Source organism: Aeromicrobium sp. S22 (assembly GCF_009661045.1).
Lineage (GTDB): Bacteria > Actinomycetota > Actinomycetes > Propionibacteriales > Nocardioidaceae > Aeromicrobium > Aeromicrobium yanjiei.
Genome location: NZ_WJWV01000001.1, coordinates 56,106 through 111,295, shown reverse-complemented (window position 1 = coordinate 111,295; position 55,190 = coordinate 56,106). Strand labels below are relative to the sequence as shown.

Below are 55,190 nucleotides of genomic sequence, written 5' to 3'. Positions count from 1 at the left end.
TCGCCGACCGCGACTCCGCCGGCGAGCCCGCGACGGACGTCGCCATGGCCCAGTGGGCCGACTGACCCCTCCTACCACCCGCTGAACTCCACCACAGACCTGAAGGAGCAACACATGGCTGAATCCACCCTTGCCGCCGTCACCGACGCGGACTTCGCAGACCGCGTCCTCAACGCCGAGGGCCCCGTCCTCGTCGACTTCTGGGCCAGCTGGTGCGCACCGTGCCGCCAGCTCGCCCCGATCCTCGAGGAGATCGCCGCCGAGAAGGGCGACAAGCTCACGATTGTGAAGATGGACGCCGACGCCAACCCGGTCACCCCCGCGCAGTTCCGGGTCACCGGTCTGCCGACCATGAACCTGTACTACAAGGGCGAGGTCGTCCGCTCGATCGTGGGCGTCCGCCCCAAGAGCGCGATCCTCAAGGAGCTCGAGGAGCACACCGCGTAGCTCGCAACCCCACCGAAGAAGCCCGGCCCACCGCAAGGTGGGCCGGGCTTCTTCATATCACCATGTCCCCAAAGCACTTTGTCGACTTGTCGGCCCCCGCCCGCCGCCCCCGTCCGCCTGATTCCCAGGAGAACCTGGGAATCTGCCACCTCTACCAGGGCGCAACAGAGGAGACGTGACGGATTCCTGTCAGATGCGCTGCGACCAGCCGGCTGACGTCATTTGTCGGCCGCGCCCCGAGCTGCTGGATTCCCAGGAGAACCTGGGAATCTGTCACCCCTACCAGGGCGCAACAGAGGAGGGGTGACGGATTCCTGTCAGATGCGCTGCGACCCGCGCGGGCGTCGCTCTATCGATTTGTCGACTTGTCGCCTCGTCGATTTAGGACTTCGCGGGATCCATCATCGACACGATGCGCTCCAGGTCCTCCAGGGTCGCGAACTCGACAGTGATCTTGCCCTTGGAGCGGCCGAGATCGACCTTCACCCGGGTGTCGTAGCGCTCGGACAGGCGGCTCGCCAGGTCTGCCAGACGGGGGGCGGACACCTTGGGCGACTGCCGGGACGCAGGACGCTTCGGATCGTCCGGACCCACCGTGACGATCTCCTCCAGGGCACGGACCGAGAGGCCCTCCGCCACCACCCGGGTGGCCAGACGGTCCTGGATCTCCGGATTCGCGACGCTCACCAGAGCACGTGCGTGGCCCGCGGACAGCACGCCGGCTGCCACGCGACGCTGGACGGTGGGGGTGAGCTTCAGCAGGCGGAGCGTGTTGCTGATCTGCGGCCGGGAGCGACCGATCCGGTCGGCCAGCTCCTCGTGGGTGCACCCGAAGTCCTCCAGGAGCTGCTGGTAGGCCGACGCCTCCTCGAGGGGGTTCAGCTGGGAGCGGTGCAGGTTCTCCAGCAGGGCGTCGCGCAGGAGGTCCTCGTCGGAGGTGTCCCTGACAATCGCACCGATGGTCTCCAGGCCGGCCTTGCCGGTCGCCCGCCACCGCCGCTCGCCCATGATGAGCTCATAGCGGTCCTTGGCGACCTCGCGCACGACGACCGGCTGGAGCAGCCCGACCTCCTTGATCGAGTGCACCAGCTCGGACATGTGGTCCTCGTCGAACACCTGGCGCGGCTGGCGCGGGTTCGGGACGATCTGGTCCAGCGGGATCTCGGCGAACCGAGCACCCTCGATCTCCTGCAGCCCCGCGGCCTTGGCCTCGGCGGAGCTGGACGGGATGAGGGACTCGAGGCCTCGGCCCAGTCCACGGCGTGTGCTCATCGTGCCTTCGTTCCGGCCACCGCGATCTCGCGCGCGGCCTCGAGATAGGACAGCGCGCCCGAGGACGTGCTGTCGTACGTGATGACGGACTGCTGATAGCTCGGCGCCTCCGAGATGCGGACCGAGCGGGGGATCGGGGTGCTGATCACGATGTCACCGAAGTGGGAGCGGACCTCCTGCGCCACGCCGGCGGAGAGCCGGGTCCGTCCGTCGAACATCGTCAGCAGGATCGTGGTGATCTCGAGCTTGGGGTTCAGGTGGGATCGGATGAGGTCGATGTTGCGCACCAGCTGGCCCAGGCCCTCCAGCGCGTAGTACTCGCACTGGATCGGGATCAGCACCTCCCGGCCCGCCACCATCGCATTGACCGTCAGCAGTCCGAGCGAGGGAGGGCAGTCGATCAGGACGTAGTCGATGCGGTCCCCCGCCTGCTCCCGCGCACGCAGGTACGACTGCAGGGCGCGGTCGAGCCGCGACTCCCGGGCCACGAGCGACACAAGCTCGATCTCGGCACCCGCGAGGTCGATCGAGGCCGGCAGGACCGTGAGGCCCTCGATGTCAGGGCACGGCTGCACGAGCTCATGGAGGTCGGTGCCTTCGACGATCGCCTCGTAGACGCCCGGGGTGCCCTCGCTGTGCGGGATGTTCAGGGCCGTCGAGGCATTGCCCTGGGGGTCCAGGTCGACCACGAGGACCCGCAGCCCCTTCTGGGCCAGCGCGGCGGCCACGTTCACGGTCGTCGTCGTCTTGCCGACGCCGCCCTTCTGGTTCGCCACGACGAACACGCGCGTGTTGACAGGTCGGTCGAAGGTCGAGACCGCAGTCGCCCTGCGCAGCAGCGACACGTGCTCCTGCGCAGCAGCGGCCAGCGGAGTCGACTCGTCGTTGGACGGGACCGGGACGCTGTAGGACGAGGCCGCGGTCGGTGCACCCGAGCGGCGGTCCGCCTGGCGGGGCTGATCGCTCATGCTGTCCCCCTTGCTCGTTTCACGTGAAACATTGCTCACTTGGTGATCTCGACGACGGTCGTCGGCACGTCGCCATTCTCGTACGTCGTGACCACGATAGACGTCGCGCCGAGCCGGTGGAGAGTCGCCGTCGCGGTGGAGACCTCCTCTGCAGCCGAACGTCCCTTCATCGCCAGAAGGACGCCACCGGGTCGCACCAGCGGCATGCACCACCGGCCCAGCTTGTCGAGTCCGGCGACCGCACGAGCCGTCACCACGTCGTACGTCGCGTGGACCTCCTCCGCACGGGACCGCAGCACCTCGACGTTGTCGAGCCCCAGATCGGCGACGACCTCCTCCAAGAAGCTGGTGCGGCGCAATAGCGGCTCGATCAGCGTCATCTGGATGTCCGGGCGGGCGATGGCCCACACGAGCCCGGGCAGACCGGCCCCGGTGCCGACGTCGGCGACGGTAGCGCCCTGCGGCAGCCGGGGCGCCACGACGGCTGAGTTCATGATGTGGCGGTCCCAGATGCGGGGGACCTCCCGCGGACCGATCAGGCCCCGGACCACACCGTCGGTCGCCAGCGTGTGGGCATAGCGCTCCGCCAGGTCGAGTCGGGAAGCAAACACCCCCGCCGCGTGCGGCGGGGGTGTTTCACGTGAAACATCGGGAGTCTCCGACATCGGTGCTGCTACTCCCCACCCTCGTCGGCCACGGCCGCCGCCTCGGCCGCTGCGCCGTGCACCACGACATACCGGTGCGGCTCGACGCCGTCGGACGAGCTCGCGAGCCCAGCAGCAGCAACGGCGTCGTGGACGACCTTGCGCTCGAACGGGTTCATCGGGTCCAGGGAGACCGAGGCCTCGCCGGCGTTGACCTTGTCGATCGCCTCACCGGCGATGGCCGCCAGCTCGGCCTTGCGAGCCGCACGGTAGCCGGCCACGTCGAGCATGAGGCGGCTGCGCTCGCCGGTCTCGCGGTACACCGCCAGGCGGGTCAGCTCCTGCAGGGCGTCCAGCACCTCACCGTCCCGGCCCACCAGGTGGTCGAGGTTGCCCCCGACCACGGCGACCGCGGCACGGTCGCCGTCGACGTCCATGTCGATGTCACCGTCGAGGTCGGCGATGTCCAGCAGCCCCTCGAGGAAGTCGGCGGCGATGTCGCCCTCGTTCTCGAGCTTCGACGCGTCACTCATGAGTGGCCGCCTTTCTTCGGGTTCTTGTTCTTGGTGGACGGTGGGTTCGCGGTGATGTCCGGCTTCTTCTTCGGCTGCTTGGCCGGAGCCTTCTGTCCCGCAGGCTTCTTGGTGGGGGACTTGGGCTGCTGCGCGGGTTTCTTGCGCTGGCTGCGCGGCTGGTTCTTCGGCTGGGCACGGGGGGCCGGCTTGGGCGCCTCGACGGGCTCGATCTTCATCGGGTCATCGGCGACGGTCTTGCCGCGCTTCCTGTCGCGCTCCTGCTTGGCCTTGAACGCCGGGGTGCCGGGCGCGGGGTTGTTGCGGATCACGTAGAACTGCTGGCCCATGGTCCAGAAGTTCGAGGTCGTCCAGTAGAAGAGGACACCGAGCGGGAAGGCCACGCCACCGACCGCGAAGACCACGGGGAGGATGTACAGCAGCATCTTCTGCTGCTGGGCGTACTGGCCCGTCATCGCGTCCGCGGGCATGTTCTTGCTCATGAGCTGTCGCTGCGTCGTGAACTGGGTCGCGCACATGATGAGCACCAGCGACATCGTGAGGATCTTCGTCTCGATCGCATCGCTCTTCAAGAAGGTGTCGGCAATCTGCGCCCCTAGCAGCTTTGCACCCTGCAACTGCTCGGCGTTCTCCGCCGTCATGAAGCCGCGGGCGCCCTCGGCACCGTTACGAGCGGCCTGGTCGATGACCCGGAACAACGCGAAGAAGATCGGCATCTGCAGTATCAGCGGCAAGCACGAGGCGAACGGGTTGGTGCCCGTCTCCTTCCAGAGCTTCATCTGCTCCTGGGTGAGGCGCTCCCGGTCATGCTTGTATTTTTGCTGCAATGCCTTGATCTGCGGCTGCAACAGCTGCATGTTGCGGCTGGACTTGATCTGCTTGACGAACAGCGGGATCAGCAGAGTACGGATCGTGATCGTCAGACCGATGATCGACAACACCCAGGTCCACCCGGAGTCACCAGACATCCCGAGGGTCTCGAAGATCTTGTGCCAGACCAGCAGGATCCCGGACACCGCGTAGTACAGCGGCGTCATGATCGCGCCACCGATGTCGCCTAGGAAGCCGAACATTCTTCTCCTCTGTGTGACTGCGGAACCGGGTCGTAACCGCCCGAGCTCCACGGATGGCATCGCAGGACGCGACGAACGGCGAGCCAGGTGCCGCGGAGGGCACCATGAGTCTCCACGGCCTGCAAAGCGTAGGCCGAACAGGTCGGATGGTACTTGCAGACCTGCCCGTACAGGGGACTGATCGCGAAGCGATACCCCTTCAGGAGCCAGATCAGCAGGGTCTTCATGGGCGCACGGACCTCATCGGGCACCCGCTCGCGCGAGTGCCGCGTCGAGGTGCTGGGCCAGGGTCGCCGAGCTGGAGCCGTTGGACGCGGGCAGTGCACGTACGACAACGCGCGAGCCGGGGGGCACGATGCCCACCCGCTCGCGCATGAGGTGCCGCAGCTGCCGCTTGACGCGGTTGCGGTCCACCGCCGAACCCACTGCCTTGCTCACGACGAAACCGACGGACGTGGGTCCGTCGGTCTCTGCAACGCTGGATCTGGGCAGGACATGGGTGACCAGGGTCGGCTGCACACCCTTGGCGCCACGACGGATCGTGCGCCGGAAGTCCTCCCCGCTGCGCATGCGTTGACTGCGCGCGAGCAACGGCTCAGGCAGACAGCTTGGCGCGACCCTTGCGGCGACGGTCACCGAGGATCGCGCGGCCGGCGCGGGTGCGCATGCGGAGACGGAAGCCGTGCTTCTTGGCGCGGCGACGGTTGTTCGGCTGGAAGGTGCGCTTGCTCACGATGCTGTCCTTAGTGACGTAAGAATCATGGTTCTCGGATGGGCCGGTCGACGGCCACCGCTCGCCCACGACCAGGGGTGTCATGGGCACGCGGCGGGAGTCGTTCTGGGACGACCACACAACGGTACGGGGGCACCAGACGCGGGTCAAACTGACTCCCTACGCCCCATTGTCCTCCCGGTCCAGACGACACGCCGAGAGCGGGGTGCGTGGCTGGGGAATTTCGCTTGTACGGCCATGGCACCGGCTGCTAGCGTCACGGCGGTATCGAGTTTTCCACAGATGCAGCCGATATCCTCGGCTCCGCATTCACACATTGTGGAAAAGCATGTGGACGTGTCGGGAGGCATTGGATGAACGACGGCCTGGGAGCCAGCGCAGAGCAACATCTCGCGGAGATCTGGCAGCGGGCGGTCGACACCCTCTCCCCGGGGGCGAAGGTCTGGGTCTACTCGGCCAAGCCGCTCACGCTGCACAACAACATCCTCATCGTCGCGGTGCAGGACGACCTGACCCGGGCACAGCTCGAGTCGCGCGTGCGCCCCGCACTCGAGCACGCGATCAGCATGGCGCTGCAACAGGAGACCCGCCTCGTCGTCACGATCGAGCCCGGACTGTCCGAGTCGCTTCATCAACAAGACGACATGTCGACAAAGGGACCGGTGACGTACGCGACCGACCCGTACCGCCGGGAAGCCTCCTACGGTCAGGAGGCGGAGCCCGACGACGACGAGGACGACGACAGCGACGAGTTCGTCCCGAGCTGGGCCGAGCGCAAGACGAGCCCGCCCCGGATCGGCACCGTCGCCGAGGCACGGCTCAACCCCCGCTACCTGTTCGAGAACTTCGTGATCGGATCGTCCAACCGGTTCGCCCACGCTGCGGCCGTCGCGGTCGCCGAGGCCCCAGGCAAGGCGTACAACCCGCTCGTCATCCACGGCGAGTCCGGACTGGGCAAGACCCACCTGCTCCACGCGATCGGTCACTACGTCCTCAATCTCTATCCCTCCTCGCGTGTGCGCTACGTCAACAGCGAGGAGTTCACCAACGACGTCATCAACGCGATCCGCGAGAACCGCACCGCGGCGCTCAAGCGCAAATATCGCGAGATCGACGTCCTGCTGGTCGACGACATCCAGTTCCTGGAGGGCAAGGAGTCGACGCAGACCGAGTTCTTCCACACGTTCAACGCCCTGCACAACGAGAACAAGCAGATCGTCATGACGTCGGACCGCCCGCCCAAGAACCTGACGACCCTCGAGGACCGCCTCCGCAACCGCTTCGAGTGGGGCCTGACGACCGACGTGCAGCCCCCCGACCTGGAGACCCGTATCGCGATCCTTCGCAAGAAGGCCGCGAACGAGAAGCTCACGGCGCCGGCGGACGTGCTCGAGTTCATCGCCAGCAAGGTGCAGACCAACATCCGTGAGCTCGAGGGCGCACTGATCCGCGCCACGGCGTTCGCCAACCTCAACGGCACCACCGTCGACCTGCAGCTCGCGCAGATCGTGCTGAAGGACCTCATCGCCGAGGGTGAGGAGCCCGACATCACCGCGGGCATGATCATGGCGCAGACCGCGGCCTACTCCGAGTTCTCGATCGACGACCTGTGCAGCACCAACCGCAGCCGCAACCTCGTCCTCGCCCGCCAGATCGCGATGTACCTGTGCCGTGAGCTCACCGACATGTCGCTGCCCAAGATCGGTCAGGAGTTCGGCAACCGCGATCACACCACCGTGATGCACGCGGATCGCAAGATCCGCAAGCTCATGGCGGAGAAGCACGCGGTCTACAACCAGGTCACCGAGCTCACCGCCCGCATCAAGCAGCAGGCACGCCAGTCATGATCATTCACACCTGGGGATGGGCCTGTGGGAAACCCCACGAGTCACGTGGACATCACACGTCTCGGTGTGAACACGTTGTGAATGCCCGGCCGACATCCACAGGTTCTTGTAGTTTCACCGTCGCCAGCCGCACATGTTGTCCACCGGCCGTCGTCCCGCCGTCGCAGCGCGGATCAGCGTTGTCCACCGAGTCCACAGACGCTACTACGACTACTACTCTTCTATACTTCGACAACTCCAGCGGAAGTCACGTCGAGCCCTGTGTGTGGACGACCGATCCGGCTCTTCCCCTGAATGTCTCATCGCCCTCGTGCCGTGGCAGGATGCAACACGACGGCTCCCGTCCCCGGAAAGGCACCAACACGTGAAGTTCCGCATCGAGCGCGACACCCTCGCCGACGCTGTCGCCTGGACAGCGCGCAGCCTGCCCAACCGGCCGAGCGTCCCGGTCCTCGCCGGCCTCCTGGTCGAGACGGCTGCGGACGGATTGACCCTCTCCGGATTCGACTACGAGACGTCCACGCGCGCGACGCTCCCGGCCGAGGTCAGTGCTGACGGCCGCGCCCTGGTGTCGGGCCGACTCCTCGCGGAGATCGTGAAGTCGCTGCCGGCCAAGCCGGTCGACATCTCGCTCGAGGGCACCAAGGTTCAGGTGGTGTGCGGCAGTGCCCGTTTCAGCCTGCAGACCATGCCGGTCGAGGAGTATCCCCAGCTCCCCGAGATGCCCACCGCCACCGGCACGGTCAAGTCCGAGGACTTCTCCACAGCCGTCGCCCAGGCGAGCGCAGCAGCCGGACGCGACGAGATGCTCCCGCTGCTGACCGGCGTACGCCTCGAGCTCGAGGGCTCGACGATCTCGCTCATGGCGACCGACCGCTTCCGCGCGAGCCTGCGCGATCTGCAGTGGTACCCCGAGGCCAGCGACCTGTCGGCCAACGCCCTCGTCCCCGCCCGGGTGCTCAACGAGACCGCCCGGTCGCTCACCGGCGGCGGCGACGTGACGATCGCGGTGTCCTCGGGCGAGTCCGGTGACGGCCTCATCGGCTTCGAGGGAGTCGTCGGCAACGGCACGCGCCGCACCACGACGCGCCTGCTCGAGGGCGACTTCCCCCGCGTCCGCCAGCTGTTCCAGGCAGCTGCCGAGACGGTCGCGTACGTCCAGACCCAGGCCTTCGTCGACTCGGTCAAGCGCGTGGCGCTCGTCGCCGAGCGCAACACCCCCGTCCGGCTGACCTTCTCGGACGGACAGCTGCTGCTCGAGGCGGGCAGCGGCGACGAGGCGCAGGCCTCGGAGTCGATCGAGGCCACGATCAACGGAGCCGACATCTCGATCGGCTTCAACCCCACCTACCTGCTCGAGGGACTGGCGGTCATGTCCGATCCGGTCGTGCACCTGTCCTTCACGCAGCACACCAAGCCTGCAGCGATCTCGGGAGTCCAGGAGATCGGGGCCGACCCCGACGTCGCGTTCCGCTACCTGATCATGCCCGTCCGGCTGCAGAGCTGACGCGACCGCATCACCGGCAGAGGGAGCACGCCATGGACATCGGACTCGTGGGACTGGGCAAGATGGGCGGCAACATGCGTACGCGCATGCGCAACGGCGGCATCACAGTCGTCGGCTACGACCGCAACCCGGACATCAGCGACGTGGGCTCGCTGTCCGAGCTCGTGGAGCAGCTTCCGTCCCCCAAGGTCGTGTGGGTCATGGTGCCCGCAGGCGACATCACCCGTTCGACCGTCGAGGAGCTCATCGAGCTGCTCGGCGAGGGCGACGTCATCGTCGACGGCGGCAACTCCCGTTGGACCGATGATGAGAAGCACGCTGCGCTCGCGGCCGAGAAGGGCATCGGCTACGTCGACTGCGGCGTGAGCGGTGGCGTCTGGGGACTCGACAACGGCTACGCGTTGATGGCCGGCGGTACCGCCGACGACATCGCCAAGGTGCAGCCCGCGTTCGACGCGCTCAAGCCCGAGGGCGAGTCCGGCTTCGTCCACGCGGGACGTGTCGGCGCAGGTCACTTCTCCAAGATGGTCCACAACGGCATCGAGTACGCCATGATGCAGGCGTACGCCGAGGGCTATGAGCTGCTCGAGAAGGTCGACATGGTCGACAACGTCACCGCGGTCTTCGACTCGTGGCGCGAGGGCACGGTCGTCCGTTCGTGGCTGCTCGACCTGCTCGTCATCGCGCTCGAGGACGATCCGGGACTGTCCAAGGTGCGTGGCTACGCCGAGGACTCCGGCGAGGGCCGCTGGACCGTCGAGGCGGCGATCGACAACGCCGTCCCGATGCACACGATCGCCGCGTCGCTGTTCGCCCGCTTCACCTCGCGCCAGGACGAGTCGCCCGCGATGCAGGCGGTCGCGGCGATGCGCCAGCAGTTCGGCGGCCACGCCGTGCGTGCTGCCGAGGAGAAGGGGATCGACGCGGCTGCGGCCGATCCCTCGGACCCCGTCTAGGCGTGCACGTCACCCGTCTGGCCCTCCACGACTTCCGGTCGTACGCCGAGATCGAGATCGTGATGGAGCCCGGGGCGACGGCGTTCATCGGCTCCAACGGCCAGGGCAAGACCAATCTGGTCGAGGCGATCGACTACCTCTCGCGGCTGGACTCGCACCGGGTGTCCGGCGACGGTCCGCTCGTCCGCGCGGGCGCCGAGCAGGCGATCGTCCGTGCCGACGTCGTCAAGGGTGATCGGACCGCGCTGCTCGAGCTCGAGATCACGCCCGGTCGAGCCAACCGGGCCCGCATCAACCGCGGAGCGTTGCCGCGCACGCGGGATCTGGTCGGCGTGCTCCGCACGGTGATCTTCTCGCCCGAGGACCTCGCGCTGGTCAAGGGCGATCCTTCCGACCGCCGCCGGTTCCTGGACTCTCTCCTGGTGCTGCGGACCCCGAGGCTCGCGGGGGTCAAGGCCGACTACGAGCGGGTGCTCAAGCAGCGCAACACGTTGCTGAAGTCGGCCCGTGGCCGGCGCAACGTCGAGATCGCAACCCTCGACATCTGGGACGAGAACCTCGCGCGCACGGGCGCCGAGCTCGTGGCGTCCCGGCTGCTGCTCCTCGATGCCCTCGCACCGCACCTCAGCGACGCGTACCGGCGGGTCGCCGCTGAGTCGGCCGCGGACCGGCGCGACGTCACGGCGATCTACCGGCCGTCGGTCGATCTCGACCCGGACCTGCGTGATCAGCAGGCCATCGAGCAGCGCCTGCTCGAGGAGATCGCCAGGCGGCGAGGCGACGAGCTCGACCGCGGGATCAGCCTGGTCGGACCGCACCGGGACGAGGTCGTCCTGACGATCGGGGAGCTGCCCGCGAAGGGCTATGCGAGCCACGGCGAGTCGTGGTCGTACGCCCTGGCACTCAAGCTGGCGTCGTTCGAGCTGCTGAGGGACGATGATGACGATCCCGTGCTGATCCTCGATGACGTCTTCGCCGAGCTCGACCAGGGACGCCGGCAGCAGCTGGCCGAGCTGGTGGGCGACGCGGAGCAGGTGCTGGTCACCGCCGCCGTCGCGGACGACGTGCCCGAGGCGCTGCGGGGCCATCGGTTCCGTGTGGCAGGAGGTGAGGTCGTCCGTGAGTGAGAACGACGATGCACTCGACCTCGCGCGCCAGATCGCCCGGTCGTACCAGGGCAAGGGCGTCCCGGGTGCTTCCGGTCCGCGCCGCCGCTCCCGGCCGGTCAAGCCGTCCCGCGGCAAGAACGAGGATCCGTCGACCATCGCGGACCTGATGGGTCAGGTCGTGCAGAACCAGGGCTGGACCGACAAGCTCGAGGACCAGCGCATCTTCACCGACTGGGCGCGCATCGTGGGACCCGAGGTGGCGCAGCACGCCCAGATCGAGGGCTATGACGATGCGATCGTGCACGTGCGGGCCAGCTCGACCGCGTGGGCGACCCAGCTGAAGCTGCTCGCCCCGCGCATCGTGGCCAAGCTCAACGAGGATCTCGGCGACGGGACGGTGCTGCGCATCGAGGTCCGCGGTCCGCAGGCCCCGTCGTGGAAGAAGGGGCCGCGCTCGATCCGGGGTGCGCGCGGGCCCCGCGACACCTACGGCTGAGGACGACTCACTCGGCCGGGGAGACCGCGGACGCCGCCAGGACGAACACCACTGTCGCGGCGGTGACCGCGCCGAGCACCAGGCTGGCCTGGATGAAGCCGTCCCAGCCCATGACCGGGCGCACACCCACCGCGACGAGGAACGCCAACGCTCCTGCGCACCCGATGACCGCGCCGATGAACGTCCCGGCGACCGAGCGGGCGGGGCCGTGGACGAAGAAGGCAACCGTGGCGGTCCAGGTCAGGCTCACCGCGAGGGCCGCGAGGACGTCGGCCGGCCGGTGCCAGCCCGCAACGACGGTCGAGGCGCCGGTCAGCGTGGTGGCGAAGCCGCCCGCCGCGGCGAGGAACGGACGGGTCAGGCGCGGCGCGACCAGCAGCGCGGCCCCGACCGAGCTCGCGACGACGGTGGTGTGCCCGCTCGGCAGGCTGTTGAGCGTGCCGAGGCCGAGATCGGGGCGGTCGAGGATCGTGTGCTTGAGGACCTGGGTCGTGACGTTCGAGCCGGCGATCACGACGACTGCGGCCAGGGCGAGGGTCGCCCTGCCGCGCAGCAGCGCGACCAGTGCGCAGCCCACGACCACGATCACGATCGCGCCGATCGACACGTAGCCCAGCACGCTCAGCACCGTGAGCTGTGCGTCCCGGCCGCCGACCACCGTGTCCATCGCGGAGTCGTCCCACCCCTGTCCCCGCGCGGAGTGCAGGGCCACGACCACCAGCGCGACGAGCGATGCCGCGCCGGCGAGTGCTGTGACGGCTGCTGTGCGCGCGGTGTCGCGGCCCGTCGACAAGGTGGTCATCCCCCTACGATGCACGATGGAATGAAAAGGTTGGTCACGGCGGCTTCCGTGAACGGGCACAGAACCGTTTCGGGGACCTGATGCCCTACAGGATCTTGGAGCCGCCCCTGACGTTTCGTCAAAGCCGCCGTTCTGTGCCTCTCAGGGGCACCGCAGCAGCGCGACTCGCCGTCCCAGAACTGTGGGCAAGCCGTGAGACGCACGACATGCCCCGTATACTGGTGCAGTGAGCCAAACTCCAGATCCTGCAGCCTCGTACGACGCCAGCAACATCCAGGTCCTCGAAGGTCTGGACGCGGTACGCAAGCGGCCGGGCATGTACATCGGGTCCACCGGGGAGCGCGGACTCCACCACCTGGTCTACGAGGTCGTGGACAACTCGGTGGACGAGGCACTCGCCGGGTACGCGACCCACATCCGGGTCGTGATGCAGGCCGACGGTGGCATCCGGGTCGAGGACGACGGCCGCGGCATCCCGGTCGACGAGCACCCCACCGAGAAGATCCCGGCCGTGACGCTGGTCCTCACCTCGCTGCACGCAGGCGGCAAGTTCGGCGGCGGCGGATACAAGGTCTCCGGCGGACTCCACGGCGTCGGTGTGTCCGTGGTCAACGCTTTGTCGACAAAGCTATATGTCGAGGTGAAGCGCGACGGCTACCGCTGGACGCAGTCCTTCACGTACGGCGCGCCCGACGGGCCGCTGGAGCGGCACGAGGCGACCGACGAGACCGGCACCACCACGACGTTCTATGCCAGCGCCGACATCTTCGAGACCGTCGACTACAGCTATGCGACGCTGGAGAAGCGCTTCCGCGAGATGGCGTTCCTCAACAAGGGGCTCGAGCTCGTCCTTCGTGACGACCGTCCCGACACCGACGAGGCCGAGGGGCCCAAGGGCGAGGACCGTCCCCGCGACGCGCGCTTCCGCTTCGACAAGGGCCTGGTCGACTACGTCGACCACATCAACGTCGGCAGCAAGGCGCCGATCCACAAGGACGTCATCTCGATCGAGTCCGAGGACGAGTCCAAGGGACTCTCGCTCGAGATCGCGATGCAGTGGAACGACAGCTTCGTGGAGTCCGTGCACTCGTTCGCCAACACGATCAACACGCACGAGGGCGGCACCCACGAGGAGGGCTTCCGTTCGGCGCTGACCGCGACGGTCAACAAGTTCGCGACGGCGCAGGGCCTGATCAAGAAGGCCAGCGACAACCTCTCGGGCGAGGACATCCGCGAAGGGCTCACGGCGATCATCTCGATCAAGCTCGAGGAGCCGCAGTTCGAGGGTCAGACCAAGACCAAGCTCGGCAACAGCGAGGCCAAGTCGTTCGTGCAGTCGGTCCTCAACGAGGAGCTCGGCGCGTGGTTCGAGCAGAACCCTGCGGAGGGCAAGACGATCGTCCGCAAGTCGATCGACGCCGCGACCGCCCGGATGGCGGCCCGCAAGGCACGCGACCTCGCCCGCAACCGCAAGGGCCTCATGGGCGGCGGTGGCCTCCCGGGCAAGCTGGCCGACTGCCAGTCGCGCAATCCCGAGGAGTGCGAGATCTTCATCGTGGAGGGCAACTCGGCCGGCGGCTCGGCCAAGGGTGGCCGCGATCCGTACGCGCAGGCGATCCTGCCGCTGCGAGGCAAGATCCTCAACGTCGAGAAGGCGCGCATCGACAAGATCCTGCAGAACGCCGAGGTCCAGGCGATCATCTCGGCGCTCGGCACGGGCGTCCACGAGGACTTCGACATCGCCAAGCTGCGCTATCACAAGATCGTGCTGATGGCCGATGCCGACGTCGACGGCCAGCACATCTCGACGCTGCTGCTGACGCTGCTGTTCCGCTTCATGAAGCCGCTGATCGACGCCGGCCACGTGTACCTCGCGATGCCGCCGCTGTACAAGATCAAGTGGACCAACGCTCCGCACGAGCTGGCCTACTCCGACGCCGAGCGCGACGGCCTGCTGGCGGCGGGCAAGGAGGCCGGCCACCGGCTCCCCAAGGAGGCACCGGTCCAGCGCTACAAGGGCCTCGGCGAGATGAACGACTCCGAGCTCTGGGACACCACGATGGACCCGGCCCAGCGCGTGCTGCGCCAGGTGACCCTCGGAGACGGTGCGGTCGCGGACGAGATGTTCACGATCCTCATGGGCGAGGACGTCGAGCAGCGGCGCACGTTCATCCAGCAGAACGCCAAAGACGTCCGCTTCCTCGACATCTGACCTGACAGGACACACAGATGACTGACACCACCCCGCCCGAGCACGACCGGATCGAGCGCGTCGAGCTGCAGGTCGAGATGCAGCGCTCCTATATCGACTACGCCATGAGCGTGATCGTGTCGCGAGCCCTGCCCGACGTGCGCGACGGCCTCAAGCCGGTGCACCGTCGCGTGCTCTACGCGATGTACGACGGCGGCTACCGCCCTGATCGCGGCTTCTCCAAGTGCAGCCGCATCGTCGGTGACGTGATGGGTCAGTACCACCCGCACGGCGACACCGCGATCTACGACACCCTCGTCCGCCTGGCCCAGCCGTGGGTCATGCGCGCGCCGATGATCGCGGGCCAGGGCAACTTCGGCTCGCCGGGCAACGACGGTGCGGCCGCGATGCGCTACACCGAGTGCAAGCTGGCTCCCATCGCGATGGAGATGGTGCGCGACATCGACAAGAACACCGTCGACTTCCGCCCCAACTACGACGGCCGCTCGCAGGAGCCCACCGTCCTGCCGGCGCGCTTCCCCAACCTGCTGGTCAACGGATCGGCCGGCATCGCGGTCGGCATGGCGACCAACATCCCGCCGCACAACCTCCGCGAGGTCGCCGAGGGCGCGCAGTGGGCGCTGGCCAACCCCGATGCGTCCCAGGAGGAGCTCCTCGAGGCGCTCATGGAGCGCATCAAGGGCCCCGACTTCCCGACCAACGGGCTCATCGTCGGCACGCAGGGCATCGACAACATGTACCGCACGGGTCGCGGCTCGATCCAGATGCGCGGCATCGTCGACATCGAGGAGGATCCCAAGGGCGGCCTGAGCCTCGTCATCAAGGAGCTGCCCTACCAGGTCAACCCCGACAACCTCGCCGAGAAGATCGCCGACCTGGCCATCAGCGGACGCGTCCAGGGCATCGCCGACGTGAACGACGAGTCGTCCTCACGGGTCGGCCGCCGTCTGGTCGTCAAGCTCCGTCGTGACGCGGTCGCGCGGGTCGTGCTCAACAACCTCTACAAGCACACCGAGCTGCAGTCCAACTTCAGCGCCAACATGCTCGCGATCGTCGACGACGTGCCGCGCACGCTGACGCTCGACGGATTCATCAGCAACTGGATCACCCACCAGATCGAGGTCATCCAGCGGCGGACCCAGTACCTCCTGGACGAGGCAGAGGCCAAGGCGCACATCTACCGCGGCCTGGCCAAGGCACTCGACGCGCTCGACGACGTGATCGCGTTGATCCGCCGCAGCCCCACGGTCGCCGAGGCCCGCACCGGGCTGATCGAGCTGCTGGACATCGACGAGCTGCAGGCCGACGCGATCCTGGAGATGCAGCTGCGCCGCCTCGCGGCCCTCGAGCGGCAGAAGATCATGGACGAGCTCGCCAAGCTCGAGCTCGAGATCGCCGACTACCAGGACATCCTGGCCAGGCCCGAGCGCCAGCGCCAGATCGTGTCCGACGAGCTCGCGGAGATCGCAGAGAAGTACGGCGACGACCGGCGCTCCCCGATCGTCCCGGCCGACGGCGACCTGTCGATGGAGGACCTGATCCCCGACGAGGAGGTCGTGGTCACGATCACCCGGGGCGGGTACGCCAAGCGCACCAAGACCGAGCTCTACCGCGTCCAGAACCGCGGTGGCAAGGGAGTGCGCGGCGCAGCGCTGCGCGGCGACGACATGGTCGACCACATGTTCGCGACGACCAGCCACCACTGGATCTTGTTCTTCACGACGGCCGGGCGCGTCTACCGGGCCAAGGCCTACCAGCTGCCCGAGGCCGGGCGAGATGCGAAGGGCGGCCACGTCGCCGGGCTCCTGTCGTTCCAGCCGGACGAGCAGATCGCCCAGGTGCTGGCGATCCGCGACTACGAGCAGGCGCCCTACCTGGTCCTGGCGACCAAGAAGGGCCTGGTCAAGAAGACCCGCCTCGAGGACTACAACAGCCCGCGTCAGTCCGGCGTCATCGCGATCAACTTCCGCGACGACGACGACGAGCTGATCGGTGCCGAGCTGGTCACCCCCGACGACGACCTCCTGCTCATCTCGCGCAAGGCCCAGGCCATCCGCTTCCGGGCGGACGACGAGCAGCTGCGACCCATGGGCAGGGCGACGTCCGGCGTCACGGGCATGAAGTTCCGTGGCGACGACTCGCTGCTGTCGCTGTCGGTGATCCGCCGCTCCGCCGACGCGCTGGAGCAGGTCGAGGTGCCCGAGGCGGAGGACCTCTACGTGTTCACCGTGACCGACGGCGGATATGCCAAGAAGACGCCGATCGACCAGTACCGTTTGCAGGGACGTGGTGGACTGGGCATCAAGGCCATGCAGATCACCGAGAACCGCGGCGAGCTGGTCGGAGGCCTGGTGCTGGTCGACACGGACGATGTGATCTCCGTGACAGCCAGTGGTCAGGTGACGCGGAGCCTCGTATCCGGCGTCAATCCGACTGGCCGTGGCACGATGGGTGTGAGCTTCGTGAAGTTCAAGGGGGATGATCGTGTCGTGACCATTGCGCGCAACCACGAGGTGCTCCAGGACGAGGCCGTGACCGAGGTGACGTCGACCGACGAGGATCAGGACCAGTGACGGACGAATCAAAAGGCACCAGCCCCGCATCGGGCTCCGCCGTGCCCGGCTCCGCCGCCGGTGACGCTGCCCCCACCCAGGCGATCCCGCGGATCGCGAAACCTGCGGCCGGCAAGACCCCGGCAGCGCAGGGTTCCAAGCCTGCTGCCAAGAAGGCTCCCGCCAAGAACAAGGTGACCCCGCCCCCCGGCGGACAGACCGACAAGGGCCGTCCCCGCGACGTCGTCTCGCCGGCGACGTCCGCCAAGGACGATTCCGTGACGGGCAAGGTCGCCGACGCGCCGCCGCCCGGAGGACCCCAGGGTCGTACGTTGACGGCAGCCGACTACGCCCGGACCACCAAGCCGTCGCCGGCCACGACCGCGGTGATCCCCGCGGTCAAGGACGCACCCGGTGGCGGCTCCGCTGCGGCCCCGGCCAAGGACAAGAAGTCCCGTGCGCCCCAGATCAAGGCGTCGCCCGCACCTGCGGGCGGCACGGGCCGCCGCGCCAGCCTCCGGCTGACCCACGTCGAGCCGTGGTCGGTGACGCGTCTCGCGTTCGCGATCTCGGTCGCGCTGATGATCGTGGCCGTCGTGGCCTCGATGATCTTCTGGGTCGTCCTGAACTTCGTCGGCGTCTGGGACCAGATCAACGACTCGTTGACGACGGTGCTGAGCGACGACAGCTCGAGCTTCGACGTCAAGGACTACTTCGGCTTCGGTCGTTTCGTCGGCCTCACCCTGGTGCTGTCGGCGCTCAACGTCGTGCTCATGACGATCCTGGCCACCATCGGAGCGCATTTGTACAACCTCGCAGCGCAGCTCATGGGCGGCGTCGAGGTGACGTTCTCCGAGGAGAAGTAGGAACTGCCGACCCCGTGTGGGCCGGTGCGAAGCGGTGGGGTAGAGTTCATCGCTGTTGCGGGCGTATAGCTCAGCTTGGTTAGAGCGCTTCCCTGATAAGGAAGAGGTCCCAGGTTCAAGTCCTGGTACGCCCACTCAACGAGGAGGAATGCATGAAGAGGATCGTGGCCCTCGGGCTCGCGGTTGCTGGAGTCTTCTGGGCCCTCGGCAAGACGAAGAAGCAGGCCCCGGCCGACACATGGTCGGCGGGGACCGACAAGGTCTGACCCCGCAAGGGGCCGTGGCGCAATTGGTAGCGCACCTGCTTTGCAAGCAGGGGGTTAGGGGTTCGAGTCCCCTCGGCTCCACCCTCGAAACACCTCTGGCCCCGGCCAACCCATTCTTGGGTTGCCCGGGGCCTTTGTCGTTGTTCGGGCGTCCCGAGCCCCACGGTGGTCCTGCCACCGAAAGACCGCAAGATCGGCCCGATTCGGTGGAGAATCCACCGCCCCACCGAGGCGACGTCGGTTGTCCACAGCGTCCTCCGCGACCCCGCGGTTACGCACATGTGTGTACACACCTGTGGATAATTACATCGATGTGTTTCCGCAGGTCAGACGACAAAAACTGTCTCCACACGGCGTCCTGACGACACCTCCTCGTCCGCGTGCCGACCACCCGTGCGGGGCAGGTCGCCAGGGATCGCTCCTGAGCCCCTGATCGCTCGCGGGGAGCCGTCCGTACGTCCGGAGGCTCCGAACGCCCACAGGCGCCGCGTGGAGCGCGCTGGGGGGTGAGCCTGCGGTGGTGGCGCAACCGCCGGGCAGATAGCGTGGGCTGACCGCCGCAACGCACGAGGAGCACCGCATGCCCCAGACCGTCCGAGGAGTCGTCGCCCGCAGCAAGGGCGCACCCGTCACCGTCGAGAACATCGTCATCCCCGATCCAGGGCCCGGCGAGGCGGTCGTGGACATCTCCGCGTGCGGCGTCTGCCACACCGATCTGCACTACCGCGAGGGCGGCATCAACGACGAGTTCCCGTTCCTGCTCGGCCACGAGGCCGCCGGTGTCGTCGAGTCGGTCGGCGAGGGCGTCACGGACGTCGCACCGGGCGACTTCGTGGTGCTCAACTGGCGGGCCGTGTGTGGCAGCTGCCGGGCGTGCCTGCGCGGTCGGCCCTGGTACTGCTTCGACACCCACAACGCCAAGCAGAAGATGACCCTCGAGGACGGCACGGAGCTGTCGCCGGCCCTCGGCATCGGCGCGTTCGCGGACAAGACGCTCGTCGCGGCAGGCCAGTGCACCAAGGTGGACCCGAGCGCGTCACCCGCGGCCGTGGGCCTCCTGGGCTGCGGCGTCATGGCGGGTCTCGGCGCGGCGATCAACACCGGCAACGTGCAGCGCGGCGACTCCGTCGCGGTCATCGGCTGTGGAGGGGTCGGCAGCGCAGCCGTCGCCGGCGCCCGTCTGGCGAACGCGGCCAAGATCATCGCGATCGACCTCGACGACCGCAAGCTGGAGTGGGCCAAGGGCCTGGGCGCGACGCACACGATCAACGCCGGTGCGGGCGACGTCGTCGAGGCCATCCAGGCGCTGACCGACGGCCACGGCGCCGACGTCGTGATCGATGCGGTCGGTCGCCCCGAGACCTGGAAGCAGGCCTTCTACGGACGCGACCTGGCCGGCACCGTGGTGCTCGTCGGCGTGCCGACCCCCGAGATGCAGCTCGAGCTCCCGCTGCTCGACGTGTTCGGTCGCGGCGGATCGCTGAAGTCGAGCTGGTACGGCGACTGCCTGCCCTCGCGCGACTTCCCGATGCTGGTCGACCTGTACCAGCAGGGACGACTCGACCTCGACGCGTTCGTCACCGAGACGATCGGCATCGACGACGTCGAGGCCGCGTTCGCCAAGATGCACGAGGGCACCGTCCTGCGATCGGTGGTGCAGCTGTGAGCGCACGGATCCAGAAGGTCGTCACCTCGGGCCAGTTCTGCCTCGACGGCGGGAGCTGGGACGTCGACAACAACGTGTGGCTGGTCGGCGACGACGCCGAGGTGCTGGTCATCGACGCCCCGCACGACGCCGCAGCGATCCTCGACGCGATCGACGGCCGTACGGTCGTGGCGATCGTCCTGACCCACGGCCACAACGACCACATCAACGCCGCGGTCGAGCTGGGCCGGGCGACCGGGGCCCAGGTCTGGTTCCCCCCGGCCGACCGGATCCTGTGGGACGCCGAGCACGACTCGCCCCCGGACCAGGAGCTCCACAGTGGCGCGACCTTCGAGGTTGCGGGGACGACGCTTCGCGCGATCCCTACCCCTGGCCACTCGCCCGGCAGCACGTGCCTCTACGCGCCCGAACTCGGCGCGGTCTTCACCGGCGACACGCTGTTCAAGGGCGGTCCCGGTGCGACCGGTCGTTCCTACTCGGACTTCCCGACGATCATCGAGTCCATCCGCGATCGCCTCCTGCCGCTGCCCGACGAGACCGTCGTGCACACCGGGCACGGTGACGACACCACGATCGGCGACGAGGCACCTCACCTGCAGGAGTGGATCACCCGCGGTTCCTGACAGGTCAGGCCTTGCGGGGCCAGATGAGGTAGGCCAGGACGGCTCCGCCCACCGCCACGGCAGCGGCCACGAGCGGGGTCTTGTCCGCCTCCTTGGCGCGTGACTTGACGTCGAGCTTCGCGGCCAGCGCGTCGACGGTCTCGCCGAGGTGCTCGCGCGTCTCCGCGATCTCGGTCTCGAGCTCTGAGGTCATGATGTGCTCCCGTCCGTGCCGTGGGTTGCCGTGGCGATGTCCGCCTTGACGCTCTCGACGCGGGCCTGCGGTGCGTCGCCGACCTTGCTCACGCGTGCCTTGCCGATGAGCCCGGCGACAGCAGCAGCGACGAAGAGCACGACGGTCACGATGGCCGCCGCGATCCAGGGCTCGAGGCCCTCCGAGATCGCGAGGATGATCGTGGCGAGGAGGGTGCCGACGCCGTACAGGGCCAGCGTCCCCGCGACGCCGAACAGGCCTGCGCCGACTCCGAGGCGCTTGCCGCTCTCGGCAAGGTCCTGCTTCGCGAGCTGCATCTCGTCGCGGATCAGCTGCGAGATGTCCTCGGTCGCCTGCACGAGCAGCTGCCCGGTCGAGGCCTCGCCGGTCGGCGTGCGCTCCTCACTCACGAGGGGTTGCCGCCAAGGGGTGCCGTCGAGGTGTCGTCGACGGGAGGCTGGCCGTTCGAGCCGGAGGTCTTGTCCGCGACCTTGTCGGTGACCTTGGAGGCCACGTCGCTCGCGGTCGAGGCGACCTTGCTGCCGGCTTCGGATCCGGCGTGCTTGGCCTGGGTCTGGACGTCGTCCATCACGTCCTGGACCTTGGGGTTGTTCCACACGTTGGTGGCCTGGGTCTTGATCTGCTCGTAACGCTCACGTCCGGCGCGGGTGCCGAGGACGTAGCCGGCCGCGGCGGCGGCGATCAGGGTCAGCTTCTTCACCGTGGATCACTCCTGGTCTCTCAAGGGGTCTGGGACCTCGTCGTACCCCGATCGCCACCGCTGACACAGCAGTCGTGCGGGTGAGGCCGCCGATCGGAGCTTCAGGGTGACCGAACGACCGCTCGTGCGGGCCGTCTCGTGCGACTCCTCGAGCTGCTCACGGGCGAGCTCGCGCAGCTCGGCCATCTGGGGGGTCACCTCGGCGAGCGTCAGCTCGGTCTCGATGACATCGAGGTCCAGACCCCATACGTCCTCGAGGACCTGCCCGGCGGTCCGCGCGGGCTCCAGGTGATGGCGGTCTCCGCCGAGGGAGCGGATGTCAACCAGGCGACGATCGCCCAGCGGCTGGGCATCGACCGCACCGTGATGACCTGTCTCGTGGACGACCTGGAGAAGGCCGGCATGGTCGAGCGCCGGCCGGACCCCGCGGATCGCCGGGCCCGCCAGGTGGTCGTGACGGCGACGGGCCGGCGCGTGCTCACCGATGCGTCGAGCAGGATGGTGCAGATCGAGCGCACGGTGCTCGGCGCGTTGCCGGATGCGGACATCGAGACGTTCCGCCTCCTGCTGACCGTCAGTCGCCAGCAGGCGGTGCGCCGGCGCCCATTGCCCAGCGGATGCCCGTCGTGATGGCGATGCCGCTGGTCCGCACCGCGGTCGCCTCGACGATCGGCAGATAGGGCAGCCGCAGCGGGAGACGCGTCCACACCGGCATCATCGCGACGGCGGCGGCGGACAGCATCCCGTACGGTGCGCGGAGCGCGAGCGGCACAGGTGGGTGCACCAAGATGAACCGGGCGGCCCGGCGGGCCGCGGGCGTGCCCTTGAGCTCGGGCCGGTACGCGCGCATGAGCTCGTCGAGCTCGGCGACGGTCTCGGGCACGTCCACGGCACCCAGCGCCCGCGCGACGTGCGCGGTCTCGGCGACGTACGCATCGCGGCCGGCCGCGTCGAGGGGCCGCGCGCCGTACCGGTCGTGGGCGCGCAGGAAGCTGTCGACCTCGGCGATGTGCACCCACCGGATCAGGTGGGGGTCCGAGGCGGCGTACGGGCGGCCGTCGGGTGCGGTGCCGGTGATCCGGTCGTGGACCGACCGGACGATCGCGACGGCCCGATCGGCGTCCTCGATCGTGCCGAACGTCGTCTCGGCCAGGAACGTGCTGGTGCGCTGCAGCCGCCCCCACGGGTCGCCGCGATAGCCCGAGTGCTGGTCCACCGCAGCCATCGCGAGCGGGTGCAGCGACTGCAGCAGCAGGGCCCTCATGCCGCCGGTGAACATGGATGCGTCGCTGTGGACCCGCTGGATCGCGGAGTCGGAGGCGAATCGCCGCGGGCCCTGCGAGAAGTGGATGCGATCGCGTCGCGCGGGACCCTCGTCCCCCGCGATGCGGGCGAAGATCGTGTCGCCGACGCGGAGTCGGACCGAGTTGAACAGGTTCACCCTCCCCAGTGTGCACGCGTCCCGAAACCACACCAGCCCACATCTGCGGGCTTCTGCACCGTTTTCGGGCAGAAGAACGTGCAGAGGTCCGCAGATCTGGGTGGGGTGGGGACGGGGTCAGCTGATGTCGGTCAGCAGCCGGCCGCGCTCGGCCCGGCGTCGGGCCTGCTCGTCAGGATCGGGGACGGGCACGGCCGCGATCAGGCGGCGGGTGTACTCCTCCTGCGGACGACCCAGCACCTCCTCGCGCGGGCCCATCTCGACGAGGCGCCCGTGCTGCATCACCGCGACCCGGTTGGCGAGCGTGTCGACGACCGCCAGGTCATGGCTGATGAACAGGCACGCGAACTGCAGACGGTGCTGCAGCTCGGTGAACAGCTCGAGCACCCGGGCCTGCACCGACACGTCCAGCGCCGAGGTCGGCTCGTCCGCGATGAGCAGGTCAGGATCGAGCGCGAGGGCCCGCGCGAGGCTGACGCGCTGGCGCTGGCCGCCGGACAGCTCGTGCGGGAAGCGTTCGGCGTACGAGCCGCCGAGCTCGACGCTGTCGAGCAACGAGCGAACCTTCGCGTCGATCTCGGCCTGGCTCATCTCGGTCTGGACGTGCAGCGGCTCCGCGATGCACTGACCGATCGACATCCGCGGGTTCAGCGAGGCGGCCGGGTCCTGGAAGACGAACCCGAAGCGCGACCTCAGCGGACGCAGCGCGCGGTCGCTGCGTCCAGAGACCTGGTTGCCCGACACATGGATCGTGCCGCTGGTCGGCTGCTGCAGGCCCACGGTCGTACGCCCGACCGTCGACTTGCCCGAGCCGGACTCGCCCACCAGGCCCAGCACCTCACCCTTGCGGACCTCGAGCGACACGTGGTCGACCGCGCGGAACGCGGGCCGGCCGAAGCTGCCCGGGAACTCCACGACGAGGTCGTCGATCCTGAGCACCACCTCGTTGTCGTCGACCAGGCCGGGGCCGTCCTCGCGCCCCAGGTGCGGCACCGCGTCGAGCAACGCTCGCGTGTAGGGGTGCCGGGGAGAGGCGAACAGCTGGCGGGACGGCGCCTGCTCGACGATGTTGCCGCGATACATCACCACGACGCGGTCGGCCATGTCGGCGACGACTCCCATGTTGTGGGTGATGAGGACGATTGCGGTGCCTAGACGGTCACGCAGCGAGAGCAGCAGCTCGAGGATCGCGGCCTGCACGGTCACGTCGAGCGCGGTCGTCGGCTCGTCGGCGATGATCACGTCGGGATCGCACGCGATCGCCATCGCGATGACCACGCGCTGCTTCTGTCCGCCCGAGAGCTGGTGGGGGTAGTAGTCGACCCGCTCCTGCGGATCGGGCATCCCGACCAGCTCGAGCAGCTCGATCGCGCGGGCCCGGGCGGCCTTCTTGGAGATCTTCTGGTGGGCCTGCAGGCCCTCGATGATCTGCCAGCCGACCGAGTACACCGGGTTGAGCGCGGTCGACGGCTCCTGGAACACCATCGAGACCTGGTCGCCCCGGATGGGCCGCAGGTCGCCCGCACGCATCCCCAGCAGCTCACGGCTGCCGAGTCGCGCCGAGCCGGACACCTCGGCGGTGGACGGCAGCAGGCCGAGCACCGCGCGCGAGCTGACCGACTTGCCGGAGCCCGACTCGCCCACGACCGCCACGACCTCGCCGGGGGCGACGTCGAAGCTGATGCCGTTCACGGCCTTGACCTGGCCGGCGTCGGTGCGGAACGTGACTGCGAGATCGGTCAGCGACAGCGCCGCGACCTTCTTCTCCCCGTTGAGCGCCTCCCCGTTCAGTGCCGTGCCGTTCAGTGCCGACCCGTTGAGCGCGGTCCCGGTCGTGTCGTCCGATCCGCTGGTGATCTCCTCGTACTCGTGCGCGAGCTCGGCCTCGTCGGCCTCGGTCGTGTCGCCGCTGCGGGTGCGCAGCAGCGGGTTGAGGATGTCGTTGAGGCTCTCACCGACGAGCGTCGCGCCGAGCACGATCAGCACGATCGCGACACCCGGGAACACACCGGTCCACCAGATGCCCGACGAGGCGTCCGGCAGGGCCTTGTTGAGGTCATAGCCCCACTCGGCCGCGGCGGACGGCTCGATGCCGAAGCCGAGGAAGCCGAGACCCGCGAGCGTGAGGATCGCCTCGGACGCGTTGAGGGTGCCGATGACCGGCAGCGACGACGAGACGTTGGAGAAGATGTGCTTGCGCAGGATGCGCGGCGTGCGGACGCCCACGACCTTGGCCGCGTCGACGTACGGCTCGGCCTTCACCGACAGGGTCGCGTTGCGGATCACCCGGTAGTACTGGGGGACGAACACCACCGTGATCGACAGCGCCGCGGCAAGGATGCCGCCGAGCGCTCCGCTGCTGCCGCCCGACACGACGATCGACACGACGATCGCGAGCAGCAGCGAGGGGAATGCGTACAGCGCGTCCATGACCAGGACCAGCGCGCGGTCGAGCCAGCCGCCGAGATAGCCCGAGACGAGACCGAGCGGGACGCCGATCAGTCCGGACAGGATGACGGCCAGGAGGATGACCTCGACGGCGGTGCGGGCACCGTAGATCACCCGCGACAGCACGTCCGTGCCGCCGACGGTCGTGCCGAACCAGTGGTCGGCGGACGGCGGCTGCTGGGTGCCGAAGACGACGCCACCGGACCGGTCGGCGTTGAAGTCGTACGGAGCGAGCCACGGGGCGAAGATCGCCACGAAGATGAACAGGCCCACGAGGCCGAATCCCAGCAGGAGCATGAATCGCTGCAGCCCGTGGGACTGGCGGACGACGGCGGGCACGAACCGGCTCGGGCTCACAGAACGGCTCGACATCAGAACCTCACCCTCGGGTCGACGAACGCCACGATGACGTCGATGAAGAAGCTCACGGCGCCCACGATCAGCGCGATGAGCGTGACGATGCCCTGCACCGCGAGGAAGTCGCGCTTGATGAGGTACTCCGACAGCTGATAACCCAGACCCTTCCACTCGAACGTGGTCTCGGTCAGGATCGCGCCGCCCAGCAGCAGGGCGATCTGCAGCCCCATGACGGTCACGACCGGCACCAGGGCGTTGCGGAAGGCGTGCTTGTTCATCACGCGACGCTCCGAGATGCCGCGGGCGCGCGCGGCAGTGACGTAGTCCATCCGCAGCGTCTGCAGCAGGTTGACCCGCACGAGGCGCAGGAACACGCCGCCGGTCAGCAGGCCGAGGGCGAGCGCCGGCAGCAGGGCGTGCTGCAGGACGTCGCCGATGATCGCGGGATCGCCCCACAAGATGGCGTCGACGATCATGATGTTGGTCTGGGGGTGGACGTCCTGCAGGATCAGCTCGTTCGAGATGCTCGCGCGTCCCGAGGACGGCCAGCCGAACGGCGAAAAGGCCAGCTTGAGCAGCAGGCCCACGAAGAAGACCGGCGCGGCGTACACGAGGATCGAGAACAGTCGCAGCAGCACGTCCGGGACGCGGTCGCGGTAGCGCGCTGCCAGCCGGCCCAGCGGGATCCCGATCGCGAAGGCGACCAGGAGTGACCAGAACGCGAGCTCGAGGGTCGCGGCGCCGTTCTGGACCAGGATGTCCGAGACCTTGCGGTTGTCGGTCAGGGTCGTGCCGAAGTCACCGCGGAACAGCCCCGTGAGGTACTCCCAGTACTGGGTGAGGATGGGCCGGTCGAGGCCGGCCTCGGCCTTGCGCTCGGCGATCTGCTCGGCGGTGAGCCGGCCCCCGAGGGCGGCCTGGATCGGGTCGCCGATGACCCGCATGAGCAGGAAGACCATCGTGACGAGGACCCACACCATCGGCAGCAGGAGCGCGAGGCGGACGAGCAGGTAGCGGGCAAGTGGGCTGAGCATGCCGCGGCGCGGACCCGGTGGCTCGGTGCCGGCCGGGTCGAGCGGGGCGAGGACTTCGGCGGTGGCCATGTCTTCCTCTTCTGGTGGGACGTTTCGGGACTACGCGCGAAGGGGCGGACCCGGGTCGGGTCCGCCCCTCCTCACGGGATCACTTCGACAGCGAGGTGAACCGGAACTTGAAGGACGCGTCCAGCGTGTCCTCGAGTCCCTTCACGCCGTTGACGCCGACCGCGACCTGCGAGCCGGTCAGCAGCGGCAGATAGGGCACCTCGGTCGCGAGGCGGTCCTGGATCTGCTTGAGCGTGGCCTCGCGGGAGGCCTTGTCACCGTCGGTGCGCTCATCGTCGAGGAGCTTGGTCATCGTGGGGTCTGCGAACTCCGTCGCCTCGTCGTTGTAGTGCGAGTTGGTGAAGTTGCCGTTCTTCTTCTTCTCGGTGTCGTACGGCGCGAGGAACGGCGACAGGTAGTTGTCGGCGTCCGGGAAGTCCGGGAACCAGCCGAGCTGGAACACCGGGTACGCGTCGGCGTTGTACTCCTCGGAGTACGTGACCCACTCGGTCGACTGCAGGTCGACCTTGAACAGGCCCGAGGCCTCGAGCTGACGCTTGACCGCGTTGTACTCCTGGTCCGAGCTGGAGCCGTAGTGGTCCGGGTTGTACTGCAGCTTGATCGTCACCGGGGTCTTGACGCCCGCATCCTCGAGGATCTTCGTGGCGGCGGCCTTGTCGGGCGCATCGCCGTACGCGTCCTTGAACGCCTCGGTCGCTCCGGCCTGTCCCTCGGGCACCATCGAGTACGCCGGGGTGAAGGTGTCCTTGTAGACCTGCGACGCGAGCTCGGCGCGGTCGATCGAGGAGGCCATCGCCTGGCGGATCGCCTGCTTCTGCTCCTTGGTGTCGCCGGGCATCGTCTTGAGGTTGAACGTGATGTAGCGCAGCTCGCCGCCGGCGCCGGTGACCACGTTGAGGCCGTCGGCCTTCTCCAGGTCCGCGATGTCGGTCGGCGTCAGCGAGCGGAACGCGACGTCGATGTCCTTGTTCTTGATGTCGAGCTTGAGGTTCTCGGGCTTGGCGTAGTACTTCATCGTGACCGTCTCGGTCTTCGGCTTGCCGTAGGTGCCCGTGTAGTCGGGGTTGACCTTGAACTCGGCCAGCTGGTTCTTGCTGTACTTGGAGATCGTGTACGGACCGGAGAAGCCGTTGGCCTTGACCGCGGCGTCGTCGTCGAGGACCTTGTCGGCGGGGTAGGTGTCCTCGTCGACGATCGGTCCGGCCGACGTCACGAGGATCTGCGGGAACGTCTGGTCGTTCGGTGCGTTCAGCGTGAACGTCACGGTCTTGTCGTCCGTGGCCTCGACGCTCTTCATCGCGCCGAGCAGGGAGGAGGGGCCGCTCGGGTCGGCGATGTCGACGACGCGCTTGAACGAGAAGGCGACGTCGGAGGCGGTGAGGTCGTTGCCGTTGGCGAACTTCAGGCCGGGCTTGATCGTGCAGACGTACGTCGTGGGGGTGTCGAAGTCACAGCTCTCCGCGGCGTCGGGCGTGAGCTCGGTGCTGCCGGCGGGGAAGTTGAGCAGGTACTGGTAGACCTGCGTCTGGACGGTCATCGACCCGTTGTCGTACGAGCCGGCCGGGTCGATCGAGACGACCTTGTCGGTCGTGCCGACGAGCACACCGCTGCCGGAGCTGGAGTCATCGCTGCTCTTGCCGGAGCCACACGCGGCCAGGGCGACCCCGGCCATGGCGGTCACCGCGACGATCGCGGTACCTCGACGGAAATTCTTCATTGCTCTCCTCTGGGTCGAAGCGGTCGCCGACGGGGCGACAGCGGGAGTCCACATCATGGGACGGAGCCTTTTCGGCACGCTACACGCGGCGAAACAGGCTGTGGCGATCACGAACGTTGCAGTTTGATGACGGAGACAACCAATTCCACAGCCGCTGCCGGGGACGTCCCGAGCGGGACGAGAAGGTGTCCAAAGCCAAGACCTGACGATCAAACCTCCGTAATCTGAGTCGCCAGAGGAGTGACATGGCCGGGAGTGCACATGTGGCGGCGGAGCGTCTGAGAGGCGTTCTGGACGCCGTGGCGACCATGTCGTCCGATCTATCGTTGGAGGGTTTGCTGGAGCGGATCCTGCGACAGGCCGGTGACCTGGTCGATGCCGAGAGCGGCTTCCTGGACGTCCTCGATCGCCGCATCGGCACCTTCGCGGCGTACGGCATCGACGGCGTTGTCGACAACCAGCACCCGGGGCGGCTGCTGCTCGTGGACCTGCTGGAGCACCCGGACCGCCGCGTCGTGCGGGGAGCCGCGGGCGGGACGGACCCGACCGCGTTCATCGGCGTCCCGATCCGCATCCAGGACTATCTGTTCGGCAACCTCTACCTGATCGGCAAGCGGTCCGGTCCGGGCTTCACGCAGGAGGACGAGGAGATCGTCCTCGCCCTGGCCTCGGCCGCGGGGGTCGTGATCGAGAACGCCCGCCTGTACGAGGAGGGGCGGCGTCAGCGGATGTGGCTCGAGGCCGCCGCCGAGATCACGACGGCCCTGCTGTCGCCGATCTCGAGACCGTCGGCCCTGCTGCTGGTCGCGGACCGGGCCCGGGACGTCGCGGCGGCCGACTTCGTCGCGCTGCTCATGCCGCGCGACGCGGACACGTTCGTGGTCGAGGCCGTCTCGGGCGCCCCCGACGAGGGCATCCTCGGTGAGCCTGTGGACGCCCGGCACAGCGTCGCCGGCGAGGCGGCGCGGTCGCGCGAGACGGTCGTGGTGCCCGACACCGCGCTCGAGCCGCGGTACGAGACCCACAAGACGCCCGGCTGGCCGCACCTCGGCTCCCTGATGGTGCTGCCCCTGCGCAGCGGCGACGACACCGGCGCCCTGGTCGTCGGGTGGAGCAACTGCACCGACAACCAGCGGCGCGAGCTGGACCCCGTGGTGCCCCAGCGCTTCGCCGACCAGGCCGCGCTGGTGCTGCAGGTCGCCCGGGCCCAGGAGGACCAGGCCCGCCTGGCGGTCTTCGAGGATCGCGACCGCATCGGGCGCGATCTGCACGACCTGGTGATCCAGCGCATGTTCGGCATCGGGCTGCTGCTCGACAACACCGCCAAGCTGGTCACGTCCCAGGTCGCGATCGACCGGCTCTCCTCGGCGATCGACGACATCGACGAGACGATCAAGGACATCCGCCGCACGATCTTCGCGCTGAGCCCCGGGACGGGGACGAGCGACCTGCGCGCCGAGATCGACCACACGCTCCGGCACGCGTCCAAGCTGTTGGGCTTCACGCCCGACCTGCGCCTGACGGGACCGGTCGACAGCGTCGTGACCGACGAGGTCCGTGAGCACCTGATGGCGGTGCTCGGCGAGGCGATCTCCAACATCGTGCGTCATGCCGACGCCGGCACGGTGCAGGTCACCCTCGTCGTGGGGCGCGACATCGAGCTCACCGTCAGCGACGACGGGGTCGGCTTCAGTGACGGTCAGGCCGGCGACGGCCTCCGCAACATCCGGGTGCGCGCAGCTCTGCTGCGAGGCCGGTGCGAGGTCGCCGGCGCACCGGGCAAGGGCACGACGATCACCTGGACCGTACCGAGGAGCGCATCATGACCAAGGCACCCATCCGGCTGTTCCTCCTCGACGACCACGAGGTCGTACGGCGTGGGTTGCGTGACCTGTTCGAGCAGGAGGACGACATCGAGGTGGTCGGCGAGTCGGGACTGGCCGTGGACGCCGCGGACCGGATCCCGGCGATCAAGCCCGACGTCGCGGTGCTCGACGCGCGGCTGCCCGACGGCTCGGGGATCGACGTGTGCCGCGACGTCCGATCGGCCGATCCCGAGATCGCGGTCATCATCTTGACCTCGTACGACGACGACGACGCGCTGTTCGCCGCGATCATGGCCGGTGCCGCGGGATATGTCCTCAAGCAGGTGCGGGGCACCGACCTCGTCGACGCGGTGCGACGGGTCGCGTCGGGGCAGTCGCTGCTCGACCCGGCGGTGACGCAGCGGGTCCTGACGCGCATCCGCGAGGGCCGTCCGGCCGAGGACCCGCTGGCCACGCTGACCAGGCAGGAGCGCCGGATCCTCACCCTGATCGGTGAGGGCCTGACCAACCGGCAGATCGCCGCGGAGATGTTCCTGGCCGAGAAGACGGTCAAGAACTACGTGACCCAGCTGCTGTCCAAGCTGGGGCTCGAACGCCGCACCCAGGCTGCGGTGCTGGTGACACGTCAGCGCACCGAGGGCCGCCGCGACCACTAGGCCTCTCGGTGCTGGTGGCCGACCGTTACGCTGGGGGTATGAGCCACAACGATCACCTCGCCGACTTCGACCCCGACATCGCAGCACTTCTCGATGCCGAGCTGAACCGTCAGCAGTCGACGCTCGAGATGATCGCCTCGGAGAACTTCGCGCCCGTCGCGGCCCTGGAGGCGCAGGGCAGCGTGCTGACCAACAAGTACGCCGAGGGCTACCCCGGCAAGCGCTACTACGGCGGCTGCGAGTTCGTCGACCAGGTCGAGACGATCGCGATCGATCGCCTCAAGCAGCTGTTCGACGCCGACTACGCCAACGTCCAGCCGCACTCGGGTGCCACGGCCAACGCGGCCGCGCTGCACGCGATCGCCACCAAGGGCGACACGATCCTCGGTCTCGACCTCGCCAACGGTGGGCACCTGACCCACGGCATGAAGCTCAACTTCTCCGGCAAGCTCTACAACCCCGTCGCGTACCACGTCGTGCCGGAGACCGGCCTCGTCGACATGGACGAGGTGCGCTCGCTCGCGCACGAGCACCGGCCCACCGTGATCATCGCCGGCTGGTCGGCGTATCCCCGCCAGCTCGACTTCGCGCTGTTCCGCGAGATCGCCGACGAGGTCGGTGCCCGCCTCTGGGTCGACATGGCCCACTTCGCCGGTCTCGTCGCCGCCGGTCTGCACCCCAGCCCGCTGCCGCACGCGCACATCGTCACGACCACGACCCACAAGACGCTCGGCGGCCCCCGCGGCGGCGCGATCCTCACCAACGACCCCGAGATCGCCAAGAAGATGCGGTCGGCGGTCTTCCCGGGCCAGCAGGGCGGCCCCCTCGAGCACGTGATCGCGGCCAAGGCCGTCGCGTTCAAGATGGCCCTCGAGCCGGAGTTCAAGGAGCGCCAGCAGCGCACGATCGAGGGTGCGCAGATCCTCGCCGAGCGTCTGCTCGCCGACGACATGACCTCGGCGGGCGTCAAGGTCCTGAGCGGCGGCACCGACGTCCACCTCGTGCTGGTCGACCTGCGTGACTCCGCACTCGACGGCCAGCAGGCCGAGGACCGGCTCCACGAGGCCGGCATCACGGTCAACCGCAACGCGGTCCCCAACGATCCGCGCCCGCCGATGGTGACGTCGGGCCTGCGCATCGGCACGCCCGCGCTCGCGACCCGTGGCTTCGGCGCCGAGGAGTTCACCGAGGTCGCCGACATCATCGCCGAGGCGCTGCAGCCGGGTGAGGTCGACCTGGAGTCCCTTCGCAAGCGGGTGACCGTGCTGGCCGAGCGGTTCCCGCTCTACGCGGACCTCAGGCCGTTCACGGCGTGAAACGCGACTCCCGCGTCGGTTCCTGGTTCACCCCGGGCCTCATCGGGCTCCATGCGTTCGCGATCGTCGCGATCGTCTTCTGCGTCGTCATGGGCCTGTGGCAGGCCGGCGTCTACGACGACCGCCAGGCGCACGAGCAGGCCGACAAGCGTGCGGTCCCGCAGGTCGCTCTCACCGACCTGTGGGAGCCCGACGGACCGTTCCTGAAGACGTACAACCACCGGCCGGTGACGTTCGAGGGCGAGTTCGAGCCCGCGGACCAGCAGATCTGGGTCACCGACAAGGAGCAGGACGGCCGCACCGGCGCCTGGCTCCTGGCACCGGTGCAGGTCGAGGGCGGCGACACGATGCTCGTGCTGCGCGGCTGGGCCCCCGAGCCCGGCCCCTTCCCGAGCGTCCCGAGCGGCACCGTCACGCTGGACGCGGTGCTGGAGCCGGGCGAGAAGAACGCCGGCGCATTCGACGCGACGTCGCGGACCATCGGGTCCGTCCGGATCCCGACGCTGATCAACGAGATGCCCTACGACCTGTACTCCGGCTACGCGATCAACACCGATCCGGCGCTCAGCGGCGGCCTCGACCTCGTCCCGCCCCCGTTGCCCGAGGACGTCTCGTGGACGGTCGGGCTCAAGAACCTGGCCTACGCGCTGCAGTGGTGGGTCTTCGGCCTGTTCGCGGCGTTCATGTGGTGGCGGATGTCGAGCGAGACACGGGCGGCTTCACGGGCGAAGGTATCCTCGACGTCGTGAGTGGACTGGCTAAGACGTACCGTGTCATCGCCTACGTGGTGGGCATCAACCTGATCTTCGTCATCGGGGCCTGGATCGGACAGCTGACGACAGACGACACGTCGTGGTTCAACCGCAACTCCGACATGATCGGGGTGATCGACATGATCCACGGCTATCTCTTCATGGCGTTGCTGGTGCTGATCGCCGTGCTCTCGCGCCGTCACCGGTGGACCCCGGCCTTCACGATCACGACGATGCTGTTCGCCACGATCCCGCTCGTGAGCTTCTGGGCAGAGCACCGGGCCACGCAGGCCATCCGCGCGGATCGGGCCGAGAGCACTCTCTGACCCCTGCGGTCAGCGGCCCGTGAACGTGGCCTTGCCCGGACCGTCGCGCAGGAACGACTCCATGCCGCCCTGCAGGTCGTCGGTCGCGAACAGACCGGCCGCGATGCGCGTGGTGTGCGCGTTCGCCTCTGGCACGCCGCCGGCCTCGAAGTGCCGCAGGATCTGCTTGGCCGCGCCGAACGCCCGGGTGGGCCCGACCGCGACCTGACGCACGATCTCGAGCACCGCGTCGTCGAAGCCGTCGACCGCGAGCACGCGGTTGACGACGTTCCAGCGCTCGAGGGTCGCCGCGTCGTACAGCTCGCCGGTGAAGACGAGCTCCTTGGCGCGGCCCACCCCCGCGCGCCCCGCGAGCCGCTGGGTGCCGCCCATCGTCGGGGTGAGCCCGATGACGCGCTCGACCAGGCCGAACTTCGCCTTCTCCGAGGCCAGGACGATGTCGCACGCGAGGGCCACCTCGAACGCCCAGGTGAGCGTCAGGGCGTGGGCGGCGAAGAAGGTCGGGACGTCGAGTGCCTCGATGCGGTTGGGCAGCTCGACCATCCGGTCGTAGAGCGCCTGGGTGTCGGCCTGCGTCTTGCGGGCGTGGAACTGGGCGACGTCGACGCCGCCGGAGACGACCCGGCCCTCGGCCCGGACCAGCAGGGCGCGGGGCGGATCGGCCTCGACCTCGTCCAGGGCACGGTCCAGCTCCTCGTGCAGCTCGAGGGAGTACAGGTTGACCGGCGGGGCGCTGAACGTCAGGACTGCGATGCCGTCGGACGTCCGCTCGATCGTGACGCTCATCGGCCGGCCGCGGGATCGTACGAGCCGCCCTTGTCGGCGACCGCGTTGCGGTAGGCCAGGACGGCGGCGAGGACCGCCGTCAGGAGCAGGATGCGGCGGAAGGGGTGGTGTCCCGGGCTCTTCGACATGGCGCCCACCATAGCCAGCAGATCGGTCACCGCCGCTCCCGCCAGCCGCGGGGCCGGAGTTGTCCGTTCGTGGGATGATGACGACAGCACATCGAAAGGAATATCCCTGTGGCCTCGCAGCTCATCGCGACCTTCACGACCAACCACGGCAACATCGTCGTGGAGCTCTTCCCCGACCACGCCCCCGAGACGGTGGACAACTTCGTCGGCCTCGCCGAGGGCACGAAGGAGTTCCTCGACCCCGAGACCCGCAAGCCCACCACGAAGCCGTTCTACGACGGCCTGGTGTTCCACCGCATCATCAAGGACTTCATGCTGCAGGGCGGCGACCCGCTCGGCACCGGGACGGGTGGCCCCGGCTACACGTTCAAGGACGAGTTCCACCCCGACCTGAAGTTCGACCGCCCCTACCTGCTCGCGATGGCCAACGCCGGACCGGGCACCAACGGCTCGCAGTTCTTCATCACGCTGGTCCCCACCACGTGGCTGAACCGCAAGCACACGATCTTCGGCGAGGTGGCCGACGACGTGAGCCGCGAGGTGGTCGACAAGATCGGACAGGTCAAGACCGACCGGTTCGACAAGCCGGCTGAGCCGGTCGTCATCGAGAAGGTGACGATCTCCCGCAAAGACGCCTAGCTCGTGAACCTCCCTGCGGAGGACTATCGCTGCTACCGGCACCCCGACCGCGAGGCGTACATCTCCTGCCAGCGCTGCGGGCGGCTGATCTGCCCGGAGTGCATGCGGGAGGCCTCGGTCGGCTTCCAGTGCCCCTCGTGCATCGCGGAGGGCGCGAAGACCGTACGACAGCCCAAGAACCTCGCCGGAGGTGCCGTCACTGGCACCTCCGGCGCGGTCTCGCTGGCCCTGATCGTCATCAACGTGCTCGCGTACGTCGTGACGGCGGCGACCGGTGGGCAGTCCGGCTCGTTCTTCCGCGACGGAGCCCTCGTGGGCTACTTCGTCGCGGACGGCGAGACCTGGCGGCTGGTCACGTCGGCGTTCCTCCACGCGGGGCTGCTGCACCTGCTGTTCAACATGTACGCCTTGTACCTCTTCGGGCCGTTCGTCGAGCGAGCGCTCGGGACGATCCGGTTCATCGTGGCCTACGCGACCGTCGCGATCGCCGGCTCGGTGTTCGTCTATCTGCTGGCACCGCCCGGAGTCGCCACGATCGGCGCGTCAGGTGCGGTGTTCGGCCTCTTCGGCATGGCGATGATGTTGCTGCTGAAGGCCAAGCAGGACATCACGACACTGCTGGTGCTGCTCGCGATCAACGCATTCATCAGCGTGGCCGGCAGCAACATCAGCTGGCAGGGACACCTCGGCGGCTTCGTGGCCGGGGTCGTCCTCGGTGCCGTGATCGCCTACGCACCGCGCGAGCGCCGGCAGCTGTTCCAGGCGGGCGTCATCGTGGTGGTGTGGATCGCGATGATCGCCGCGGTCGTGCTGCGCACCGCGTCGCTGACCGGTTGAATCACACCGGTGTGAGTATCAACAACTGTGCACACCGGTGTGGATAACTACATGGGTGTGATTCACTCCCACTTCATCGCGAAGCCGAAGGCCGCGACGATGAAGCCCATGCCGATCACCAGGTTCCAGTTGCCGAGATCCTGGTACCACTGCAGGAATGACGGGTAGTTGACGTCCTGGCCGTTGAGCACGTAGTAGATCACGATCCAGATCAGACCGATGATCGCGGAGGTCACCATCGCGGGACCGGCCCAGCGGTTGCCGATCCTCTGGGGCTGCGGGCCCTTGGAAGTCTTGTCTCTCGCCACGTCGTGCTCCGAAGGTTGCTGCGGCCGGGCCGCATCGTAGGTGGTCTCGGCTAGCCTAGTCGGCGTCGGACCAGGGAGGAATTGCGGCATGGCCAAGCGCGGCACGCACGCACGCCAGCAGGCGTCCTTCGTCGTGCTCCTGATCTTCGTGCTCACCGGGTTCCTGTTCGTGGCCGCCTCGGTCAGCGCCGACGGCACCGACCTGCGTCCCACCGGCGGGGACGTCGGATCCCTCCTGCGCGAGCGGTCCGAGCGCATCGACGCGCGCCGCGCGGAGGCCAACACGCTGCGCTCGGAGATCGACCGGCTCTCGTCCAGCGTGTCGGGCCGGAGCCTGGACAAGCTGCGCAAGCGCGTCGACGCCCTCGAGCCGGCCACCGGGCTGACCCCGGTGCGTGGCCCGGGCGTCCGGGTCACCCTGACCGATGCGCCCGACGCCGGCGACCTGTCCGGGGTCGACCCCAACTGGCAGGTCGTGCACCAGCAGGACATCCAGGCGTACGTCAACGCGCTGTGGGCAGGAGGGGCCGAGGCGATCTCGCTGCAGGGTCAGCGGCTCATCGCGACGACCGGCATCCGGTGCGTCGGCAACGTCGTGATCCTCGACGGCGTCCCGTACTCACCGCCGTACGTCATCGAGGCGGTCGGCGACCAGACTGGCATGAGCAGCTCGATGATCACCTCGCCCGACACCGCGAGCTATGCGGACTACGCGCGGCGCTACAACCTCGGTCTCGAGATCGAGCAGCTCGACGCCGTGACGATCAAGGCCTACACCAACCCGATCTCGCTGACGTACGCGAAGGCCCCGGCGCCCTAGGGGCGCCGGGGGGCCTCACTGACCGTCGGGCAGCGCGCCGCCGTCGGAGTCCGCGCCGTCCGTCGGCCCACCGTCGGTCGCGCCTCCGTCGGTGTCGCCACCGTCCTCGCCGGTGTCGCCCGGGTTGGTCGACACCGTCAGACGGACCGTCGACCCCGGCGAGACCCGCGTGCCGGGAGCCACCGACTGGGCGGTCACCTGGTTCTCCGGTGACGTCGAGTTCGGGTCCTCGGTGATGTCGGCCTTGAGCCCGATGTCCTCCAGGGCGCTCCTGGCGTCCTCGACGTCCTGCCCGACGACGTTGGGCACCTCGACCTGGCCCTTGGACACGATGAGCGTGACCGTGGAGCCGACCTCGACGGAGGTGTTGGCCGGGGGGTTGGTGTTGAGGACCGTGTCCTTGGACTCGGTGCTGTCCTGGGTGTCCTTCTTGACCGACAGGCCCATGTCCTCGAGCAGCTTCTTGGCGTCGGAGTAGGAGTACCTCACGAGGTTCGGGACCACGACCTGGTCGGGACCCGAGCTGACGATGAGGTCGACCGTCGAGCCCTCGTCGACCTTGGTGCCCACGGGCGGATCGGTGTCGATGACGTCGCCCTCGTCGACGTCCGAGCTGGCCCGCTCGGAGGTCCCGCCGACCACGAAGCCGGCGTTCTCCAGCCTCGTCGTGGCGTCGGGGACGCTCTCGCCACGGACGTCGGTGACCGCCTTCTGGGCCACGGGCTTCTCGTCGCTGTCGAACGCCCCGGTCATCCACAGGACGCCCAGGATCGCTGCGGCCACCACGGCGAGGATGGCCGCGACGGCCCACCACGTGCCCTTGCGGTCCTCGTCCTCGTCCTCGTCCGGGTCGGCGCCGCCGTTGCCGGTCGGCGGCGGCAGGACCGGCGCGGCGGGAGCCACGGCGGTCGCGCCGGGCACGACGGCGGTGGCCGCGGTGGGTGCGTCGACGGGCAGGCCCGCCAGGACGCGCTCGATGTCCTTGCGCATGTCGGCGGCGCTCTGATAGCGGTCCTCGACGCGCTTGGCGAGCGCCTTGGCGACGATGCGGTCGATGTCGGGGCTCACGTCGGGGTTGAGCTGCGACGGCGGCCGGGCCTCCTCGCGGACGTGCTGATAGGCCACCGACACCGGGCTGTCGCCCACGAACGGCGGACGTCCGGTCAGCAGCTCGTACAGCAGGCAGCCCGTCGAGTAGATGTCGCTGCGGGCGTCGACGGTCTCGCCGCGCGCCTGCTCGGGGGAGAGATACTGCGCTGTGCCGATGACGGCGGCCGTCTGCGTCATGGCCGAGGAGGTGTCGGCGATCGCGCGAGCGATGCCGAAGTCCATGACCTTGACCTGCCCGGACGGCGTCAGCATGACGTTGGCGGGCTTGATGTCGCGGTGGATGATGCCGGAGCGGTGGCTGTAGTCCAGCGCGCTCAGGACGTCGGCGGTGATGGACAGCGCACGCTCGGGCAGGATCTTGCGACCGTTCTCGGCGCCGCGCAGGATGTCGCGCAGCGTCTGGCCCTCGACGTACTCCATGACGATGTAGGGCACGTGGCTGCCGTGCTTGTCGATCGACTCGCCCGTGTCGTAGACCGCGACGATCGAGGGGTGGTTGAGCGCGGCGGAGGACTGGGCCTCGCGGCGGAAGCGGGCCTGGAACGTGTCGTCGGCCGACAGGTCGCTACGCAGCTGCTTGACCGCGACGGTGCGCCCGAGGCGCAGATCGCGCCCCACCCGCACGTCGGCCATGCCGCCGCGACCGAGCAGTCCGCCCAGCTCGTAGCGGCCGCCGAGGCGTATCGGCTCGTCGGTGGCGCCAGTGTCGCCGGATTCGGTCATGGTTCTCAGTCTCCCAGAGTGTGTGTCACGGAGGATGTCGGTGCAGTCAGGCGTGTCATTTGCCGAGCACTGCCTCCATCACGGACTTGGCGATCGGGCCGGCGAGGCGCCCACCGGCGATCTCGTTGCGCGCAGTGTTGCTGGACTCGACGAGCACGGCCACCGCCACCGAGTCGTCGCCGTCCTTGGCGTACGACACGAACCAGGCGTAGGGCGGGCGGTCCGCGGTGGACTGCGCCGTGCCGGTCTTGGCACCCACGTCGATGCCGGGGATCTGCGCGGAGGTGGCGGTGCCCACCTGGACGGTGCTCACCATCATCTCCTGCAGCTTGCGGGCGGTGCTGGCGCTGACCGCCTCGCTGAGGGTCTTGGGCTGGGTCTTGTCCAGGACGCGCAGGTTGGGGGCGCGGACGGTGTCCACGACGTACGGCTTCATGACCTTGCCGTCATTGGCGATGCCGCCGGCGACCATGGCCATCTGCAGGGGCGTCGCCGCGACCTCGAACTGGCCGATGCCGGACTGGGCGAGCTGCGGCTGCTCGAGCGGGGTGTCGCCGGAGGTGAAGCGGCTGGGGTTCATGGGCAGGTCCGCGAGCGGGTCGGTGCCGAAGCCGAACTTGCCGGCCTGCTCGGCGAGGTCCGTCTGGCCGACCTTGAGGGCGAGGGCGCCGAAGGCCACGTTGCACGAGACGTTCATGGCCTGCTCCAACGTGATGCGGTCGCCGCCGCAGTTGCCGCCGTTCTCGTTGGGGAGCGTGTACGTGATGCCGCCACCGAACGAGAGCCGGGCGCCGGCCTTGATCTTGTCGTCGACGTCGTCGACGACGCCCTTCTCGAGCGCCGCTGCGGCAGTGACGAGCTTGAACGTCGACCCGGGCGGGAGCGTCTGCTGGGTCGTGCGGTTGAGCATGGGCTGGTTCTTGTCGGTGGTGAGCTCCTCCCACGACTTCTGGACCTTGGCGAAGTCGTGGCTCGCGAGGCGGTTGGGGTTGTACGACGGTTGGGTCACCATCGCCAGCACCGCGCCGGTCTTGGGGTTGATCGCCGCCACCGCGCCCTTGGTGCCCTTGCCGAGCGCCTCGAGGCCCTCGGCGGCCGTCTTCTGCGCGAGCGGGTCGATCGTGACCTCGACGCTGCCGCCCTTGGGCTGCTTGTTGGACAGCAGGTCGATGACCCGGTTGACGAAGAGTCGGTCGTCGCTGCCCGAGAGGACCCGGTTCTCGGAGTTCTCGAGCGCGCTGCGGCCGAAGATGTACGAGAAGTAGCCGGTCAGCGGAGCGTACAGCCCGCCCTCGGGGTACTTGCGCTGGAACTTGTACTCGTCCTTGGACTTCACGCTCTCGGCGATCGGCTTGCCGTCGACGAGGATCGAGCCGCGGTCGCGGGAGAACTCCTCGTTGATGACCCGCTTGTTGCCGTTCTTGGCGTTGAGGCTGTCCGCCTCGACGAACTGGACGTAGTTGATGTTGACCAGCAGGGCCATGAACATGACGAGGCATGCGATGGCCAGGTTGCGGATGGGCTTGTTCACGACAGCTTCACCACCTGGGTCGCCTCGTCACTCTCGAACGTGGAGATCTCGGGGGCCGGGCGCCTCGTCTGGTCGCTGATCCGCAGCAGCAGGCCGATGATCGCCCAGTTCATCACGATGGACGATCCGCCCTGCGCGAGGAACGGGGTGGTCAGACCGGTGAGCGGGATCAACCGGGTGACGCCACCGACGACCACGAAGACCTGGATCGCGATCGACAGCGCCAGGCCTGCGGCGAGCAGCTTGCCGAACGCGTCGCGGCAGGTCAGCGCGATGCGCAGTCCGCGCTCGACGATCAGGCCGTAGATCATGAGCACGGCCATGAGGCCGGTGAGGCCGAGCTCCTCGCCCAGTGAGGCGGCGATGAAGTCGGAGAAGCCGAACGGGGTGAGGTTGGGACTGCCCTGGCCGAGCCCTTGTCCGAGCAGACCCCCGTGCGCGAGCCCGAACAGGCCGTTGATGACCTGGTAGTTCTTGTCCGGATCGGAGAACGGGTCGAGCCAGGCGTTGACCCGCACCTGCACGTGTCCGAAGGCGAGATAACCCATGTAGGCGCCCGCCGCGAACAGCAGCGCCCCCACGACCAGCCAGCCGGGGCGTTCGGTCGCGATGTAGAGCAGCACCACGAACAGGCCGAAGAACAGCAGCGACGAGCCGAGGTCGCGCTGGAAGATGAGGATGCCCATGCTGAGCAGCCAGCCGGCCAGGATCGGCCCGAGGTCGCGGCCGCGGGGAAGGTCGATGCCCGCGAAGCGGCGCCCGGCCAGTGCGAGGGCGTCGCGCTTGACCACGAGATAGCCGGCGAAGAAGATCGCGAGGCAGATCTTGGCCGCCTCTCCGGGCTGGAAGCTGAACGGACCGATCCCGATCCAGATCCGCGCGCCGCGGATGTTGCGCCCGATGCCGGGCAGCAGCGGCAGGATCAGCAGGACGATCGCGGCAAAGCCGAACGTGTAGGTCAGCGCCTGCAGCCGGCGGTGGTCGCGGACCACGATCAGCACGAGGGCAAAGGCCACGATGCCGAAGCCGGTCCACATGAGCTGACCGTTGGCGAGGGCCTTCCAGTCGGGGTTGACCTGCTGATACCCGAGGTCGATCCGGTAGATCATCGCCAGGCCGAGGCCGTTGAGGGCGATCACCAGCGGCAGCAGCACGGGATCGGCGTAGGGGGCGACCCGGCGCACCACGAGATGGGTTGCGATCGCCACCACGATGAGCGCGCCGCCCAGCTTGTAGGTGTCGGACGGGATCGTGCCCTCGACGCCGAGGCCCACCGAGGCGTACGCCGCGATGCCGATGAAGACCGCCAGGACGGTCAGGAAGAACTCGGCGCCCCGTCTCTTGCGGGGGACCCAGACGGGAGTCGTCATCGCGTCCACACCACGTTGGCCGCGGTCGGCGTCCTGCTCGACGTGGAGGGCTTGGGGCTGCGCGTGGTCTTGCGGGTCGGCGTGGGCGTCGGGGTCGGCGCGATCACGTCCAGCTCGGCGACGGTCTGCTTGGCGTCGTCCTTGCTCGAGGCCTCCACGCCGTCCTCGATCTCGCGTCGCTGGAAGTCGCTCAGGGACGACAGCTCGATGTCGGTCAGCTCATCGACGTGGGACAAGGTGACGCCAGGGATGTCGATCTGGACGCCGCGGTAGATGGCGACCCGGCCGTCCTTGGCCGCGACGTAGTACTGGTCCTGCGACCACTGGTAGGCGTAGGTGCCCGCGGCCGCGAGGACCGCCGCGACAGCCAGGAGGCCCGCCGTCCAGCGCAGCCAGCGGCGGCGTGCGGGGGGCTGCGGGGCGTACCGGAGCTCTTCGGGGTCGAACGCCGTGGCCGTGTCGGTGCTGCTCGAGCCCGATCCCGTGCGCGGGCGGGACTGGCTGGCTGCGGCGCCGACGAGCTGGGGCTGCCCGTCCGACGAGGACAGGTGCTCGTCGGGATCGGTGCCCGCCTCGACGAACTCGGCGATCACCACGGTCACGTTGTCGACGCCACCGGCCTCGAGCGCGAGTCGTACGAGCTCGGTCGCGGCCATGTCGATCGTCTCGGCGCTGAGGGCGCGCCGGATGACGTCGTCCTCGACCATGTCGGTCAGGCCGTCGCTGCACAGCAGATAGCGATCGCCGGCCATCGGCTGGATCCAGCTGAGGTCGGCCTCGCCCTCGTCGCGGCCGAGGAGCGCGCGCAGGAGCAATGAGCGGTGGGGGTGCACGCGCGCCTCGGCGCGGGAGATCTTGCCCTCCTCGACCAAGCTCTGCACGAACGTGTGGTCGGTGCTGATCTGGGTGAGGGTGCCGCCGCGCAGGCGGTACGCCCGCGAGTCGCCGAGGTGGGCGACGGCCAGCTTCTCGCCGTCCCAGAGCATGACCTCGAGAGTCGTGCCCATGCCCTCCACCGCGGGATCCTCGCGGATCAGCTCACCGAGGCGGATGTTGGCGAGCTCGACTGCGCGGGCGACCGCGTCGAGGGCGCTGCCGTCGATGTCACGGTCGAGCTGGCGGATGATGTGCATCGCCTCGGACGAGGCGAGGTCACCCGCGGCGGCCCCGCCCATGCCGTCGGCGATGGCCAGCAGGCGATCGCTCGCGTAGCCGGAGTCCTGGTTGGTCGAGCGGCGCAGACCGGTGTCGGTGAGCGCGACGTATCGATAGGTCAGGGCTGTCATGGCCTACTTCTGCAGCTCGACGATGGTCTTGCCCAGCCGGACCTGGATGCCCAGGCCGATCGGGATGGGTGTCGTGATGCGCTGGCTGCCGAGGTACGTCCCGTTGGTCGATCCGAGGTCCTCGACGAACCACTGCTCGCCGTTGGTCGCGAAGCGCGCGTGCCGCGTCGAGACGTAGTCGTCGTCGAGGCGGATCGCCGCGTCGGTGCCGCGTCCCAGCAGGATCGGCTTGTCGCTCAGCGGGACGCTCTGCCCGGTGTTGGGCCCGGAGACGACCTGCAGCTTGGTCGGCACGCCGCGGGGGGTCTTGCGAGGCTTGGTCGCCGGGGCCTTCTGCTTGGCGGGGCGCGGCGTCGAGGGGGCCTTGGTGCCGAAGATGTCCGAGCGGATGACCGAGACGGCGGACAGGACGAAGAGCCACAGCACGGCCAGGAAGCCGAGCTTGATCAACGTCAGGGTGAGCTCGGACATCAGGCGGCCTCGTTCATCCGGATGACGAGGACGGTGTTGCCGAGCCGGATCTCCGAGCCGTCCCCGACGACCCCCGTGGAGACCTTGTGGCCGTTGAGGATGACGCCGTTGGTCGAGTTGAGGTCGACGATGGTCACGGTGGTCTCGCTCCCGCTCTGGTGGATCTTGATCTCCGCGTGGCGGCGCGAGATGCCGGGGTCGTCGATCTTGAGGTCGGCCTCGTTGCCGCGCCCGATCACCACGCCAGGTGGCTGGAGCGGGTGCTTCATGCCGTTGACCTCGATCACGACGTTGGACGAGCGCACCGCGGTCTCGGTCATCCGCTGTCCGACCACGGGGGTGACCGATGCGGTGGTACGGCTGCGGACGCGGAACCGTCCGGTGCTGAGCTCGCCGGTCTTCTTGAACGAGATCGCCAGCGGGCCGGTGAGGGTGTAGCGCTGCTCGACGACGTGCTCCTTGACGAGCGTGGACAGCTCGTCGGCCAGCGTGCTGCTGAACGGGTTGAGCCGTTCGTAGTCCGAAGGCGACAGCTCGACCGTGAAGTCGTTCGGCACGAGCATGCGCTCACGGGAGAGGATGTGCGCCGAGTTGTCGACCTCGCGCTGCAGCGCGGCGGCGATCTCGACGGGCTGCACGGCGCTACGGAAGGCGCGCGCGAACGCACCGGTGACCGCTCCTTCGAGCCGTTGCTCGAAACGTTGCAGCACCCCCGCCATCAGCTCTCACCTCTTCGTCGGTCCATGTTTCCATGTGATCGTATCGGGACGGGGTGAACAGGCGAGTCAGCGCGGAGGGGGCAGCCGTGGAAACCTCCTCGCACGGGCCTGTTAGACTGACTCACCGGTCCCCGGGTCAGCCCGAGGACCGCAGCACGAACACTGCGCGGGTGGCGGAATGGTAGACGCGCTGGCTTCAGGTGCCAGTGTCCGCAAGGGCGTGGGGGTTCAAATCCCCCCTCGCGCACAGAAATGACGAAGGGCCCCGACCGGGTTTTGGTCGGGGCCCTTCGTTCTTTCTGACAGAGGTCCGAACGGGGTGTTCGTCGGGTGGGACCGCCTCTAGTTGAAGTCGAGCACGATGCGACCACGCACCCCGCCGCCGGCCAGCAGCTTGTGGGCCTCCGCTGCCTGCTCCGCCGGGAAGGTCGTGGCCACTCGCAACGTCAGCGTGCCGTCCTCGGCCTGCTGACGGAGTCGGTCGAGCTTGTCGGTGTGGCCGATGGCGGAGAAGACCCAGATGGGGTGCACCGAGATGCCGCGTTCGGCCGGACCGTCCCACCCGCGGATGGTCGCCAGCGCCCCGCCGTCCTTGATGGCGTCGAGCGTCTTGTCGATCTGTACGGCGCCGTCGGTCAGGCCGTCGACGCCCTCGGGCACGGCGGCGCGGATGTTGGCGGCCACGTCGTCGCCGCGGGGGACGACGATGTCGGCGCCGAGCTCGCGGACGAGACCCTCCTCGCCCTCCTTGGCGTCCGCAACGACCCGCAGGCCGTCGGCCTTGGCCAGCTGCACGACGTATCCGCCGAACGACCCGGCCGCACCGGTGACGGCGACGGTGCCGCCGGCGGGGACGGCCATCTCGTCGAGGGCCAGGCGCGCGGTGAGAGCGTTCATGAGCAGGGTCGATGCCGCCGCGTCGTCGGCACCGGCGGGCGCGGGGACGACCTGCTCGGCAGGCAGCACGATCTGCTCCTGGTAGGCGCCACGCGTCTCGCTGGTGGGAGCGACCACGGCGATCACGCGGTCGCCGACCGCGAACCGGTCGACTCCTGGCCCGAGGGCGTCGACGACGCCGGACAGGTCCATGCCCGGGATGTGTGGACCGGTCGGCACGTCGCCGCCGCGGTAGTAGGCGCCGCGGATCATCGCGGTGTCGGTGGGGTTGACGGTCGCGGCGTGGACGCGGATGCGGATCTGACCGTCCTGCGGATCCTGCACAGGAAGGTCGAGCACCTCGAGGTCGTCCTCGTCGCCGGGCTTGGTCACTCCGATAGCTCTCATGTCGTGGACAACTCGACCTGCACGATGCCTATTCCGTCCGGCTGGCGGGGTGCAACTCTCGCGAAGCCTGTGACAGACAGTGTCCTGTTCGGAGTCCTGCTGCTGGTCATAGGTGCGCTCATCATCTTGCAGGCCCACAGCGTGGACGACGGAGAGGTCGTGGATCGTGCAGAGGAACGCATCGGGCTGGCCCTGATGGCCGGATCCGCCCTGTGCTGGACGGTCTGGGTCGTGCTCGTGGGCATCCGCCACGAGGCCGATCGGGTCCTGGACGCCCTGGGCGCCGCCCGCCCCGCGCACGGCGAGGACCCCACTGACGCTTGACGGTCGCGCCCGGACCGATCAGCCCGAGGCGCCGGCCGGGCTGCTCTTGGCGTGCTGCTCGAAGTCCTTCGGGCTGAACTCGCCGTCCTGCAGGTGCTTCTCGATGTCCTCGAGGCTGTGGCCGGTGAGCTCGGGCAGGAGGCGCCAGACGAAGATCCACGCCGCGACGTTGAACAGGCCGTAGAGCCAGAACACCTGGCCCACGCCGAACGTGTCGATCATCGTCAGCAGGGTCAGCGTGATGAGCAGGTTCGTCCCCCACAAGGTCGCCGACTGGGCGGCCGTCCCGGCGCCGCGCACGGCGAGCGGGTAGATCTCGGAGCCGGTCAGCCAGCCCATCAGCTGCAGGCCGCCCGCGTTGAACAGCATGAACACGACGAGGCACGCGACGATGAACGGGATGTTGTCCTTGCCGGCGTTGTCGGTGACGAAGAGCGCGCCCAGCACGAACAGGGCGATCGCGGCCCCCGGCACCATGATCAGCGTGAGGCGGCGTCGTCCGACCTTGTCGACGATGATCAGGCCCACGATCATCATGATCAGGTAGGTCACGCCGAGCGCTACGCTGACGCGCAGGGCCGCGGAGGTGGAGAAGCCGTTGTCCGTCAGGATCGTCGGCGCGTAGTAGATGATCATCTCGATGCCGGAGAGCTGGGTGAAGGCGGCGACGCCGCATCCCACGACGAGGGCCGGCCGCACCCACGGCTGACGCAGGCCGCTCCACCCGCGATGGCTGCGCTTGGTCTCCTTCTTGCGCTTCTCCAGCTCCACGATCTCGCTGAGCTCCTGCGAGATGTCGAAGCCCTCGGGGCGTACGCGCTCCAGCACCTGCTCGGCGTCATCCGTGCGGCCCTGCTTGACCAGCCAGCGCGGGCTCTCGGGCAGTCGCAGCTGCAGCACGAGCATGAGAAGCGCAGGAAGCGCAGCGGCGCCGATCGAGATGCGCCAGTCGACCTGCTCCGAGGCACCGACCAGGGTCGCGATGACGATGCCGACGCCGATCGCGAGCTGGAAGCACAGGACGAGGCGGCCGCGGATCGCGGCCGGCGCCATCTCGGCGACGTACATCGGGACGGTCTGGGTGGCCCCGCCGACGGCGAAGCCGAGCAGCACGCGGGCCGCGGCCAGGAGGGTCGCGGTGGGGGCGACCGAGCAGGCGAGGCTCCCGATGATGAACACCAGGCAGATCAGCAGGATGGTCTTGTGCCGTCCCCAGCGCTCCGAGAGCACGCTGCACGACAGGGCTCCGATCACCGCGCCCAGCAGGATGCCCGCCGCGATCGACTGCTCCATCGCGTGGCCGGTGTCGAACTCGTCACCGATCTGCAGGAGCGCACCCGAGATGATGCCGGTGTCGTAGCCGTACAGCAGCCCGCTCACGGCGGAGACCACCGCGACCATCAACATGAGGCCGTTGAGCGCCTTGGGCTGGGTGTCTTCCTGTGTCTGGCTCATCGGTCCCCCGGGTGTGTGATGCCGTCGAGGGACTGAATACCCCGCAACGACGGGGTCACACCCCGGAAAACTCGCGCCCCCCGGAGCCGCGGTGCCTCCGCCACCGTTTGAGCGTGGGGCGGTGCGTACGCCACCGTTTGGGCCTCGATCCGCCGTTATTCGGTGGAGGAAGCACCGCCCGGTCCCGAGACGGTGGAGGAAGCACCGCCCGGATGTTTCACGTGGATCCAGACCGGCCAGCCCGATGCCCTTGCTGGCTCCTGTGACGATGGCGGTCTTGCCGGTCAGACCCAGGTCCATGGCGGTGCCGATCTACTGGACGAAGCGTTGCACGAAGGCCAGTGCGGTGTCGGCGATCTCCCGCCAGCCGCTGTCGACGTTCAGGGCGTGGCCACGGCCCGGCATCTTGACGATCTCGGTGACGCCAGGGTTGTGACGTTGCTTCTTGTACGCCGCGTGGGCCACGGCCCACGGGACGGTGTTGTCGTTGTCGCCCGAGATGATCAGGAGGGGTCCGCGGTCGGGGTGCCGGGTGTCGACCTTGACCTCGGTCCACGGGTTGACGTTGGCGACGGCCGCCTGGAACAGCGGCAGCCCGGGGGCCGGGACAGCGTACGTGTCGTACAGCTGCCGGGCCTCGTGGGCGTTCACGGCGTTGGCGAAGCCGTAACGGAACTGTTGGTACGTCAGCGGGACCGCGCGACCGCGGTTGACCGGGTTCGCCAGCACGGGGGACGCCGAGCGCAGGGACGAGACCGGCACGGGCAGGACGCCCCGGAACGCCGCCGGCGAGATCGCGACGGTGGCCGCCGAGAGGCCGCGGCCGGCGAGCATCTGGGCCAGCAGGCCGCCGAACGAGTGGCCGATCAGCACGGGGGCGCGGTCCAGCTCGTTGATGATCGCCGCGTAGTGGCCGGTCACCCGGCCGACGGTCTTGCCCGCCAGGACGTCGGGATGCGCATTGGCCTCGGCGACCGTGTCCGGGTCGTCCGGCCACCCGGGGGCCAGGGCGGTGTAGCCGTTCTTCTCCATCACCGCTGCCCACTTCTCCCAGCTGTTGGAGAGCAGCCAGAGTCCGTGAATGAACACCACCGGCGTCCGTCCCGAGGCGTTGCAGGCGGCGATCTGCTGGGCGGTCCGGTCGTCGATGACGTGATCTGGGGTCGTCACGGGTCCTCCTTCGGCGCCCACCCGAACGGGTGGCGCGGACCGGACCACGCGGGTTGTCGGTGCAGCGACCTCTGGCGAAGAACCCGGTCTACCTACGTCGGAACGTAGACCCGGACCCCGGAGGAGTCAACGTTTCGCGGGTCCCCCGTCAGGACGAGGGCTCGGTCTCCGCGTCCGCGTCGAGATCCGGGTCGCCCGGCTGGCCCTTGGGCTCGTGGTCCGTCGTCGACTCCGTCACCGGGCCGTTGCCCAGCACATCCTCGGGGCCGAAGCCGGACGTGTCCTTCAGCGGCTGGGGGTCTTCGGCCGGCTGGTCAGCCGAGGTGTCGTCACTCATGGGTCTCCCTCCACATCCCGGCGACCGTCGCCGGTGGCATCTTCATACCCAGTTGTGCAGGTAACACTCGGAGCGAGAGCTTAGAGCAGGCCCTTGACGTACTCGGCCTGGCCGAGGTGCTTGAGATCATCCTCGATGACGCTCACGAGACGGACCCCCAGCGTCACCGGCGGGTCCCACGACTCGTCGACGACACGATCGAGGTCGTCGTCGCTGAGCGAGGTGACGTACGCCTGCGTGGCCGCGGTCACGGCGCGGGCGTAGCCGACGAGCAGCTCGGGCGTCGTGGTGACGGCGCCCACCTCGTCCCGGCTGTGGCCGTAGCCGGTGTCCGAGGCGTCGAACGGCAGGCCGAGGCGCTTGTGCCACCCGGCCGACGTCCAGACCTGGTCGGTGCCGGCGGCGTCCGAGACGTGATCGTCCTGCACGCGCAGCAGGTGCCAGACGAGCCAGGCGATCGTGTTGGCGTCGGGCGTGATCCGGTGCGCCAGCTGCTGGGGGGTGAGCTCGTCCAGGACCAGCTCGACCCCCTCGCCAATGCGTCCGAACGCGTCCTCGAGCAGATCGGCCGACGTGCTCATGAGCCCGGCCATTCGCCGGTGGCGCGCTCGAAGCCCTTGGCGCCCTGACGCTGGATCACTGCCTTGACGACTGCGTAGATCGCGCCCTGCAGCACGGCGGCGACGAGGATCTCCTTGAAGTCGTACTCGGACTCCAGGGGGCCCGGCGGGTCCGCACCCTCGCCGGCGCTCACCCGCTTCCAGATCTGCTTGAACAGCATGCTGGCGATGAGGCCGCCGACGATCGAGCTGACGAGACCGACGGGGCGGTACAGGATCTTGGCGGACGTACTGGGCTTGTTCTTGGCTGGCATGGCCTCAGGCTTTCGAGAAGACGTCGGTGAGGGTGCTGTTGAAGGCGTCGAGATCGTCGGGGTTGCGGGACGTGATGAGGTCCCACCCGCTCGCGGTGCAGTGGAAGACGGTCTCGTCGACCCACGTACCGCCTGCGTTGGTGATGTCGGTGCGCAGGCTGGGGAAGGAGGTCAACGTCTTGCCGCCGAGCACTCCGGCCTCCACCAGCGCCCACGGGCCGTGGCAGATCGCGGCGATCGGCTTGCCCGCGTCGACGAACGCCTTGACCAGCGCGACCGAGTCGGCGTCGCCGCGGACCTTGTCGGCGTTGACGGTCCCACCGGGCAGGATCAGCGCGTCGAAGTCGTCGGACGACGCCTGGGCGACCGTCAGGTCAGGATCGAAGGTCTCGTCCTTGTCGACGTCGCCGACCATCGACTGGACGGGCTCGGTCGCCGGTGCGATGAGCGACGGCGTGCCTCCCGCGTCCAGCACGGCCTGCCACGGCGACGTCAGCTCAGCCTTCTCGACGCCCACCTGCGAGGTGAGGAAGGCGATCTTCTTGCCGGTCAGTGCGCCCATGTGGGCTCCTTCGAAAAAACGTGCGGGCGCCACTCCCCCGAGGCGTCGCGCCCGCACGGCTGGGGGATGGTCAGCTCGCGATCTTTTCCTGGCGGACGACTGCGGCGCGTTCGCCCTCGGTCATCCCGCCCCACACGCCGTAGGGCTCGCGGACGCGGAGCGCGTGCTCGCGGCACTGCTCGATCACCGGGCAGCGCATGCACAGCTGCTTGGCCGCTTTCTCGCGACGCTCGCGTTTGGCGCCTCGCTCAGCCTCGGGCGAGAAGAAGACAGAGCTGTCGACGCCCATGCAGACGCCTTGGTACTGCCACTCATAGGCGTCCATCATGGGACCGGGGAGGCGATTGACGTTGACCATGTGACAGGTGTGCCCCTGCGGTTGCACATTCAAACATGTGTGGTTCACATTTACCCGTGGGTAACATGTGGCACATGACCACCACCGCTCGTCCGAACGCCGCCCCCGGCGAATCCCGCGTGATCACCGAGATCGACGGCCCCGTCGCGTACGTGAGCCTGAACCGTCCCGACAAGCTCAACGGCGTCGATCTCGACACCATCGACGAGCTCATCGCGGCGGCCACCGCGCTGAAGGAGAACCGGGAGATCCGTGCGGTCGTGCTGCAGGGCAGGGGCCGCTCCTTCTGCGCCGGCCTGGACTTCGCCTCCGCGTTCACGGACAAGAAGCGGGTCGCCCGCTACTTCCTCGCCGGGCCGCGCCTGGTCAACCGCTTCCAGCGGGTCAACCAGGTCTGGCGCGAGCTGCCGGTGCCGGTCATCGCGGTCGTGCAGGGACATTGCTACGGCGCGGGCCTGCAGCTCGCCGCGTGCGCGGACTTCCGCTTCACGACGCCGGACGCGACCTGGTCGATCCTCGAGGCCAAGTGGGGCCTCGTTCCCGACATGGCCGGCACCGTCCCGTTCAGCGAGCTGCTGCCGGCGGACGTGCTGATGCGCCTGGCGATGACCGGCGAACAGCTCACGGGTGAGCGTGCGGTCGAGCTCGGCCTAGCGACCGGGGTCGCGGACGATCCGCTGGCCGCGGCCCTGGCGCTGGTCGAGCAGATCGCCCAGCGGTCGCCGGACTCGGTCGCCGCGACCAAGCGCTTGGTCTACGGGACGCGCCGCGGAAGCCTCCGCGCGACGTACCGGCTCGAGCGTCGCCTGCAGTCCGCGATGTTCAAGGCGCGCAACACCGCGATCGCCCGCAAGGCCGGCGCGGCCAAGGAGGCCCCCGTCTTCGGCCCCCGCACGTTCGGCTGATGCGGGCCGTACGTCGTTGGTTGCTAAGGTTTCGAAAGTGACTGACGAGAACCCGCAGCAGGCCCACGACAGCTCCGCGCCCAAGAAGGTCGCCAACCAGTACGAGCGTGACTACGACTACACGAAGTACTGGGACAACCGCGACTACGAGAACGGTGCCGAGCAGATCGCGATCCGTCGCCTGCTCAAGGGCAACCACTACCGCAAGGCCGCGGACATCGGCGGCGGCTTCGGCCGGCTGTGCCTGCTGCTGCGGACGTTCGCGGACGAGGTGACCCTGGCCGAGCCGGCCGCGTCGCAGCTCGAGGCGGCCAAGAAGGTGCTCGCCGGCACGGACATCAAGCAGGTCCAGATGCAGGCGGACGACCTGAAGTTCGCCGACGGCGAGCTCGACCTCGTGACGATGGTGCGCGTCATGCACCACATCCCGGAGCCGTCCGCGGAGTTCGCCGAGATCTCCCGCGTCCTGGCGCCGGGCGGCACCGCGATCATCGAGGTCGCCAACTACGGCCACTTCAAGAACCGGCTGCGCCACAAGAAGGAAGGCACGCCGCTGCCGACCGAGCCGGTCGACATCCGCCAGACCAAGGCCGACGAGCCCGACGCGATCGCGTTCGTCAACCACAACATCGACACGGTCGTCGGTCAGCTCGCCGCGGCCGGCCTGACGCTGGAGAGCAAGCTGTCGGTCTCCAACCTGCGCAGCCAGAAGCTCAAGAAGGCCCTGCCCAAGAGCGTCATGCTCGCGGCGGAGCGCATCTCGCAGAAGCGCCTGGCCAAGAACAACTTCGGCCCCAGCATCTTCCTCAAGCTCCGCAAGGCCTGATCCACCCCGCGCTGGGCCTGCCGGTGGTGGGCTCAGGTGGTGGCGAAGCGCTTGGCCGAGCGTTCCTTGGCCTTCGCGGCCTCGACCTCCCGATCCTTCGGCGGGGCCGAGGTCACGAGGTCGTCGAGCAGGTGACCGGTGATGTGGGCGATCTCGTCGACGGCTCGCCAGAAGACCTCTTCATTGGCCTTTGACGGCTTGCTGGTCCCGCTGATCTTGCGGACGTACTGCAGGGCGGCGGCGCGGATCTCGTCGTCACCCGCGGCGGGCTCGAAGTTGTGGAGAGTTCGAATGTTCCGGCACATCTGCTCAGGCTAGGCCGGATGTCCCGCCCCGCCCAGAGGCGTGGACGATCGAGCGCGCCGAGGCGGGTCCCGCGCCCACTCCCCGCGCGTCTTTTGCGCTTCCCTCGTGTTGTGGCGCGCGGGAAGTGCCGAAACCCCACGGTCCCGTGGGAAACCGGCAACCCGGGGGACGGCTAGAGGGCGCCGAGGCGGGTGAGGACGTCCCGGACGTGCTTGAGCGCGTTCTTCTCGGCCAGCCCTGTGGTGTCGTCGAAGTAGAGGCCGTCGCCGATGAGCTGGATCGTGCGGGCGAGCGACTCGTCCTTCAGGTGGTCCAGCAGCACCGCGAACCAGCCCTCCCGCAGATCGGCGAGCGCGGCGGACGCACGTGAGTCGTTCTCCTGCGCGATGCGGCCGGCCGCGATGAGGGCGCGATCAAAATCGCTGCCGGAGTTGATCGACGTCGTCAGGTAGAAGTCGACCGGCCCCTTCGCCGCGGTGCGCATCTTCTCGACGTCGGTCTTGCCCTGCTCGCGCAGGCGGGTCAGCATCCCGTCGACGAGATCGTCCTTGCTGTGGAAGTGGTACAGCAGACCGCCCTTGGAGACGTGTGCCTCCGCGGCGACCGCGTCGAGCGTGGCCGATCGGCTCCCTGCGGAGACGAGCAGCGTCTCGAACGCGTCGAGCAGGCGATCTCGGGTGGAGCGTTCCTGGTCCGGCATGGCCCCAGCGTATCGGCGTCGTGACCGGCCGCTGCGCGGAGAGGAATATCACCACCGCCGCGGGCGTTACTGTACCGGCTGGACGGTATAGTCGTTCGGACGACCACACACGGTGAGGAGGACGGCATGACCAGGATCGACAGCACCACGAGCACCACGAGCACGCACAGGGCAGGACCGAAGGAATGGGCTGCGCTCGCCGTCCTCATGCTCCCGGTCCTCATGACCTCGGTGGACAACACGGTGCTGACGTTCGCCCTCCCGGCGATGAGCGTCGACCTGCGGCCGACCGGCACGCAGCTGCTGTGGATCGTGGACGTCTACGCGATCATGCTCGCGGGCCTGCTCATCGCGATGGGCAGCATCGGCGACCGGTTCGGCCGCCGGCGGCTCCTGGTCATCGGCTCGATCGGCTTCGGTGTCGCCTCGCTCCTCGCGGCCTTCAGCCAGAGCCCGGAGATGCTGCTGGTCGCCCGCGTGCTGCAGGGCGTCTTCGGCGCGATGCTCATGCCGTCGACGCTCTCGCTGATCCGCAACGTCTTCCACGACGCGCGTGATCGTCGCATCGCGATCGCGACGTGGGCCGCGATGTTCTCCGGCGGCGCCGCGCTCGGCCCCGTGCTGGGCGGCTGGCTGCTCGGCCACTTCTGGTGGGGCTCGGTCTACTTCATCAACGCACCGATCATCATCGCGTTCGTCCCGCTGGCGCTCCTGCTGCTGCCGGAGTCGCGGGATCCCCGCCCGGGACCGCTCGACCTGCCGTCCATCGGCCTGTCGCTGGCCACGATGCTGCCGATCGTCTTCGCGATCAAGAACGTCGCGGAGCACGGCCTCACCGACCTGACCCTGACCGCCTTTGCGGTCGGCGTGATCGCGGCGTGGGCGCTCGTGCGGCGGCTGCGGACGACCCCGGCGCCGATGATCGACCTGTCGCTGTTCGGCAACCGGGTCTTCAGCGGTGCGATCCTGGCCAACCTGCTGAGCTTCATGGGGTTCACGGGGTTCCTGTTCCTCGGCGCGCAGCTGCTGCAGCTGGTGCTCGGCCTGTCGGCGATGGACGCGGCCCTGGTGCTGCTGCCCGGCCTCGCTGCGACGGTCGTCGCGGGCTTCGTGGCCGTACGCCTGCTGCGGGTCGTGTCGGCCCGGGTCCTGGTGACCGCGAGCTTCGCGGCGTCCGCGGTCGGCTACGCGATGACGGCGCTCACCGACGTCCCCACCGTCACGACGATCGCGGTGGCGTTCGCCATCATGGGTGTCGGGATCGGCATGGCCGAGACGCTGACCAACGACATCATGCTGTCGAACGTGCCGCCGACCAAGTCCGGAGCGGCGTCCGCGATCTCCGAGACGGCGTACGAGATCGGCGCGGTGCTCGGCACGGCGGTGCTCGGCACGGTGCTCACCTCGACGTACCGCTCGCACCTGACCTACAACGCGGTCGTGCAGTGGGGCGAGCGGGACGGCTCGTTCGAGACGCTGGGCGGCACCCTCGAGGTCGCGAAGTACTACCCCAACATGGTCGGCGAGGGCCTGGTCGACTCGGCGAAGTCCGCATTCGACCTGGGCGTGCAGTACACCTCGGCGGCCGCGATCGTCATCGCCCTGCTCGCCGCCCTCGTCTCCTGGCGCACCCTCAAGAACGCCTGACCCCCGCCCGCCCGACCGATCCGCGAGTGGCGCAACCTGAAGGTTTTGGGACGGCGTGTCGTCCACTTCTGCGCCACTCGCGGCTCGGTTTGCGCCACTCGCGGGTTCAGGAGGCGGGTCAGGAGGCGACGCCCATCGCCCGCGCCCGCGCCCGGGGCACGACAGACTGGATGCATGTCCCTCAAGCACAGCCTGCTCGCCGTCCTCGTGATGGTGATCTGGGGCGCCAACTTCGTGGTGATCGACGAGGGCCTGGACGACGTCCCCCCGCTGTTGTTCCTCGCGA

Annotated in this window: 61 protein-coding genes and 3 tRNA genes (2 of these 64 cut by a window edge); 29 read left to right on the top strand and 35 right to left on the bottom strand. The window is 68.6% G+C overall.

Going from position 1 to position 55,190, the window contains the following annotated elements; all coding sequences use genetic code 11:
* Positions 1-65, top strand: partial view of a thioredoxin-disulfide reductase gene (gene trxB / locus GEV27_RS00595; protein WP_153654883.1) — the end only. 919 nt of this gene lie to the left of the window's left edge; only the last 65 of its 984 coding nucleotides appear in the window; the start codon falls outside the window, past its left edge; the stop codon is at positions 63-65.
* 49 nt (positions 66-114) lie between these two features.
* On the top strand, positions 115-447 hold the full coding sequence (gene trxA / locus GEV27_RS00590; RefSeq protein ID WP_153654884.1) for a thioredoxin: 333 nt from the start codon (positions 115-117) through the stop codon (positions 445-447).
* Positions 448-828: 381 nt separating this feature from the next.
* Here trxA and GEV27_RS00585 read toward each other — a convergent pair whose 3' ends face one another.
* From GEV27_RS00585 to rpmH, 8 genes are all read right to left on the bottom strand, one after another.
* Entirely contained in the window at positions 829-1,719 is an 891-nt protein-coding gene (locus tag GEV27_RS00585; protein WP_153933207.1) for a ParB/RepB/Spo0J family partition protein, read from the bottom strand.
* Complete coding sequence (locus tag GEV27_RS00580; RefSeq protein WP_153654886.1) at positions 1,716-2,687, bottom strand: ParA family protein; 972 nt, start codon at positions 2,685-2,687, stop codon at positions 1,716-1,718. Before GEV27_RS00580 ends, GEV27_RS00585 begins: the two co-directional genes overlap by 4 nt.
* Positions 2,688-2,722: 35 nt before the next feature.
* Positions 2,723-3,298 carry a 16S rRNA (guanine(527)-N(7))-methyltransferase RsmG gene (gene rsmG / locus GEV27_RS00575; RefSeq protein ID WP_309221950.1) on the bottom strand — a complete coding sequence of 192 codons (576 nt, stop codon included), beginning with the start codon at positions 3,296-3,298 and terminating at the stop codon, positions 2,723-2,725.
* 62 nt (positions 3,299-3,360) lie between these two features.
* Complete coding sequence (locus GEV27_RS00570; protein ID WP_153654888.1) at positions 3,361-3,864, bottom strand: R3H domain-containing nucleic acid-binding protein; 504 nt, start codon at positions 3,862-3,864, stop codon at positions 3,361-3,363.
* A complete protein-coding gene (gene yidC, locus GEV27_RS00565) occupies positions 3,861-4,937 on the bottom strand; it encodes a membrane protein insertase YidC (RefSeq protein ID WP_153933205.1) in 1,077 nt (358 codons plus the stop codon). Before yidC ends, GEV27_RS00570 begins: the two co-directional genes overlap by 4 nt.
* Positions 4,922-5,164, bottom strand: coding sequence for a membrane protein insertion efficiency factor YidD (gene yidD / locus GEV27_RS00560; protein ID WP_153654890.1), 243 nt, complete (start codon positions 5,162-5,164; stop codon positions 4,922-4,924). Before yidD ends, yidC begins: the two co-directional genes overlap by 16 nt.
* A 13-nt stretch (positions 5,165-5,177) precedes the next feature.
* Entirely contained in the window at positions 5,178-5,573 is a 396-nt protein-coding gene (rnpA, locus tag GEV27_RS00555; RefSeq protein ID WP_309221949.1) for a ribonuclease P protein component, read from the bottom strand.
* The gene (rpmH, locus tag GEV27_RS00550; RefSeq protein WP_056289702.1) at positions 5,533-5,670 is read right to left on the bottom strand and encodes a 50S ribosomal protein L34; all 138 of its coding nucleotides are present in this window, start codon (positions 5,668-5,670) and stop codon (positions 5,533-5,535) included. The genes rnpA and rpmH overlap by 41 nt, the downstream gene beginning before the upstream one ends.
* 353 nt (positions 5,671-6,023) lie before the next feature.
* On the opposite strand from rpmH, the gene dnaA reads away from it, so the two are divergent.
* From dnaA to GEV27_RS00525, 5 genes are all read left to right on the top strand, one after another.
* Positions 6,024-7,517, top strand: coding sequence for a chromosomal replication initiator protein DnaA (gene dnaA, locus GEV27_RS00545; RefSeq protein ID WP_153651205.1), 1,494 nt, complete (start codon positions 6,024-6,026; stop codon positions 7,515-7,517).
* Between the two features lie 364 nt (positions 7,518-7,881).
* Positions 7,882-9,024: a DNA polymerase III subunit beta gene (dnaN, locus tag GEV27_RS00540; protein WP_153651206.1), complete on the top strand. Its 1,143-nt coding sequence runs from the start codon at positions 7,882-7,884 to the stop codon at positions 9,022-9,024.
* 32 nt (positions 9,025-9,056) lie between these two features.
* On the top strand, positions 9,057-9,980 hold the full coding sequence (gene gnd, locus GEV27_RS00535; protein WP_153651207.1) for a phosphogluconate dehydrogenase (NAD(+)-dependent, decarboxylating): 924 nt from the start codon (positions 9,057-9,059) through the stop codon (positions 9,978-9,980).
* Positions 9,981-9,982: 2 nt separating this feature from the next.
* The gene (recF, locus tag GEV27_RS00530; protein WP_309221948.1) at positions 9,983-11,107 is read left to right on the top strand and encodes a DNA replication/repair protein RecF; all 1,125 of its coding nucleotides are present in this window, start codon (positions 9,983-9,985) and stop codon (positions 11,105-11,107) included.
* Entirely contained in the window at positions 11,100-11,585 is a 486-nt protein-coding gene (locus tag GEV27_RS00525) for a DUF721 domain-containing protein (RefSeq protein ID WP_243838828.1), read from the top strand. Before recF ends, GEV27_RS00525 begins: the two co-directional genes overlap by 8 nt.
* Positions 11,586-11,592: 7 nt before the next feature.
* Here GEV27_RS00525 and GEV27_RS00520 read toward each other — a convergent pair whose 3' ends face one another.
* Entirely contained in the window at positions 11,593-12,387 is a 795-nt protein-coding gene (locus tag GEV27_RS00520; protein WP_153933203.1) for a phosphatase PAP2 family protein, read from the bottom strand.
* A gap of 226 nt (positions 12,388-12,613) precedes the next feature.
* Here GEV27_RS00520 and gyrB point away from each other — a divergent pair, with 226 nt between their 5' ends.
* From gyrB to GEV27_RS00485, 7 genes are all read left to right on the top strand, one after another.
* Positions 12,614-14,599, top strand: coding sequence for a DNA topoisomerase (ATP-hydrolyzing) subunit B (gene gyrB, locus GEV27_RS00515; RefSeq protein WP_309221947.1), 1,986 nt, complete (start codon positions 12,614-12,616; stop codon positions 14,597-14,599).
* Between the two features lie 17 nt (positions 14,600-14,616).
* Positions 14,617-17,172, top strand: coding sequence for a DNA gyrase subunit A (gene gyrA, locus GEV27_RS00510; protein WP_153933202.1), 2,556 nt, complete (start codon positions 14,617-14,619; stop codon positions 17,170-17,172).
* Entirely contained in the window at positions 17,169-18,017 is an 849-nt protein-coding gene (locus GEV27_RS18165) for a DUF3566 domain-containing protein (RefSeq protein WP_309221946.1), read from the top strand. Before gyrA ends, GEV27_RS18165 begins: the two co-directional genes overlap by 4 nt.
* Before the next feature lie 59 nt (positions 18,018-18,076).
* A tRNA-Ile gene (locus tag GEV27_RS00500) sits at positions 18,077-18,151 on the top strand.
* 140 nt (positions 18,152-18,291) lie between these two features.
* Positions 18,292-18,364 (top strand) — tRNA-Ala (locus GEV27_RS00495).
* Between the two features lie 499 nt (positions 18,365-18,863).
* On the top strand, positions 18,864-19,949 hold the full coding sequence (locus GEV27_RS00490) for an S-(hydroxymethyl)mycothiol dehydrogenase (protein WP_153933201.1): 1,086 nt from the start codon (positions 18,864-18,866) through the stop codon (positions 19,947-19,949).
* Positions 19,946-20,572 carry an MBL fold metallo-hydrolase gene (locus GEV27_RS00485; protein WP_309221945.1) on the top strand — a complete coding sequence of 209 codons (627 nt, stop codon included), beginning with the start codon at positions 19,946-19,948 and terminating at the stop codon, positions 20,570-20,572. Before GEV27_RS00490 ends, GEV27_RS00485 begins: the two co-directional genes overlap by 4 nt.
* 4 nt (positions 20,573-20,576) lie before the next feature.
* On the opposite strand, the gene GEV27_RS00480 is transcribed toward GEV27_RS00485, so the two are convergent.
* Genes GEV27_RS00480 through GEV27_RS00470 form a run of 3 tightly spaced genes read right to left on the bottom strand, consistent with a single transcriptional unit; the run spans position 20,577 to position 21,486 of the window.
* Positions 20,577-20,765: a DUF3618 domain-containing protein gene (locus GEV27_RS00480; RefSeq protein WP_153651214.1), complete on the bottom strand. Its 189-nt coding sequence runs from the start codon at positions 20,763-20,765 to the stop codon at positions 20,577-20,579.
* Positions 20,762-21,175, bottom strand: a complete 414-nt coding sequence (locus GEV27_RS00475; RefSeq protein ID WP_153651215.1) for a phage holin family protein — start codon at positions 21,173-21,175, stop codon at positions 20,762-20,764. The genes GEV27_RS00480 and GEV27_RS00475 overlap by 4 nt, the downstream gene beginning before the upstream one ends.
* Positions 21,172-21,486, bottom strand: coding sequence for a YtxH domain-containing protein (locus GEV27_RS00470; RefSeq protein WP_153651216.1), 315 nt, complete (start codon positions 21,484-21,486; stop codon positions 21,172-21,174). The genes GEV27_RS00475 and GEV27_RS00470 overlap by 4 nt, the downstream gene beginning before the upstream one ends.
* Before the next feature lie 138 nt (positions 21,487-21,624).
* On the opposite strand from GEV27_RS00470, the gene GEV27_RS00465 reads away from it, so the two are divergent.
* Positions 21,625-22,116 carry a MarR family winged helix-turn-helix transcriptional regulator gene (locus tag GEV27_RS00465; protein WP_153933200.1) on the top strand — a complete coding sequence of 164 codons (492 nt, stop codon included), beginning with the start codon at positions 21,625-21,627 and terminating at the stop codon, positions 22,114-22,116.
* Here the strand turns inward: GEV27_RS00465 and GEV27_RS00460 are convergent.
* From GEV27_RS00460 to GEV27_RS00445, 4 genes are all read right to left on the bottom strand, one after another.
* Entirely contained in the window at positions 22,061-22,927 is an 867-nt protein-coding gene (locus tag GEV27_RS00460) for an oxygenase MpaB family protein (RefSeq protein WP_309221944.1), read from the bottom strand. The two genes, GEV27_RS00465 and GEV27_RS00460, sit on opposite strands and share 56 nt — an antisense overlap.
* A gap of 117 nt (positions 22,928-23,044) precedes the next feature.
* Complete coding sequence (locus tag GEV27_RS00455; protein ID WP_153933199.1) at positions 23,045-25,747, bottom strand: dipeptide ABC transporter ATP-binding protein; 2,703 nt, start codon at positions 25,745-25,747, stop codon at positions 23,045-23,047.
* The gene (locus tag GEV27_RS00450) at positions 25,747-26,835 is read right to left on the bottom strand and encodes an ABC transporter permease (RefSeq protein ID WP_228764903.1); all 1,089 of its coding nucleotides are present in this window, start codon (positions 26,833-26,835) and stop codon (positions 25,747-25,749) included. Before GEV27_RS00450 ends, GEV27_RS00455 begins: the two co-directional genes overlap by 1 nt.
* 79 nt (positions 26,836-26,914) lie before the next feature.
* Entirely contained in the window at positions 26,915-28,552 is a 1,638-nt protein-coding gene (locus GEV27_RS00445) for an ABC transporter substrate-binding protein (RefSeq protein WP_153933198.1), read from the bottom strand.
* A gap of 326 nt (positions 28,553-28,878) precedes the next feature.
* On the opposite strand from GEV27_RS00445, the gene GEV27_RS00440 reads away from it, so the two are divergent.
* From GEV27_RS00440 to GEV27_RS00420, 5 genes are read left to right on the top strand one after another with little or no spacing between them, the layout of a single operon-like run.
* The gene (locus tag GEV27_RS00440) at positions 28,879-30,378 is read left to right on the top strand and encodes a GAF domain-containing protein (RefSeq protein WP_194944094.1); all 1,500 of its coding nucleotides are present in this window, start codon (positions 28,879-28,881) and stop codon (positions 30,376-30,378) included.
* Positions 30,375-31,034, top strand: a complete 660-nt coding sequence (locus tag GEV27_RS00435; RefSeq protein ID WP_153909725.1) for a response regulator transcription factor — start codon at positions 30,375-30,377, stop codon at positions 31,032-31,034. The genes GEV27_RS00440 and GEV27_RS00435 overlap by 4 nt, the downstream gene beginning before the upstream one ends.
* 38 nt (positions 31,035-31,072) lie before the next feature.
* Positions 31,073-32,350: a serine hydroxymethyltransferase gene (gene glyA / locus GEV27_RS00430; RefSeq protein ID WP_153651223.1), complete on the top strand. Its 1,278-nt coding sequence runs from the start codon at positions 31,073-31,075 to the stop codon at positions 32,348-32,350.
* The gene (locus GEV27_RS00425) at positions 32,347-33,099 is read left to right on the top strand and encodes an SURF1 family protein (protein ID WP_153933196.1); all 753 of its coding nucleotides are present in this window, start codon (positions 32,347-32,349) and stop codon (positions 33,097-33,099) included. Before glyA ends, GEV27_RS00425 begins: the two co-directional genes overlap by 4 nt.
* Positions 33,096-33,428, top strand: a complete 333-nt coding sequence (locus GEV27_RS00420; RefSeq protein WP_153909723.1) for a DUF3817 domain-containing protein — start codon at positions 33,096-33,098, stop codon at positions 33,426-33,428. The genes GEV27_RS00425 and GEV27_RS00420 overlap by 4 nt, the downstream gene beginning before the upstream one ends.
* A 9-nt stretch (positions 33,429-33,437) precedes the next feature.
* Here GEV27_RS00420 and GEV27_RS00415 read toward each other — a convergent pair whose 3' ends face one another.
* Positions 33,438-34,214 (bottom strand): enoyl-CoA hydratase/isomerase family protein, encoded by a 777-nt coding sequence (locus tag GEV27_RS00415; RefSeq protein ID WP_153933195.1) that lies wholly within the window; start codon positions 34,212-34,214, stop codon positions 33,438-33,440.
* On the bottom strand, positions 34,211-34,342 hold the full coding sequence (locus GEV27_RS17940; RefSeq protein ID WP_255489009.1) for a hypothetical protein: 132 nt from the start codon (positions 34,340-34,342) through the stop codon (positions 34,211-34,213). Before GEV27_RS17940 ends, GEV27_RS00415 begins: the two co-directional genes overlap by 4 nt.
* A 108-nt stretch (positions 34,343-34,450) precedes the next feature.
* Here GEV27_RS17940 and GEV27_RS00410 point away from each other — a divergent pair, with 108 nt between their 5' ends.
* Entirely contained in the window at positions 34,451-34,981 is a 531-nt protein-coding gene (locus tag GEV27_RS00410; RefSeq protein WP_153651227.1) for a peptidylprolyl isomerase, read from the top strand.
* Between the two features lie 3 nt (positions 34,982-34,984).
* A complete protein-coding gene (locus tag GEV27_RS00405; protein ID WP_153909722.1) occupies positions 34,985-35,818 on the top strand; it encodes a rhomboid family intramembrane serine protease in 834 nt (277 codons plus the stop codon).
* A 62-nt stretch (positions 35,819-35,880) separates the two neighbouring features.
* Here GEV27_RS00405 and GEV27_RS00400 read toward each other — a convergent pair whose 3' ends face one another.
* On the bottom strand, positions 35,881-36,126 hold the full coding sequence (locus GEV27_RS00400; protein ID WP_243838831.1) for a cell division protein CrgA: 246 nt from the start codon (positions 36,124-36,126) through the stop codon (positions 35,881-35,883).
* 88 nt (positions 36,127-36,214) lie between these two features.
* Here GEV27_RS00400 and GEV27_RS00395 point away from each other — a divergent pair, with 88 nt between their 5' ends.
* Positions 36,215-36,946, top strand: coding sequence for a DUF881 domain-containing protein (locus tag GEV27_RS00395; protein ID WP_153909721.1), 732 nt, complete (start codon positions 36,215-36,217; stop codon positions 36,944-36,946).
* A gap of 15 nt (positions 36,947-36,961) precedes the next feature.
* Here GEV27_RS00395 and pknB read toward each other — a convergent pair whose 3' ends face one another.
* Genes pknB through GEV27_RS00365 form a run of 6 tightly spaced genes read right to left on the bottom strand, consistent with a single transcriptional unit; the run spans position 36,962 to position 44,156 of the window.
* Positions 36,962-38,779 (bottom strand): Stk1 family PASTA domain-containing Ser/Thr kinase, encoded by a 1,818-nt coding sequence (gene pknB, locus GEV27_RS00390; protein WP_153933194.1) that lies wholly within the window; start codon positions 38,777-38,779, stop codon positions 36,962-36,964.
* Between the two features lie 55 nt (positions 38,780-38,834).
* Positions 38,835-40,310, bottom strand: coding sequence for a penicillin-binding protein 2 (locus GEV27_RS00385; protein WP_309221943.1), 1,476 nt, complete (start codon positions 40,308-40,310; stop codon positions 38,835-38,837).
* On the bottom strand, positions 40,307-41,680 hold the full coding sequence (locus GEV27_RS00380; RefSeq protein WP_153651233.1) for an FtsW/RodA/SpoVE family cell cycle protein: 1,374 nt from the start codon (positions 41,678-41,680) through the stop codon (positions 40,307-40,309). Before GEV27_RS00380 ends, GEV27_RS00385 begins: the two co-directional genes overlap by 4 nt.
* Complete coding sequence (locus tag GEV27_RS00375; RefSeq protein ID WP_153909719.1) at positions 41,677-42,966, bottom strand: PP2C family serine/threonine-protein phosphatase; 1,290 nt, start codon at positions 42,964-42,966, stop codon at positions 41,677-41,679. The genes GEV27_RS00380 and GEV27_RS00375 overlap by 4 nt, the downstream gene beginning before the upstream one ends.
* Positions 42,967-42,969: 3 nt before the next feature.
* The gene (locus GEV27_RS00370) at positions 42,970-43,437 is read right to left on the bottom strand and encodes an FHA domain-containing protein (protein ID WP_153909718.1); all 468 of its coding nucleotides are present in this window, start codon (positions 43,435-43,437) and stop codon (positions 42,970-42,972) included.
* Positions 43,437-44,156: a DUF3662 and FHA domain-containing protein gene (locus GEV27_RS00365; RefSeq protein ID WP_153651236.1), complete on the bottom strand. Its 720-nt coding sequence runs from the start codon at positions 44,154-44,156 to the stop codon at positions 43,437-43,439. Before GEV27_RS00365 ends, GEV27_RS00370 begins: the two co-directional genes overlap by 1 nt.
* 164 nt (positions 44,157-44,320) lie before the next feature.
* On the opposite strand from GEV27_RS00365, the gene GEV27_RS00360 reads away from it, so the two are divergent.
* Positions 44,321-44,403: transfer RNA gene (locus GEV27_RS00360), tRNA-Leu, on the top strand.
* Positions 44,404-44,498: 95 nt separating this feature from the next.
* Here GEV27_RS00360 and GEV27_RS00355 read toward each other — a convergent pair.
* Positions 44,499-45,440 carry an NADP-dependent oxidoreductase gene (locus tag GEV27_RS00355; RefSeq protein ID WP_153933193.1) on the bottom strand — a complete coding sequence of 314 codons (942 nt, stop codon included), beginning with the start codon at positions 45,438-45,440 and terminating at the stop codon, positions 44,499-44,501.
* Positions 45,441-45,509: 69 nt separating this feature from the next.
* Between GEV27_RS00355 and GEV27_RS00350 the strand changes: the two genes are divergently transcribed.
* On the top strand, positions 45,510-45,764 hold the full coding sequence (locus GEV27_RS00350) for a hypothetical protein (RefSeq protein ID WP_153933192.1): 255 nt from the start codon (positions 45,510-45,512) through the stop codon (positions 45,762-45,764).
* 18 nt (positions 45,765-45,782) lie between these two features.
* Here the strand turns inward: GEV27_RS00350 and GEV27_RS00345 are convergent, their stop codons facing one another.
* The 7 genes from GEV27_RS00345 to GEV27_RS00315 form a co-directional block, all read right to left on the bottom strand.
* Positions 45,783-47,219 carry a sugar porter family MFS transporter gene (locus GEV27_RS00345; protein WP_153933191.1) on the bottom strand — a complete coding sequence of 479 codons (1,437 nt, stop codon included), beginning with the start codon at positions 47,217-47,219 and terminating at the stop codon, positions 45,783-45,785.
* A 312-nt stretch (positions 47,220-47,531) separates the two neighbouring features.
* The gene (locus tag GEV27_RS00340) at positions 47,532-48,389 is read right to left on the bottom strand and encodes an alpha/beta hydrolase (RefSeq protein ID WP_309221942.1); all 858 of its coding nucleotides are present in this window, start codon (positions 48,387-48,389) and stop codon (positions 47,532-47,534) included.
* A gap of 148 nt (positions 48,390-48,537) precedes the next feature.
* Positions 48,538-48,726 carry a hypothetical protein gene (locus GEV27_RS00335; protein WP_153933190.1) on the bottom strand — a complete coding sequence of 63 codons (189 nt, stop codon included), beginning with the start codon at positions 48,724-48,726 and terminating at the stop codon, positions 48,538-48,540.
* 80 nt (positions 48,727-48,806) lie between these two features.
* A complete protein-coding gene (locus GEV27_RS00330; protein WP_153651242.1) occupies positions 48,807-49,307 on the bottom strand; it encodes a DUF664 domain-containing protein in 501 nt (166 codons plus the stop codon).
* Positions 49,304-49,600 carry a DUF4235 domain-containing protein gene (locus GEV27_RS00325; RefSeq protein ID WP_153651243.1) on the bottom strand — a complete coding sequence of 99 codons (297 nt, stop codon included), beginning with the start codon at positions 49,598-49,600 and terminating at the stop codon, positions 49,304-49,306. The genes GEV27_RS00330 and GEV27_RS00325 overlap by 4 nt, the downstream gene beginning before the upstream one ends.
* A 4-nt stretch (positions 49,601-49,604) precedes the next feature.
* Positions 49,605-50,162, bottom strand: coding sequence for a type 1 glutamine amidotransferase domain-containing protein (locus GEV27_RS00320; protein WP_153651244.1), 558 nt, complete (start codon positions 50,160-50,162; stop codon positions 49,605-49,607).
* 70 nt (positions 50,163-50,232) lie between these two features.
* Positions 50,233-50,520, bottom strand: a complete 288-nt coding sequence (locus GEV27_RS00315; protein ID WP_153651245.1) for a WhiB family transcriptional regulator — start codon at positions 50,518-50,520, stop codon at positions 50,233-50,235.
* A gap of 74 nt (positions 50,521-50,594) precedes the next feature.
* Between GEV27_RS00315 and GEV27_RS00310 the strand changes: the two genes are divergently transcribed.
* Together GEV27_RS00310 and GEV27_RS00305 are read left to right on the top strand one after the other, a co-directional pair.
* Positions 50,595-51,425 carry a crotonase/enoyl-CoA hydratase family protein gene (locus tag GEV27_RS00310; RefSeq protein ID WP_153933189.1) on the top strand — a complete coding sequence of 277 codons (831 nt, stop codon included), beginning with the start codon at positions 50,595-50,597 and terminating at the stop codon, positions 51,423-51,425.
* A 37-nt stretch (positions 51,426-51,462) separates the two neighbouring features.
* A complete protein-coding gene (locus tag GEV27_RS00305) occupies positions 51,463-52,251 on the top strand; it encodes a bifunctional 2-polyprenyl-6-hydroxyphenol methylase/3-demethylubiquinol 3-O-methyltransferase UbiG (protein WP_194944093.1) in 789 nt (262 codons plus the stop codon).
* Positions 52,252-52,283: 32 nt separating this feature from the next.
* On the opposite strand, the gene GEV27_RS00300 is transcribed toward GEV27_RS00305, so the two are convergent.
* Entirely contained in the window at positions 52,284-52,556 is a 273-nt protein-coding gene (locus GEV27_RS00300) for a DUF2277 domain-containing protein (RefSeq protein ID WP_153933187.1), read from the bottom strand.
* Between the two features lie 173 nt (positions 52,557-52,729).
* Positions 52,730-53,257 carry a TetR/AcrR family transcriptional regulator gene (locus GEV27_RS00295; protein WP_153651249.1) on the bottom strand — a complete coding sequence of 176 codons (528 nt, stop codon included), beginning with the start codon at positions 53,255-53,257 and terminating at the stop codon, positions 52,730-52,732.
* A 126-nt stretch (positions 53,258-53,383) separates the two neighbouring features.
* Here GEV27_RS00295 and GEV27_RS00290 point away from each other — a divergent pair, with 126 nt between their 5' ends.
* On the top strand, positions 53,384-54,904 hold the full coding sequence (locus GEV27_RS00290) for an MFS transporter (protein WP_153933186.1): 1,521 nt from the start codon (positions 53,384-53,386) through the stop codon (positions 54,902-54,904).
* A 174-nt stretch (positions 54,905-55,078) separates the two neighbouring features.
* A protein-coding gene (locus GEV27_RS00285; RefSeq protein ID WP_153933185.1) for an EamA family transporter crosses the window boundary here: on the top strand, positions 55,079-55,190 show its 5' end (the start). 791 nt of this gene lie beyond the right edge of the window; only the first 112 of its 903 coding nucleotides appear in the window; the start codon lies at positions 55,079-55,081; its stop codon lies beyond the right edge, outside the window.

Coding starts and splice junctions, on each gene's coding strand:
- dnaA (WP_153651205.1), top strand. CDS start 6,024: ATGAACGACGGCCTGGGAGCCAGCGCAGAGCAACATCTCGCGGAGATC.
- GEV27_RS00520 (WP_153933203.1), bottom strand. CDS start 12,387: ATGACCACCTTGTCGACGGGCCGCGACACCGCGCGCACAGCAGCCGTC.
- GEV27_RS00480 (WP_153651214.1), bottom strand. CDS start 20,765: ATGACCTCAGAGCTCGAGACCGAGATCGCGGAGACGCGCGAGCACCTC.
- GEV27_RS00435 (WP_153909725.1), top strand. CDS start 30,375: ATGACCAAGGCACCCATCCGGCTGTTCCTCCTCGACGACCACGAGGTC.
- GEV27_RS17940 (WP_255489009.1), bottom strand. CDS start 34,342: ATGTCGAAGAGCCCGGGACACCACCCCTTCCGCCGCATCCTGCTCCTG.
- GEV27_RS00370 (WP_153909718.1), bottom strand. CDS start 43,437: ATGTCCGAGCTCACCCTGACGTTGATCAAGCTCGGCTTCCTGGCCGTG.
- trxA (WP_153654884.1), top strand. CDS start 115: ATGGCTGAATCCACCCTTGCCGCCGTCACCGACGCGGACTTCGCAGAC.
- GEV27_RS00365 (WP_153651236.1), bottom strand. CDS start 44,156: ATGGCGGGGGTGCTGCAACGTTTCGAGCAACGGCTCGAAGGAGCGGTC.
- GEV27_RS00335 (WP_153933190.1), bottom strand. CDS start 48,726: ATGAGTGACGACACCTCGGCTGACCAGCCGGCCGAAGACCCCCAGCCG.
- yidD (WP_153654890.1), bottom strand. CDS start 5,164: ATGAAGACCCTGCTGATCTGGCTCCTGAAGGGGTATCGCTTCGCGATC.
- GEV27_RS00445 (WP_153933198.1), bottom strand. CDS start 28,552: ATGAAGAATTTCCGTCGAGGTACCGCGATCGTCGCGGTGACCGCCATG.
- GEV27_RS00320 (WP_153651244.1), bottom strand. CDS start 50,162: ATGGGCGCACTGACCGGCAAGAAGATCGCCTTCCTCACCTCGCAGGTG.
- GEV27_RS00450 (WP_228764903.1), bottom strand. CDS start 26,835: ATGGCCACCGCCGAAGTCCTCGCCCCGCTCGACCCGGCCGGCACCGAG.
- GEV27_RS00315 (WP_153651245.1), bottom strand. CDS start 50,520: ATGGTCAACGTCAATCGCCTCCCCGGTCCCATGATGGACGCCTATGAG.
- pknB (WP_153933194.1), bottom strand. CDS start 38,779: ATGACCGAATCCGGCGACACTGGCGCCACCGACGAGCCGATACGCCTC.
- gnd (WP_153651207.1), top strand. CDS start 9,057: ATGGACATCGGACTCGTGGGACTGGGCAAGATGGGCGGCAACATGCGT.
- GEV27_RS00295 (WP_153651249.1), bottom strand. CDS start 53,257: ATGCCGGACCAGGAACGCTCCACCCGAGATCGCCTGCTCGACGCGTTC.
- GEV27_RS00375 (WP_153909719.1), bottom strand. CDS start 42,966: ATGACAGCCCTGACCTATCGATACGTCGCGCTCACCGACACCGGTCTG.
- GEV27_RS00580 (WP_153654886.1), bottom strand. CDS start 2,687: ATGAGCGATCAGCCCCGCCAGGCGGACCGCCGCTCGGGTGCACCGACC.
- GEV27_RS00585 (WP_153933207.1), bottom strand. CDS start 1,719: ATGAGCACACGCCGTGGACTGGGCCGAGGCCTCGAGTCCCTCATCCCG.
- GEV27_RS00310 (WP_153933189.1), top strand. CDS start 50,595: ATGACCACCACCGCTCGTCCGAACGCCGCCCCCGGCGAATCCCGCGTG.
- GEV27_RS00455 (WP_153933199.1), bottom strand. CDS start 25,747: ATGTCGAGCCGTTCTGTGAGCCCGAGCCGGTTCGTGCCCGCCGTCGTC.
- GEV27_RS00415 (WP_153933195.1), bottom strand. CDS start 34,214: ATGAGCGTCACGATCGAGCGGACGTCCGACGGCATCGCAGTCCTGACG.
- GEV27_RS00395 (WP_153909721.1), top strand. CDS start 36,215: ATGGCCAAGCGCGGCACGCACGCACGCCAGCAGGCGTCCTTCGTCGTG.
- GEV27_RS00325 (WP_153651243.1), bottom strand. CDS start 49,600: ATGCCAGCCAAGAACAAGCCCAGTACGTCCGCCAAGATCCTGTACCGC.
- GEV27_RS00300 (WP_153933187.1), bottom strand. CDS start 52,556: ATGTGCCGGAACATTCGAACTCTCCACAACTTCGAGCCCGCCGCGGGT.
- GEV27_RS00330 (WP_153651242.1), bottom strand. CDS start 49,307: ATGAGCACGTCGGCCGATCTGCTCGAGGACGCGTTCGGACGCATTGGC.
- GEV27_RS00345 (WP_153933191.1), bottom strand. CDS start 47,219: ATGAGCCAGACACAGGAAGACACCCAGCCCAAGGCGCTCAACGGCCTC.
- yidC (WP_153933205.1), bottom strand. CDS start 4,937: ATGTTCGGCTTCCTAGGCGACATCGGTGGCGCGATCATGACGCCGCTG.
- GEV27_RS00290 (WP_153933186.1), top strand. CDS start 53,384: ATGACCAGGATCGACAGCACCACGAGCACCACGAGCACGCACAGGGCA.
- GEV27_RS00570 (WP_153654888.1), bottom strand. CDS start 3,864: ATGAGTGACGCGTCGAAGCTCGAGAACGAGGGCGACATCGCCGCCGAC.
- GEV27_RS00380 (WP_153651233.1), bottom strand. CDS start 41,680: ATGACGACTCCCGTCTGGGTCCCCCGCAAGAGACGGGGCGCCGAGTTC.
- gyrA (WP_153933202.1), top strand. CDS start 14,617: ATGACTGACACCACCCCGCCCGAGCACGACCGGATCGAGCGCGTCGAG.
- glyA (WP_153651223.1), top strand. CDS start 31,073: ATGAGCCACAACGATCACCTCGCCGACTTCGACCCCGACATCGCAGCA.
- GEV27_RS00490 (WP_153933201.1), top strand. CDS start 18,864: ATGCCCCAGACCGTCCGAGGAGTCGTCGCCCGCAGCAAGGGCGCACCC.
- GEV27_RS00355 (WP_153933193.1), bottom strand. CDS start 45,440: ATGAGAGCTATCGGAGTGACCAAGCCCGGCGACGAGGACGACCTCGAG.